The sequence below is a fragment of the Yersinia entomophaga genome (assembly GCF_001656035.1).
In the GTDB taxonomy this organism is placed as follows: Bacteria; Pseudomonadota; Gammaproteobacteria; order Enterobacterales; family Enterobacteriaceae; genus Yersinia; species Yersinia entomophaga.
The window spans coordinates 3,551,332-3,609,002 of the sequence record NZ_CP010029.1; the positions used below are offsets into that span (position 1 = coordinate 3,551,332).

Here is a 57,671-nt window from a genome sequence, read left to right on the forward strand (position 1 = left end):
TTATGTATTAATCAATGGCAACCGTCAGGGGCAATTACAAGGTGACTCTATCGGCACCAAAATTGCCCAGTTATTTGTGTTGGATCTGATTTATGCCTTATTGGTGAAAGCTGATCCTGAGCAGGCGGAGAGTACGAAGCGTAAAACCACTCTCGCCGTTAGCCAGAACGGATAAGCTGCAAAAAAATATAATCTCCTTTGCAAAACGCACTTCTCCCGTGAATAAGCCATCTCTACGTTATATCTACGGTGGCTTATTTGGTTCTTCCCGGTAATACAAACATTTCGCCATCTTTGTCACGTTTTCTACACATTGTGATTGAAAAGAGAGAGTGATCTTATACACTCAATTGGAGTTTTACTCCTTTTTGTGTTTTATTTCGGGGTTTAACTGCAAAAAACATAAGCGTAGCTATCAGCGCAATTAGCTGCTTTAAATATGCGTTAAAACAATGAGATGCTGATTGTTAAACGCGTGGCCGGGATAATAGATTTCCGTCAGAGGCTTATCAATGACGGGGGAGAACGCCTTAATATGAATACTTCAATACAGCAGCGCTGGTATAAACAGCTGACGCCTGCTCAATGGAAGGCATTTATTGCCGCATGGATCGGTTATGCCCTGGATGGCTTTGACTTCGTACTGATCACGCTGGTGCTGACCGATATAAAGCAAGAGTTTGGTTTATCCCTTATTCAGGCCACCAGTTTAATCTCTGCGGCATTTATTTCCCGTTGGTTTGGCGGATTAGTGCTGGGTGCTATGGGCGATCGTTATGGTCGTAAATTAGCCATGATTACCAGCATCGTCCTCTTTTCCTTTGGTACGCTGGCATGTGGTCTGGCTCCGGGTTATACCACCTTATTTATTGCCCGACTGATTATCGGTATTGGTATGGCGGGAGAATATGGCTCCAGCTCGACTTATGTCATGGAAAGCTGGCCGAAACACATGCGGAATAAAGCCAGCGGCTTCCTGATTTCCGGTTTCTCCATTGGCGCCGTATTAGCCGCTCAGGCCTATAGCTATATCGTTCCTGCTTTTGGCTGGCGGATGCTGTTTTATATTGGGTTGTTGCCGATTATTTTCGCTTTGTGGCTACGAAAAAACCTGCCAGAGGCCGAGGATTGGGAAAAGGCGCAGAATCAATCGGCTAAACAGAAACCCGCTAAATCGCTAAATATGGTGGATATCTTGTACCGCAGTAACCTCAGTTACCTGAACATTATTCTGACGGTGTTTGCCGCCGCAGCGCTATATTTCTGCTTCACTGGTATGGTTTCGGCACCCGTTGTGGTGGCTCTGGGAATTTTATGCGCGGCAATATTTATCTACTTTATGGTGCAAACCAGTGGCGATCGCTGGCCGACGGGCGTGATGCTGATGGTGGTGGTGTTCTGCGCCTTCCTCTATTCCTGGCCGATTCAGGCGCTGTTGCCAACTTACCTGAAATTGGAGCTGGGTTATGATCCACATACTGTAGGTAATGTGTTGTTCTTTAGTGGCTTTGGCGCGGCGGTTGGTTGCTGCGTCGGCGGTTTTCTGGGCGATTGGCTGGGGACGCGTAAAGCCTATGTAGCCAGTTTACTCGTTTCCCAATTGCTGATTATCCCGCTGTTTGCCATGGGTGGCGGGAATATTATGCTGCTTGGCGCGGTGCTGTTTTTACAGCAAATGCTGGGGCAGGGCATTGCGGGACTGTTACCGAAATTATTGGGCGGCTATTTCGATACCGAGCAACGCGCAGCCGGTTTAGGCTTTACTTATAACGTGGGGGCGCTCGGCGGTGCACTGGCACCGATTCTGGGCGCGTCTATTGCTCAACACTTGAGTCTGGGAACTGCGCTGGGATCTCTATCCTTCAGCCTGACTTTCGTGGTGATTCTGCTCATTGGTTTTGATATGCCATCGCGCGTTCAGCGCTGGATTCGTCCGAAAGGATTGAGAATGGTCGACGCCATTGATGGTAAAGCTTTCAGCGGTGCCAAGGGCAATGCCACGGCGCAGCCAGTCACGCTGAAATAATCCCTCGCGCGTGAGGTTAACCACGGCGCTTTCACAAAGTCTGGCTGATATCAGCCAGACTTTCTTATTTTTGTCAGTCGCGGGGAAGAGGCGGTTTTGCTGCCTTAGAGCATTTCATACTTGCACATCACTAAACGGTATATAAAAGCGTTACAGCTATATGCCTAGTTATAAATACACTGATCATCATTAAGGCGTTATCAGCCCGGCGAACTCAGTGACTAAGGTGCAGAATGAAACAGAACTTGATGAAAAATGGCAGGCTGGCCGGATGGTCAAAAGCGGCTCTGTTGAGCGCTTTGGTATTGGGCAGCGCCACGGTTTCTGCCACCGAGTTACTGAACAGCTCTTATGATGTTTCCCGCGAATTGTTCTCCGCGCTGAATCCGGGTTTCCAGAAACAGTGGGAAGCTCAGAATCCCGGCGATAAGCTGACCATCAAACAGTCTCATGCCGGCTCATCCAAACAGGCATTGGCTATTTTGCAAGGTCTGAAAGCCGACGTAGTCACCTACAATCAGGTTACAGACGTACAAATCCTGCATGATCGCGGCAATTTGATTCCAGCCGATTGGCAAGCGCGCTTGCCGAATAACAGTTCACCTTTCTATTCCACTATGGCGTTTCTGGTTCGCAAAGATAATCCGAAAGGAATTCACAGCTGGAATGATCTGGTGCGTGAAGACGTCAAGCTGGTGTTTCCAAATCCGAAAACCTCGGGCAATGGCCGTTATACCTATTTGGCCGCTTGGGGCGCAACCAGTCAGGCCGACGGCGGTGACGATGCTAAAACCCGCGACTGGATGAAACGTTTCCTGAAAAACGTGGTGGTATTTGATACCGGTGGCCGTGGCGCAACTACGACTTTTGTGGAGCGCGGGCTGGGCGATGTGCTGATTAGCTTCGAATCAGAAGTGAACAATATTCGGAAAGAATACGGCAGCGACAAATATGAAGTCATCGTCCCGCCGGTGGATATCCTGGCGGAGTTCCCAGTGGCGTGGGTAGATAAAAACGTCGTGAAAAACGGCACGGAAAAAGCCGCGAAAGCTTATCTGACCTACTTGTACAGCCCTGAAGCGCAGCAGGTTATTACCAGCTTTAACTATCGCGTTTATGACAAAACCGCCATGGCTGCGGCGAAATCGCAGTTCCCGGAAACCCAATTATTCCGCGTGGAAGAACAGTTCGGCAGTTGGCCGCAGGTGATGAGCACCCATTTTTCCAGCGGCGGCGTATTGGATAAATTGTTAGCGGAAGGGCACCAGTAATGTTGTCGGCGTCCAGCAAGCGGGTTCTGCCCGGATTCACTCTTAGCCTCGGGAGCAGCCTGCTTTATACCTGCCTTATCCTGCTGTTACCTTTGAGCGCTCTGGTGATGCAACTGGCTCAAATGAGTCTGGCGCAATACTGGGAAGTGATTTCCAATCCGCAGGTGGTCGCGGCTTACAAAGTCACGCTGTTGGCCGCCGGCGTTGCCAGCGTGTTCAACGCCGTTTTCGGTATGCTAATGGCGTGGATTTTGACCCGCTATCAGTTCCCCGGCCGCAGTATTCTTGACGGTCTGATGGATTTGCCTTTTGCCTTGCCGACGGCGGTTGCTGGTTTAACGCTGGCCACGCTGTTCTCCACTACCGGTTGGTACGGTGGTTGGCTGGCACAGTTTGATATCAAAGTTTCTTTTACCTGGCTGGGGATTGCAGTAGCCATGGCTTTTACCAGTTTGCCATTTGTGGTGCGAACCGTGCAGCCGGTGTTGGAAGAGTTAGGGCCGGAATACGAAGAAGCGGCAGAAACCCTGGGTGCCACTCGTTGGCAGAGTTTCCGTCGGGTGGTCATGCCGGAGCTGGCTCCGGCGCTGCTGGCCGGTACTGCGCTATCATTTACCCGCAGTTTGGGGGAGTTTGGCGCCGTGATTTTTATCGCCGGTAATATCGCGTGGAAAACCGAAGTGACCTCGCTGATGATTTTTATCCGCCTGCAAGAGTTTGATTATCCGGCGGCTAGCGCCATTGCCTCGGTGATTCTGGCCGTGTCATTGGTGTTGCTGTTTAGCATCAATACCTTACAGAGCCGCTTTGGTCAGCGGATTGGGGGGCACTGATGGCGGATATTTCAGAATTTAACGGTGGTGCTGTTCGCCCGCCTTTCAACTGGGGAAAATGGACGTTAATCGCCATTGGCGCGGTGTTTTCCATTTTGCTGTTAGTGATTCCAATCGCCTGGATTTTTATCACCGCGTTCTCCAAAGGAATAGAGGTGGTAGGGCAGAATTTAGCCGATCCAGACATGCTGCATGCTATTTGGCTGACGGTGTTAGTCGCGCTGATTACCGTTCCGGTGAATCTGGTGTTTGGCGTCGTGATGGCCTGGCTGGTGACGCGTTTTCAGTTCCCCGGTCGCCAATTATTGATGACGCTGATTGATATTCCCTTTGCTGTCTCGCCAGTGGTAGCGGGTCTGATGTATTTGCTGTTTTACGGTTCCAACGGCGTGGCTGGCGGCTGGCTGGATGCCCATGATATTCAACTGATGTTTTCATGGCCGGGAATGGTGTTGGTGACGGTATTTGTCACCTGCCCATTTGTGGTGCGGGAACTGGTACCGGTGATGATGAGTCAGGGCAGCCAGGAAGATGAGGCTGCAGTATTGCTGGGTGCTTCCGGTTGGCAGATGTTCCGTCGCGTCACCTTGCCGAATATCCGCTGGGCGCTATTGTACGGTGTGGTATTAACCAACGCCCGCGCCATTGGTGAATTTGGCGCAGTCTCCGTGGTATCCGGCTCAATTCGCGGTGAAACCTACACCTTACCGCTGCAAGTTGAATTGCTGCATCAGGATTACAACACCGCCGGTGCTTTCACTGCAGCGGCGTTACTCACCCTGATGGCGATAGTTACCCTATTTCTGAAGAGCGGTCTGCAATGGCGCTTAGCGCGTCAGGTTGTTCGCCTCGAACAGGAGGAAAAGCATGAGCATTGAAATTAACAATATCAGCAAATATTTTGGTCGTACCAAGGTATTGAACGACATCGCGCTGGATATTCCTTCTGGTCAGATGGTGGCACTGCTGGGGCCTTCGGGATCGGGTAAAACGACGTTGCTGCGAATTATTGCCGGTCTGGAAAACCAAAATGCCGGACGGCTGAGTTTCCACGGTACTGACGTTAGCCGGCTACACGCGCGGGAGCGCCGGGTGGGTTTTGTGTTCCAGCATTATGCGCTGTTCCGCCATATGACGGTGTTCGACAATATTGCGTTCGGCCTCACGGTATTACCGCGCCGCGAGCGCCCAAATGCGACGGCCATTAAGCACAAAGTCGAACAGCTACTGGAAATGGTACAGCTTGGTCATTTGGCGAATCGTTTTCCTTCCCAGCTTTCCGGCGGTCAAAAGCAGCGAGTCGCTTTGGCTCGCGCGTTGGCGGTAGAACCGCAGATTCTGTTGCTGGATGAACCTTTTGGCGCGCTGGACGCGCAGGTACGTAAAGAATTACGCCGCTGGCTGCGTCAGCTGCATGAAGAGCTGAAATTCACCAGCGTTTTCGTGACCCACGATCAGGAAGAAGCGATGGAAGTGGCGGATCGGATTGTGGTGATGAGTCAGGGCAATATTGAGCAGGTGGGCACGCCGGATGAGGTATGGCGCGATCCGGCCACGCGTTTTGTGTTGGAATTCCTCGGTGAGGTTAACCGATTAAGCGGTGAGATCCGCGGTTCGCAGCTTTACGTTGGCGCTCACCACTGGCCGCTGGATCTGGCTCCTATGCATCAGGGGCGCGTCGATTTGTTCCTGCGCCCGTGGGAAATGGAAATCAGTACTCAGGCCGGCGCTCGCTGTCCGCTGCCGGTTCAGGTACTGGAGGTCAGCCCGCGCGGCCACTTCTGGCAGTTAACCGTGCAACCGATAGGCTGGCATCAGGAACCTATCAGCGTGGTATTACCAGAAGGTGGCGTAGCTGCGCCAGTGCGAGGCAATCGCTACTACGTTGGCGGATTGAACGCGCGACTCTATTCTGGCGATCAATTACTGCAACCCATTGCTATGGCGCAAAGCGCCTGATAGTTTTTGCTCACCGCATATAATCAGGTGGCCTATTGGCCGCCTTTTTGCTTTGTCCGAACGTGGCGTAAAACTCATGCCATCGGGCACTTTTATTCGCTTAATAGGTTAATAATGTGACAACCCTGGAACAGTGTATCGGTAATACCCCGTTGGTGAAATTGCAGCGTCTGACACAAGGGCTGAACGCCGATGTGTGGGTCAAACTGGAAGGGAATAATCCTGCCGGGTCGGTAAAAGATCGGGCAGCGCTGTCCATGATTCAGCAAGCGGAATTACGGGGTGATATTCATGATGGTGATGTATTAATTGAGGCGACCAGTGGTAACACCGGCATTGCTCTGGCTATGATTGCGGCGATGAAAGGCTACCGAATGAAGTTACTCATGCCGGAAAATATGAGCCAGGAGCGTCAGGCGGCGATGCGAGCCTACGGCGCTGAATTGATTCTGGTCAGCCGTGAGCAGGGAATGGAAGGCGCGAGAGATCTGGCGCTGGAGATGGAGCGGCAAGGGCAGGGCAAGGTATTGGATCAATTCAATAATCAGGATAATCCTCTGGCTCATTTTACTGGCACTGGGCCAGAAATCTGGCAGCAAACGGCAGGAAAAATAACCCATTTCGTTTCCAGCATGGGTACCACCGGCACCATCACCGGTGTAAGTCGCTATTTGAAAAGCCAGAATCCGCAGGTGGAAATTATCGGTCTGCAGCCGGCGGAAGGCAGCAGTATTCCCGGTATTCGTCGCTGGTCTCCGGCTTATTTACCGGGGATTTTTCGTCCAGAACTGGTCGATCAGGTTTTGGATATTGGGCAGACTGACGCGGAGAAAACCATGCGTCTTCTGGCGGAGCAGGAAGGGATTTTCTGCGGTGTCAGTTCCGGCGGTGCGGTGGCTGGCGCTTTGCGCGTTGCGGCAGAACGTCCGGGCGCGGTGATCGTGGCGATTATTTGCGATCGTGGCGATCGCTATCTTTCTACCGGCGTTTTTGATTAGTGACACCGTTAAATATGGCATCCGAAGTTAGCGCTACACTTCGGATGCGTTTCAGCTACTGCTGGCGTAACCGGTTGCCATCCCAAGATAATTGTCTAATGGACGCCACTGCCGCGCCGTTATCGGTTTCCCCGCCAATCAGCCAGATATTATCTCCATCCTGAATAGAAACGCCGTAACCCAAAGGTTGAGGTAATTTCCCGACGATTTTCCATTCCCCGTTCACCAATCCATAGACTTCGTCACGCCAGTTTTTTTTCAGTCCTTGATGAGCATAAAGCTGACCGGCGTTAAATTGTGCTCTGGCACCGGGGAAGTTGGCTCCGCCCGCTACCAATATGGCCTGATGGCTAATACCAGCAAAAGCTCCGGCCAACCCTTCCTGTTGCATTTTATCGCTGGCTGGAATCAGATCGGGCAACCGCTTCCAGTGCATCTGATCTTGTTGCCATGTCCCTTCTAGCGCTTCGGCGGTTCGTAATCCTGGTTTGACTTCTCCGTTAATCAAAATGACTCGGTTTTGCCGAGTCGCGATAGCAGAGCCTGCGCGGCCAAATTGAGGCAACTGGCCGCCGGATCGCCATTGATTATTCGTCGGGTTATAAATCATGATTTCCCGATTGAAGAAATAGCTCTCCGGTGCCTGATTGAAATAAGTCTGAGCCACGGCATCTTTTTGTTGCGCCGTTTGAGCTGCGCTTAAATCCTGAAAATAGCCGTCAAATACCTGCTTATTCACCCCACCTATAACCCATGCCCGTTGACCATCAAGGGAAGCAATAGCGGTGCCAACCAATCCCTGAGGTGCGCGGGTTGGCACTTTTTCCCAACGATTGTCCGATGGATCGTAGCGATAAACTTCGGTTAAAGCTTGTGGATTGGCCGCGTTTTCCGTGGCTTTACCGACGCCACCGAAAACATAAAGCTTGCCATCAAGCATAACGGAAACCGCCTGTTCTCGCGGCTGAGCGGGGAATTCAGCTATTTTTTCCCAGATTGGTGATGTATGAGCAATATCTATCCGAAACCAGTTCTTACCTGCGCTACCTAAACCCACGTAAATGACCGAACCATTTATGGCGCCAGTACCGTTCTTGAATGACAAAGGAACATCAGGTAAAGCCGCTGCCTGACTAAGGGAAACAGAGCCTATTGCCAGCAAAGCGTAAAGAAAACCTCGAGTTGCCTTGAACATGATGCCATTCCCTTATCCAGAGTTTGAGTATTATTAGAATGTTTAACTCCATTATTAAAAATAAAACGGAGTTAAACTATTATCAATAACATACCCAGTCCGTCGATAAAATCGCAATGGGAAAGCGCATTTTTGTGACCGCTTACCGAAATTACTCTCGCTCAAGGGCACGGATCGGATCCATTTCGGCGGCACGTTTCGCCGGGAAAAAGCCAAAAACCACGCCAATCAGGCTGGAACAGAGAAAGGCGCTAATCATGGAGGTCGCGGAGTACACCATAGTAAAACTGGTGCTGAACTGACTGAATAACCCGCCGATCGCCAGCGACAACAACACGCCGAGGCAACCGCCTAAAAGACAGACCAATACCGCTTCAATGAGAAATTGCTGCATGATATCGCTGGAACGGGCGCCAACGGCCATGCGCACGCCAATCTCTTTGGTTCGTTCACTTACGGAAACCAGCATGATATTCATTACGCCAATGCCTCCGACAATGAGCGAAATTACCGCAATCATAGATACCAATAGCGTCATGGTTGCTGTGGTTTTCTCGATGGTTTGACGGATACTATCGGTATTCATCACGAAAAAATCCTGATTGCCGTGACGCTGAGTAAGTAGTTTTATGACGCCCTGCTCAGCGTTAGCTAAGTCAATATCATCGTTTACCCGAACGGTGATGCTCTTTAAGTAGGACTGACCGAGCATACGCTTCATCGCCGTGGTATAGGGAATCCAGACGTTCAGATTTTCATCACTGCCAAAACCGCTCTGTTTTTTAGCCGCCACGCCGATAATCCGACAGGGGAGGGAACCGAGTAAAATCACCTTTCCCAATGGATTTTCTCCGTTTGGGAACAGTTTGTTACGCGTGTTCTGGTCGATGACAACTTCTTGCAACAGGTTGTCCACGCTGGTGCGGGTGAAGGCCATTCCCTGATCGATTTGGTAGCCGCGCACGGTGAAGTATTGCTCGCCCACGCCGTTGACGGTACCGGATACCGATTGGTTGCCGTAGCGGAAAATCACGCTGGTAGACAGCGTGGGCGTAACGCTGTGAACGTAACCTTGCTGGGCTAATGCATCAGCATCGGTGGCGCGCAGCGTTTGAATCGCTGCCGAACGCCTATCGCCAAAATCCTTGCCAGGGAAAATCTCCAGCGTACTGGTGCCCATCGCGCTGATATTAGCCAGCACTTGTTGCTGAGAGCCTTTCCCCAGAGCAACCACTGAAACCACCGATGCGATACCGATAATAATACCCAGCATGGTGAGAAACGTGCGCAATCGTTGGGCGGCCATCGACAACAGCGCCATTTTAAAGGCTTCTTGCAGTCGATCGCGTTGCCTCAGCCAGCGAGAGGGCTGAATCGATGTTTCGATCGTGGCTGGCAGGTTTTTCTCCAGATTTTCTAGCGTATCAGGTTCCAGACTACTTTGTGAGTCGCGGTCAGCGATGATTTCTCCATCACGCAGCTCAATAATTCGCTGAGCATGTTCGGCGATGCGCATATCGTGGGTAACAATGACCACCGTATGTCCCTGAGCATGTAGGCCTTTGAGAATACTCAAAACCTCATTACCACTGTGGGTATCCAGCGCGCCGGTGGGTTCGTCTGCCAGAATGACTTCGCCGCCGTTCATCAGCGCGCGGGCAATGCTAACTCGTTGCTGCTGGCCACCGGAAAGCTGGCTGGGATAGTAATCCAACCGTTCGTTTAACCCCAAACGGCCAAGCAAAGCCGCCGCTCGCCGACGTCGTATTTCCCGTTGACTACCGGCATAGATAGCTGGAATTTCAACGTTGCCCTGGGCGGTTAAATCTCCCAGTAAGTGATAGCGTTGGAAGATAAAGCCGAAGTGTTCTCGACGTAGCTTCGCCAGCTCGTCATTACTCATCAGTTGCGGGGCTTGTCCTGCCACCCAATATTCGCCAGAACTGGGTTTATCCAAGCAGCCAAGAATATTCATCAGCGTTGATTTTCCTGAGCCGGAAGCCCCGACAATCGCGACCATTTCGCCCTGATGAATTGTCAGATTGATGTTTTTCAGTACCTGAACGTGCTGTTCGCCGTTGATGAATTGACGACAAACATTATCCAGATGCAGCAAGATCGTTTTTGATTGGGCGCTATGCATTATCGCATCCCCATCGGTAGGCCCATGCGCTGAACCTTACTGGTCATTGCAGTGCCGCTGGATTGGCTGATAATCACCTTCTCGCCGGCCTGAAGTCCGGAAATCACCTGTGCGTCCACATTGTTATTCAATCCAATGGTGACATCACGCAGACTAATATTCCCTTTTTCATCAACCACTTGAACCTGATTCTTATTGCCCCGATGTTCAATGGCGGTAGAAGGAATGACAATGGCGTTTTCTGCTTTGTCCAACAGAATATATACCTGTGCAGTCATGGAAATCCGCAGTTCGCCATTGGGATTGGCCACGTCAAACAGGCCATTGTAATAAATGGCTGTGTTGGTGGACGATGTACTGCTGGCGCTGGATGAGGTGCTGGTATCGTCGTCGTTGATTGAGTCGGGAGCCGGTTCTACGGCGCGTAGCGTGGCGCTGAAACGTTGCTGCGGCTGACCGAGAATAGTGAAATATACTGGCATACCGGTTTTGACTTTGATCACGTCGGCTTCGGAAATTTGCGCTTCAATGGTCATGGTATCCAGACGTGCAACTTTAATGATGGTCGGTGCGCTTTGTACCGCGTTAACGGTTTGGCCTTCTTCCACGGGAATAGCTACCACGGTGCCTTCAATTGGCGAGGTGATTTTGGTGTAACCCAGATTGAGCTGCGCGGTGCTCACGGCGATTTTGGCTTGAGCGATTTGAGCGTCCAGCGCTTCAATTTCGGATTGAGTGGCAGCTAGAGTGGCTTTGGCGCTGTCATAATCGGCTTGAGTGCCCACCCCCATTCCGAGGATTTTCTGTTGGCGCTGATAGGTTTGGCGGTTATTTTCCAGCGTAGCCTGTTTGGCGGCGCGCTGCGCCTGCACGTTTTTTAAAGCGGCTTCCGCGTCTTTCAAAGCGTTTTGTTGAGTCAGATCGTCAATTTCGGCCACCAACTGGCCTTTTTGCACTTGTTGACCAAGACTGACATGTAGGGCTTTGATTTGCCCAGAAACTTGCGCACCCACGCTAACCTGTTTTTTCGCTTTGATGGTGCCATCAGCCAGAACGGTTTGCTCCAGATTGCCGATTTGAGCGGTGGCGGTGATGTAAGCGGGCTTTTCTGGCGTAGAGAAAAATAAAAAATAGAGAACGAAACCTGCCGCCAGTAGTGCCACGAGCAGCCATAGCGCCCGTCGTTTGGTACCAATGAGTTGTTGCATAATTGACCAAATTTCCTTGAGTCATTCTAAGACAAAATCTACAGAGAAATACTGAGTCATAATTTACCGCCAAGCACCGCCGTTAGGGGTAAAGCGGATTTTAGGAATATGTAAGGATTCAGTAAAACTGGCTGCGCTGGCGATAAATTGGCAGGAAAATAGGTGAAATCAGTTAAGGGAGAAATATATGAAAATTCTATTAGTCGATGATGATATTGAGCTTGGCTCAATGCTGAAGGAGTACCTGAGCGGCGAGGGTTTTCAGGCTGATTTGGCCGTTACCGGTAAATCCGGTATTGATGGCGCATTATCCGGCAATTATACCGCGCTGATTCTCGACATTATGCTGCCGGATATGAGCGGAATTGACGTTTTACGACAGGTGCGCCAGAAAAGTCGATTGCCGATCATCATGCTCACCGCCAAAGGGGACAATATCGATCGGGTGATCGGTTTGGAAATGGGCGCAGATGATTATATGCCGAAACCTTGCTACCCAAGGGAGCTGGTGGCGCGGCTGCGGGCGGTATTACGTCGCTTCGATGAGCGGCCAGAGCAAAGCAGCGGTGACTCCCTGCTGACGCTGGGAGCGCTGACGTTGAATCCCGCTACCCGCAGCAGCCAGTGGCAGGGTAAAGCTTTTGATTTAACCGCCTCTGAATTCAATCTGCTGGAATTATTGCTGCGTTCGCCGGATCGGGTAGTGACTAAAGACGAACTGTCGGATAAAGGTCTGGGGCGACCGAGAGAAGCCTATGATCGCAGTGTAGATGTGCATATCAGCAATATTCGGCAAAAACTCAGCCAGTTGCCGAATAATAACCTCAATATTGAAACCGTTCGCAGCATTGGCTATCGCATTAAATAACGGTTTTTCAGGATATGATTATGCGTGGACGCCTGTTTTGGAAAATCCTATTGGGTTTCTGGTTTACCTTTATTTTGATGACCCAACTGCTTTGGGTGATTTTTTCTTTCTATGGCAACCGACACGAGCCGCCGGAAAACGGCATGATGCGACAGATTGTGGCCCAGCAGATGAAATCCGCCGCCTCGGTGCTGAGCAGCGGCGGTTTGTCCGCGCTGGAAACGATGATGTCCGGCTGGACGGAACCGGAAAAAACCTTGTTTTCAGTGCGACCTGAATCTGCGGTTCCGCCGGTTTCTGCTGCAAAAACACTCACCGATTCACCGTCACACCTCGTTAAGTGGGCTACAACACCTGAGGGCGATAAATATCAGCTAAGTTATGATTTTGACGGTATGCGGGCGGTTTATCATCCAAAAGGGAAAAGGGATCAGATTCTGAACATTCCTAAACCCTTATTCTGGATGGGCGCATTGGGCGGGCTATTTTTCAGCACTTTTTTGGCATGGAATCTAACCCGTCCCATGCGCCAGCTGCGGGATGGCTTTGAGCGAGTCGCGCAGGGCGATCTTGCGGTTCGCTTATTACCGATGATGCGTCGCCGCCATGATGAATTGACCGAAGTGGCACGTGACTTTGACTCAATGGCTGAGCGTTTACAGGCGCTAGTGAGCGCCAGAGAGCAACTGCTGCACGATGTTTCTCACGAATTACGCTCGCCTTTGGCGCGTTTGCAACTGGCGATTGGATTGGCTCATCAAAACCCAGGAAACGTGAATACTTCATTGCAACGCATTGAACATGAAGCTGAACGTCTGGATAAAATGATTGGTGAGTTACTGGCGCTTTCTCGCGCGGAGAATCAAACGCTAACCCATGACGAAGAATATTTCGATCTGTACGGATTGGTAGAAGCGGTGGTGAATGACGCACGCTATGAGGCGCAGGTGCCGGGCGTGGAGATTGTGTTACAGGCGGAGCCTGAAAGGGAATATACGGTGAAAGGCAATGCCGAGCTGATGCGGCGCGCCGTCGATAATATCGTGCGTAATGCGCTACGTTTTTCTACCCAGGGCCAGCAAGTAACGGTCAGGCTTTCACAGATAGAAAAACAGTATCAAATCGAAGTGGTCGATCAGGGGCCGGGCGTGGAGGAAAGCCGCTTATCCAGCATTTTTGATCCCTTCGTACGTGTGAAATCGGCTATGTCAGGCAAAGGTTATGGCCTGGGATTAGCGATAACCCGAAAAGTGATTCTGGCGCACGGTGGGCAGGTAGAGGCTAAAAATGGTGAGCAGGGCGGCTTGGTGATTCGTTTACGTGTCCCGCAGTGGTCTACGCACTAGCGGTAAAATACTAAGAGCGTAGCATCCGACAATAAAAAACGGCGCCTAAGCGCCGTTTTCTCATCCGCAATATTATTACTTCTTGATACGGATAATCGGTGTTTCACCGACGGTCACGCTGCCGGAAAGTTTAATCAGTTCTTTGATCTCGTCCATGTTAGAGATAACAACCGGAGTCAGGGTAGACTTGGCTTTCTCTTCCAGCAGGGCCAGATCGAACTCGATAACCACATCACCTTTCTTCACTCGTTGACCTTCTTCAGCGATGCGTTTGAAGCCTTCGCCTTTCAGTTCAACGGTATCAATACCGAAGTGGACAAACAGCTCGATGCCGCTGTCTGATTCGATAGAGAATGCATGGTTGGTTTCGAAAATTTTACCGATGGTTCCGTCAACCGGAGCAACCATTTTGCTGCCTGATGGTTTAATAGCAATGCCATCACCAACGATTTTTTCGGCAAAAACAACGTCTGGCACATCTTCGATGTTGACAATTTCGCCAGACAACGGCGCAACGATTTCGATAGTGCCGCTGTCTTTCTTATCATCTGAAACAAATGATTTCAGTTTATCGAACAAACCCATGATCTTCTCCTAAGTATTTATATTGGACAGCGTTCCAGTCTCATGGAATTAGCAGAGTGTTTTCTCTTCGATGAACGTATTAACCAAGTCCATCAATTCTTGCGCCGTTGGTTTAGATAACGCTTCAGCAGCCAACGCCTTCACATCTTCGAAATTCGTGTTACGGATAATTTTCTTGATGCGCGGGATCGAGATTGCACTCATGCTGAATTCATCCAGCCCCATGCCCAATAACAACAGTGTAGCACGTTCATCGCCAGCAAGTTCACCGCACATACCGGTCCACTTACCTTCAGCGTGAGATGCATCAATAACCTGTTTGATCAGGCCCAATACCGCAGGCGACATTGGATTATAGAGATGAGAAATCAGCTCATTGCCACGATCTACTGCCAGAGTATACTGAGTTAGATCGTTTGTCCCAATACTAAAGAAGTCAACTTCTTTTGCTAAATGGTGCGCGATGGTTGCCGCCGCTGGCGTTTCCACCATAACACCCACTTCGATAGATTCATCAAAGGCTTTATTTTCTTCACGCAGTTGAGCTTTCAGCATCTCCAGTTCTGCTTTCAGTGCCCGCACTTCTTCAACAGAAATGATCATCGGGTACATGATGCGCAGCTTACCGAAGGCAGAAGCACGCAGAATGGCACGTAATTGCGCATGAAGGATTTCTTTACGATCCATGGCAATACGGATTGCACGCCAGCCCAAGAACGGGTTTTCTTCTTTTGGCAGGTTCATGTACGGCAGGTCTTTATCGCCGCCGATGTCCATGGTACGGACGATAACTGCCTGAGAGCCCATGGCTTCCGCAACGGCTTTATAAGCCTGGAACTGCTCTTCTTCCGTAGGAAGAGAGTCGCGGTCCATAAACAGGAATTCGGTACGATACAGACCAACGCCTTCAGCGCCGTTACGTTCAGCACCGGCGATATCGCGAACGGTACCGATGTTGGCAACCACTTCAACCTGATGACCATCTAAAGTGATAGCCGGCAGATCTTTCAGTTTAGCCAGATCGTTTTTCTCGGTGATGTACTGAGTATTCACCGCTTTCAATTGGTCGATCACATCGCTGGTTGGGTTAACGTAAATCTTGTTGTTCACCGCATCGAGGATCAGATAATCGTCGTTCTTCACCTGTTTGGTTACGTCGCTGGTGCCAACAATTGCAGGCAATTCCAGGGAGCGCGCCATAATCGAGGTGTGGGAAGTACGGCCACCGAGGTCAGTAATGAAGCCCAGAACTTTATCCAGGTTCAACTGCGCGGTTTCAGACGGCGTCAGATCCGTTGCAACCAGAATCACTTCCTCTGAAATTGCCCCCAAATCGACGATGGTCAGGCCGAGAATGTTTTTCAGCAGGCGTTTACCGATGTCACGTACGTCAGCTGCACGTTCTTTCAGGTACTCGTCATCCAGTTCTTCCAGCGCTTTCGCCTGGCCTTCAATGACGGTATATGCGGCAGCGTCGGCTGAAGCATGTTCGTCTTTGATTAGGGCTATGATTTCCTGCTCAAGCTCTTCGTCTTCCAACAGCATGATGTGGCCTTCGAAGATGGCAGCTTTCTCTTCGCCTAGGCTCTCGCCAGCTTTGGTCTTGATCGCTTCTAACTGTTCAGATGCTTTCGCCCGGCCAGATTTGAAACGCTCGACTTCCTGCTCTACCTGGTCAGCAGAGATTTTTTTCCGGTTGATGACAATCTCATCTTCTTTCAGTAAAAGTGCTTTACCAAAAGCAATACCCGGTGAAACTAAAATGCCTGAAATCATAACCCTACCTTACTCTTGACTGGTTTTAACTTAAAAGACTGGGCTTCTTTTACTCAAGCTCTGCCATCAGTTTTACCAGGTGTTCAACGGCTTTCTGTTCGTCATCACCTTCAGCAGAGATGGTTACTACAGTACCTTGGGTCAGACCCAGAGTTTGTAGTTTGAACAGGCTCTTAGCGCTGGCGCTTTTGCCATTGGAAGTAACGGTAATTTCAGAAGCAAAAGCTTTGGCTTCTTTAACAAACTGTGCAGCAGGACGGGTGTGTAGGCCATTCGGTGCGGTAATAGTAACTTCTTGCTGGAACATTGTGTTTCCCCAACTTATTTTGGATTTATGTTGTGGAGCTAAAGTCTAGTGTAATTTCCTAACTTTAGCCTGTATTGGCTAGCGCCAGACTATGGAACAAAAAGACAAGCTCTGATGCAACAGGAAACCAGAGTCATCGCCAAGGAGGATAACCTTCTCTTCGCGTTGTGTCTCCAATCCACATTATGTATGTCGCATATTACTCTTTTCAGCAAAATGATTAAATCGATTCAGCTAAAGTAACACACGTTGTGGGATTAATTTCACGCATCAAAATAATTGACCGGTTAAATACTAAACCCAGAGGGTAAAATCAATCGTTATGTAGTGAAAAATTTGACGTACACCACAAAAAAAGCACCGCGAGGGTGCTTTTTTAGCATTTAGTGCGACCGTAAGCCTTACTGTTGCAGTTCTTGTTCCGTGAACAAATCTGCGAACAAAGCGGTGCTCAAATAGCGTTCACCCGAGGAAGGAAGAATAACCACAATTTCCTTGTCAGTAAAGCCAGCTTCTTCAGATAGCTTCACTGCGGCAGCAACGGCTGCACCGGAAGAAATACCGGCCAGAATGCCTTCTTCTTCCATCAGCCTGCGCGCCATGGCGATAGCTTCATCGTTGGTAATCAGTGCAACACGGTCGATTAAGGATAAATCCAGGTTGCCTGGAATAAAACCGGCGCCGATGCCTTGGATTTTGTGTGGCCCAGGTTTGATTTCCTGACCGGCCAGCGCTTGGGTAATTACCGGGGAATCCGTTGGTTCTACCGCTACCGTGGTGATGGCTTTGCCTTTGGTTTTTTTGATATAACGGCTAACGCCGGTCAAAGTGCCGCCGGTGCCCACGCCAGCAATAAATACGTCTACGCCGCCGTCGGTATCTTCCCAGATTTCCGGGCCGGTAGTTTTTTCATGGATTTCAGGGTTAGCGGGATTATCGAACTGTTGCAGAATCAGATAACGCTGCGGGTCGGTAGCCTGAATCTCTTCAGCCTTGGCAATCGCACCTTTCATACCTTTCGCGCCTTCGGTCAGTACCAAATTGGCACCTAGCGCTTTCAGCAGTTTACGGCGTTCAATACTCATGGTTTCAGGCATGGTTAGCGTCAGTTTGTAACCACGAGCGGCGGCAACGAAAGCTAGCGCCACGCCGGTGTTACCGCTGGTTGGCTCAACGAGTTCGATACCCGGCTTCAGCACGCCACGTTTTTCTGCGTCCCAAATCATGTTTGCCCCGATGCGGCATTTGACGCTAAAACTTGGGTTACGCGATTCGACTTTTGCCAGAACACGACCGTTGCCGATACGGTTCAGTCTAACTAACGGCGTATGGCCGATTGTTAAAGAATTGTCTTCATATATCTTGCTCATAGCCTGTCCTTTAACTCTATGAAAATGTAGGAAACGTTCAAAGCATACGCTAACAGGTCGGCTATGGAAGTAAAGAATTGGTATATCTATATGTGATTAGGAAATAAGTTTTTCCATCAATGAAAAGGGCGCGAAAACCGCGCCCTGACAGGCTTTAGCGACTAGGCTGAACAAACTGGTGACGGTAACGATCCACCCACATCGCGGTGGCTCCGCACACGGCAACGGGCATAATCATCAGATTCAGAAACGGAATCATGGTGAATACGCTGACCAATGCGCCAAACTGCAAATTATCGACTTTATTTTGCCGTAGGGCGCTGCGCATGTGCTGAAAGCTCACTTTATGGTTATCAAAAGGATAATCACAGTACTGGATTGACAGCATCCAGGCGCTGAACAGGAACCATAGCACCGGCGCCGCCGTCTGGCCTATGCCGGGCACCAGATACAGCAACAACAGCACTAAGGCACGGGGCAGGTAATACATCAGCTTGCGCCACTCTCGCGACATAATGCGCGGAATATCTTTAACGATGCCGAGGATTCCAGTGTCTGGCAGCGGTTTTCCGGTTAGCTCGCCCTCTAAATGTTCAGCGAGTAAGCCGTTGAACGGTGCAGCAATAAAGTTGGCTACCGTGCTGAACAAATAGCTGAATACCAAGAGCACTGAAATAACCATCACTGGCCACAATAGATAGCTGAGCCATTGTAGCCAGTCCGGCACGTAGCTCATTAACTGTGGCACCCAAACGCTAATTCGATTAAACAGCCACCAAAAAGCGCCGCCCATCAGTAAAATGTTGACCAATAGTGGCAAAATAACGAAGCGTCTAATACCTGGGCGAATAATTAACCGCCAACCTTCCACAAAATAGTGAAAGCCGCTGGTGGTTTTTGTGTCTTTTTGCACGAGTGACATGCCTTCCATTTCTCTGTAACTGAATCGTCCAGCCTATCATATTGCTATCAATTTTCTCTGCCTAGTGCCATATTGGTTAATAAACGAACGAAATAGCTAGCATAATCATCTTTCTTAACAGAAAATCGAGCACGGACTTGCACTTGTGAACGTTGAGAAATAGAGTTAAAGGGTGAATGTTTGCCGCGGTGGCAATGTATTGGAACAACAGAGATAGTAATGATGCAGGATTTGCGTCTGATATTAATCGTTGTTGGCGCGATCGCCATAATAGCGTTGTTATTGCATGGTTTATGGACCAGCCGTAAAGAACGCTCTTCCCTATTTCGCGATCGCCCAGTTAAACGTCCGAAACAAGAACGTGATGAAACCCCGATCGAGACCTTCGATGAAGGGGTTGGAGAAGTGCGGGTACGGACTTCTCATCCACAGGATAAGCCTTCGTTAAGTCACGTTGATGACAACGATGAGGTGCCTATCATTCAACATACTGAGCCTAAACCGGCTTCGGTAAACGTAGCGTCTCGTCAAGCGCCGGTAGCCCCCGTGCAGCCAGAGTATGACGATCCGTTGCTGGGCGGATTCTCGCCTGAACAACCACCGCATGCCACATCGGGTGATCCGCTGTTGGGGTCGGCGACTGAATCCTATTCAGCCCCGGAACCAGCGCCAGAACCACAGCACGTTGAGCCTAAGCAGGCTGAACCGCAGCACGAACCTGTAGCTGCATCCGCTCCGGAAGTGAAGCAAGTTGCGAAACTGAAAGAAACGGTACTGGTTCTGCATGTTTCTGCCCACCACGGTGGTTCTATCGGCGGCGAAGTGCTATTGCAAAGCGTATTGCAGGCTGGTTTCCAGTTTGGCGAAATGGGCATTTTCCATCGTCATCTCAGCCCGGCAGGCAGTGGCCCAGTTCTGTTCAGTTTGGCGAACATGGTCAAACCGGGATCTTTCGATCCTGACACCATGTCTGATTTCTCAACGCCTGGCGTCTCCATGTTTATGATGGTGCCGTCTTATGGCGATGCGAATCAAAACTTTAAGTTGATGCTGCAATCGGCTCAGCGTATTGCCGATGACGTCGGTGGTGTGGTGCTGGATGATGAGCGTCGCATGATGACGCCGCAGAAGCTGGAGACCTATAAAGCCCGTATCCGTGAAGTTCTGGATGCGACTGCCGAATAGTAAGCTTAGATAGCGAAACGAATTAACCCGAACCCCCGCATGCCGGGGGTTTTTTATCTTTGATGGTGGGCCATGGAATCGATAATCCAACAACTTAATCAACTGCGAGCCTCACTGCGCCATCACGAACATCAATATCATGTGCTGGATGCGCCAGAAATTCCCGATGCAGAATATGACCGTCTGATGGGCGAACTGCGGGAGCTGGAAGCGCAACACCCCGAATTGATTACCGCAGATTCTCCTACCCAGCGTGTCGGTGCTGCACCTCTGGATGCCTTTGATCAGGTACGCCACGAAGTCCCTATGCTGTCTCTGGATAACGTATTTGATGAAGAAAGCTATCTGGCTTTCAATAAACGGGTTAATGACCGGCTGAAAATCGCAGAGCCGCTGACCTTTTGCTGTGAGCTAAAATTAGACGGTCTGGCGGTCAGTTTGCTGTATGAGGACGGCGAGTTAGTCCGCGCTGCTACCCGTGGTGATGGTACGACCGGTGAGAATATTACCGCCAACGTTCGCACTATTCGCGCGATTCCTTTGCGTTTGCACGGTGACAATATTCCGCGTCGCGTGGAAGTCCGTGGCGAAGTCTTTATGCCGCAGGCGGGTTTTGAACAACTGAACGAAGAGGCGCGACGTAAAGGTGGCAAAATTTTTGCCAATCCGCGTAACGCCGCCGCTGGCTCTTTACGGCAGCTCGATCCGCGAATTACGGCCAAACGGCCATTAACCTTTTTCTGTTATGGCGTCGGTTTGATGGACGGCGGCGAACTGCCCCGTAGCCATTTTTCACGCTTGCAGCAGTTTAAAGCCTGGGGTTTGCCGGTCAGCGATCGCGTCAAACTTTGTACCGGGGCTGAACAGGTTATTGATTTTTATCATCAGGTTGAGCAAGATCGTGCCACTCTGGGGTTTGATATCGATGGCGTAGTGATCAAGGTTGACTCGCTGGATTTACAGGAACAACTGGGCTTTGTTGCCAGAGCGCCACGCTGGGCAACCGCGTTTAAATTCCCGGCGCAGGAACAAGTTACTCAGGTCCGCGAAGTGGAGTTTCAGGTTGGCCGCACCGGTGCTATCACGCCGGTAGCTCGTCTGGAGCCGGTGCAGGTGGCGGGGGTGATTGTTAGCAATGCGACCTTGCATAATGCAGATGAAATTGAGCGTCTGGGTCTGCGTATTGGCGATACCGTTATTGTGCGTCGCGCCGGTGATGTTATTCCGCAGGTAGTCGGCGTGGTGCTGGATGAACGGCCAGCCAATGCGCGGGAAGTGATATTCCCCGATCGTTGCCCGGTATGTGGCTCTGATGTCGAACGCGTTGAAGGTGAAGCCGTGGCGCGTTGCACCGGCGGTTTGTTCTGCGCCGCGCAGCGTAAAGAAGCGCTGAAGCACTTCGTTTCTCGTCGCGCGTTAGACGTAGACGGTATGGGCGATAAAATTATCGAACAATTGGTGGAGAAAGAATATGTCACCAATCCAGCCGATTTGTTTACGCTGACGGCCGGAAAACTGACCGGTTTGGATCGTATGGGGCCAAAATCGGCACAGAATCTGGTCGCCGCCTTGGAAAAAGCCAAGGAAACTACCTTTGCCCGCTTCCTCTATGCATTAGGGATTCGTGAGGTTGGTGAAGCAACTGCTGCCAATCTGGCCGCGCACTTCCGCACGTTGGATAATCTGCGTTCAGCGGATGTTGAAGCGCTGAAAGCCGTACCGGACGTGGGTGAAGTGGTCGCTAAACACGTGCTGAATTTCCTATCGGAAGAACATAACCAGCAGGTTATCTTTCAGCTTGAACACGTGGTGCGCTGGCCGGAGCCACAGCGGATTATTGCGGAAGAGATCGACAGTCCTTTTGCTGGAAAAACCGTGGTATTGACCGGCTCTCTGAATATTCTTTCCAGAGATGAAGCCAAGGATCGCCTTACCGCGTTAGGCGCGAAAGTTAGCGGCAGCGTGTCGAAGAAAACCGATTTGGTGATAGCCGGTGAAGCCGCGGGCTCAAAGCTGGCAAAAGCGCAGGAATTGGGCATTAAGGTGATCGATGAAGCCGAGATGATCCGTTTGCTGGGCGAATCAGAATAAACCTGAAACCCGCCGTTGCCGCGGTGGGTTTGGCCTGAATGGCTGAGAGGTGTGGAGTAGGGTGTGGAAAAAGAAAACCTGATTGAAATAGCCAATACCCGTATGCCTTTTGGCAAATACCAAGGGCGAGTTTTGATCGATTTACCGGAAGAATACCTATTGTGGTTTGCCCGTAAAGGAGAGTTTCCTCAGGGTAAATTGGGCATGCTGATGGAGCTCACGATGACGATCAAAATGGAAGGGCTAGAAGGCCTGGTTAAACCTCTTAAAAAAGACTGACATACCATGATGGCGACACTATTTTTGCTTCAGTGCTCGCCATCATTAATTCATCTATCTTATCCAACCCATTAAGAAATAAACGTTAATCTGACTCTGCTCCGTCGGGCGATTAATATCGTCTCCAGCCGTTGGGCTGTTGTCGGGGCTGTCTGATTGCTGCGTGTTTTCCGCTTCTTTAGCCTGAATCCGGGCGACTTCGGCCTGCAATGTCTTAATTTTATTTGGAATCAGCTGTTGCTGCTTTTACTTTTCATCGGCGCTGAGATCCGAATCTTTAATGGTACTGAGCTTTTCCGTTAACGTCCGAATTAGCTAAGTTGGCGCTTTTGCCTGTGAGGTATTGCGGTTATCGCTGGAACTGGCGATGGCAGAGGCGGCTGAGATGGTATTCGACATTTCTATTCTTCAAAACAGATAGGGAATAAGGCTTATTAGGGTTTCTGTCTTTAACGGTTGACGCGGCTTTTACACAATCCTTTCACTGACTGAACGCTGGCTTATCACACGGTATTATTGGGTTATATTTGATACCAGAGAATTGAACGTGCAAAAGGGCGGGTAGATGAGCGCGGGGAAAATCCCATAAAGCTGCAGAGTCCAAACGCAATAAAACCAGCCATAAGCTGGTTTACGCGTAAATGGGTGGAAGCGGGCTAATACGGCAGCCAGTCGAATTAAGCCTTAGACATAGATATTAATCTGATTGCCAGCGCGATTTTGCCCATCGTCAGCGCCGACGCGGGTTTTGTTGACGCTATCTACTGCGGTCAGGGCGGGTTTGTTACTCTGCGCATGGGTTGTTTTGATGGCGAGCAGATCGTCCTTACCCTTTTCTGCCTCTTTGGCCTGAATTCTGGCAATTTCTGCATAGAGGGCTTTGATCTGGTTGGAAATCAACTGCTGTTGCTTTTGTATTTCCTCTTTCGATAAGCCGGAGTCTTTTAGCTCGGACAATTTCTCCGTCAGATCCTGTATTTGCTGGTGCAGCGCTTTGATCTGAGATTGGGTGTCGCTACCGGTACCTGAGGTGCTCGCCTTGTTATGTTGGGCTATTTGCGGTAACGGGGCTGCTGTAGTAATAGTATTGGACATCCTTTTCTCCTAATAATCATGTGGGGATTAAGAGGTTTATCGGCATAATCAGCTGATTCTTTAGTCAGTTGTCGGATATTCATATAGCTTGAGACTGGCCGCTGTAGACCAAACGCAGTTTAGGCCAGAGGCTTAGCCAACCTTTATCGGTTACTCGCTGATGAAAGGTCGCCAGATCGCCGTTTTTATCATTGAAAGTAATCGTTGAGGTAAACAAAGCCTGTAAACCCAGAGGCGCAATCAAAGTGAGGCTATCATCCGCTTCCAGCCGCACTCCGATAGCGGTTTCGACCTCGACCCAATAGCTGATTGCGTCCGCGGTGTTCAAATAAGGGGGACGGTTGCTGCGCAAGTGCATACGCGCCTGATTTTTTACCGACCACGGCAGCGGAGATTGCATCAGAAGCTGCGCTTCTAACTCTTTATCGCGCTGTGGGTGAATGTTATCGCGGTCAAAGTAGACCAGATCGATATCATTCAGCGCAGTGCTGTCGGCATAATCCTGCAGCCGGTCCCATACCAGATTACGCACAAAACCGGCAGCCAAACACCATTGGCTTAATCCTAATTGACGGGCATGACGTAGGGCTTCCATGCGTTGGCTATCGGACTGTATCCACTCAATAATTTGCTGTTGCTGAGGCATAGAAATCCAAACTGATTTATCTGATGAATAAGCGAGAAATAGCATGCCAGCCCGGAAGGGCGAATAGGTAGCGACCGGATCAGTTGTTTTTTGAATAGCAGAAAGCAAAAGACCGGCCATAGGCCGGTCTTTTAAATGGTGGTGGAGCTAGACGGGATCGAACCGTCGACCTCTTGCATGCCATGCAAGCGCTCTCCCAGCTGAGCTATAGCCCCACAAATGTGGTGTAGTACTGGAATTTATACTGAAAATTATTTGTACCGCCAATCAACCTTAATTGCATTCAATCAAGCGAAGTTTGGTGGAGCTAGACGGGATCGAACCGTCGACCTCTTGCATGCCATGCAAGCGCTCTCCCAGCTGAGCTATAGCCCCAATGTACACATAATAAATCGTGTGAACGGGGCGCATGATATGAAACCGCAGAAACAGTGTCAACGGCTAATTCCATTTCTGTGTTTAAGCGCTGAAAAAGCCGCCAAATCAGCATAAAAAGCACAGAATAATGGATGACGTATCACAGCTTTCACTTTTATAAAGATGAAAAAAAGCGGCCAATTCAGGCCGCTGTGAGACTCGAAAAAACGAAAGTCTTACTGTTGCGCTTCGCGTTGAGCGATAAATGCCAGCGCTTTATCGATACGAGATAGCGAACGTGACTGACCGATAGCATAAACGGTGACGTCCATGCCTGGGGACTGACCTGCACCAGTCACGGCTACACGCAGTGGCATACCGACTTTGCCCATACCTACGCCGAGGTCGTCTGCGGTGCTCTGAATCGCATGATGAACGTTTTCAGCTGTCCAATCGGTAATGGCAGCCAGTTTAGCGCGTACCGCTTCCAATGGCTGACGAGCAACTGGACGCAGGTGTTTTTTAGCCGCATCTGCGTCAAACTCGTCAAACTCTTCATAGAAATAGCGGCAGGATTCGGCCATTTCTTTCAGTGTCTTGCAGCGTTCGCCCAGCAATTTAACGATTTCAACCAACTCAGGGCCGTTGCGGGTATCAAAACCTTGCTGTTCGATATGCCAAGCCAGATGGACTGCCACCTGCTCCGGCGGCAGAGTATTAATGTAATGATGGTTCAGCCACTGTAGTTTTTCCGTATTGAAGGCGCTGGCGGACTTACTGATGGCATCCAGAGTGAAGAGTTCTTTCATTTCTTCAACGGAGAAAATTTCCTGATCGCCATGAGACCAGCCCAAGCGAACCAGATAGTTCAGCAAGGCTTCTGGCAGATAGCCATCATCGCGGTACTGCATAACGCCCACCGCGCCGTGGCGTTTGGACAGTTTTTTACCGTCGTCGCCCAGAATCATGGAAACGTGAGCATAAACTGGAACCGGAGCGCCCAGCGCTTTCAGAATGTTGATCTGGCGTGGTGTATTGTTGATATGGTCTTCACCTCGGATAACGTGGGTGATTTCCATATCCCAGTCATCAATAACAACGCAGAAGTTATAGGTCGGAGAACCATCGGTACGGCGAATGATTAGATCATCCAGTTCCTGGTTGCTGAATTCGATTGGCCCGCGGATTTTGTCATCAAAGATAACGGAACCTTCCTGCGGGTTACGGAAACGCACCACGCATGGCTCATCGGCGCTGTGGGTGCAATGGCTGTCGCGGCAGTGGCCGTCGTAGCGAGGTTTTTCGCCGTTAGCCATTTGGGTTTCACGCAGTTCGTCCAGACGCTCTCTGGAGCAGTAGCAGCGGTAGGCGGTGCCGTTTTCCAGCATTTGATCGATTACCGCGTTGTAGCGGTCAAAACGTTTAGTCTGGAAGTATGGGCCTTCATCCCAATCCAGGTTCAACCAGTTCATCCCGTCCATAATGGCGTCAATGGCTTCCTGAGTAGAGCGCTCCAGATCGGTGTCTTCTATACGCAATACAAATTCACCACCTAAATGACGAGTGAATAACCAGGAATACAAGGCGGTACGTGCGCCACCTACGTGGAGGTAGCCGGTAGGACTGGGTGCAAAACGGGTTTTGATTTTCATTGGGATCAAGTGCCTTATTACGCTACGCCTGTCGGCAGAGGCCGACGATTGCTCGGAATTTGAAAAAAGTAGGCCACATTCTATCACTCTGCCCCAATTCCTCAACGCCGTTCCGGAGTAGACTGATAGTATTCGTGGTGTTTATGGCTAAAGAAACGTCAACGTTGGTGATAAATATCGCATCCTGTTTAAAATTGCGGCGAACGATTGTTTTCGTTCTAAAAAGCGTTGACTCACTTCGAACTATCCCTATAATGCGACTCCAACAACACGGCGGGGCGATTAGCTCAGTTGGTAGAGCATCTCCTTTACACGGAGGGGGTCATCAGTTCGAATCTGGTATCGCCCACCAAACTCGACGTGTTAGCAGTAAGAAATAGAATGAGATAGATGAGGGCGATTAGCTCAGTTGGTAGAGCATCTCCTTTACACGGAGGGGGTCATCAGTTCGAATCTGGTATCGCCCACCACTCATCACTCATTGAGTTGTTCAGCAGTACCGTTGTAAGTAAGAAGTGGGCGATTAGCTCAGTTGGTAGAGCATCTCCTTTACACGGAGGGGGTCATCAGTTCGAATCTGGTATCGCCCACCACTTCTTAAGACTTCGGGTCGTTAGCTCAGTTGGTAGAGCAGTTGACTTTTAATCAATTGGTCGCAGGTTCGAATCCCGCACGACCCACCATCTCCTTCTCGCATCAGTAAACTCCCCAAAAAAATAACATACTGCACGATTCGTGTGGGTGAGACCTGCGTTCAGGCTCGAGCCAAGCAAAGCACGCACCATTCCTATTTCCATTTTATCTCCGTCAAATTTCCCTAAAACCGCGGTTTTCAGCCATAACGCTTTTGCCTAGGTTCACTTATTGCGCTTCGTATCCTCTAAATAGCTTGCTGAAAAAACCTCGCTTATACGGGTAAATAGATTATTTCATGCGTATAAAGCCAGCAGAGAGGCTGACACAGCGTAGGTTAACGAGGAGTACGGAAATAAGCCGAGCTTTCTCATAAGGCGCAGGGAGCAGTAAGGGCGCTTAATTCAATTTAGGGGAAGTGCTGTGGCGTAGGATGTTACGGCTGCTGGGCGGCTGATAAGATGGCTGGGAAAAACGGCGTGACATGTTACTGATGACTGAAAGATTGAAGAAACTGTGGGCATAAAAAAAGGCGCTGCAGCGCCTTTTTCATCAACCGACTTAGATTAAAGCACCAGACCAGCAATAGAGGCGGACAGCACGCTAACCAGCGTTGAGCCGTACAGCAGTTTCAAGCCGAAGCGTGAAACCACGTTGCCCTGATGCTCATTCAGCCCTTTAATCGCACCGGCAACAATACCGATGGATGAAAAGTTAGCGAAAGAAACCAGGAATACGGACAGGATACCGACGCTGCGCGGAGACAGTTCGGAAGCCACTTTTTGTAAGTCCATCATGGCAACAAATTCGTTAGAAACCAATTTGGTTGCCATGATACTACCGACCTGCAGCGCTTCATGAGTTGGGACGCCCATAACCCAGGCAAACGGGAAGAAGACGTAACCCAGAATACCCTGGAAGCTAATACCAAATGCGAAGGTGAACAGGGCGTTAACTGCAGCGATCAGCGCGATAAAACCAATCAGCATAGCGGCAACGATAATCGCAACCTTGAAACCGGCCAGGATGTATTCACCCAGCATTTCAAAGAAGCTTTGGCCTTCATGCAGCGTACCCAGTTGTAGCTCTTCTTCTTCGCCCACTTTGTATGGGTTAATCAGTGACAGCACGATAAAGGTACTGAACATGTTGAGTACCAGCGCGGCGACAACAAATTTAGCATCCAGCATCGACATATAAGCACCAACGATCGACATGGAAACCGTCGACATCGCAGTGGCAGCCATGGTGTACATGCGTTTTTCAGACATCTTGCCTAAAATGTCTTTATAGGCGATAAAGTTTTCTGATTGACCAAGGATCAGCGAGCTGACGGCGTTGAAAGATTCCAGCTTACCCATGCCGTTCACTTTAGAAAGCAGGGTACCGATCAGACGAATAACCACAGGCAACACTTTGATATGTTGCAAAATACCGATCAACGCGGAAATGAAGACGATAGGGCAAAGCACTCTCAGGAAGAAGAAGGCCAGACCTTTGTCACCCATATTGCCGAAAACAAAATCGGTACCGGTCGCGGCGAATCCGAGTAATTTGTCGAAGAAGGCGGCGAATCCTTTCACAAAACCCAGGCCCACTTCCGAATGAAGGAAGAAGTATGCCAATAGCACTTCAATAACCAATAACTGAATGACAAACCGAATGCGGATGCTCTTGCGGTCTTTACAAATTAGCAGAGCCAAAATGGCTACGACGACCAAGGCCAACGCAAACTGCAGAATATGGGACATGTGTGCTCCAAACTTGAGGCAGGCTAGATTTCGGAGGTCATTTTATGTAACGCCAACATTAAAAACGAGACATTGATTGCAAATATAAAAAGTCACCTGAGTATTTGCAATTAAATTAATAGGTTTCGTCACAAAACGACGCATGTTAAAAATTTTCTTTATTTGTAGCGTGATGGTGCTAATTTGTTGAGAGTTCTTGCGCAAAAAGCCGCAGGGTTTAGTGAATACAAGCACAGATTTCCAGAAAGTAAAACCCGGCTATTGAAACAGCGATCTTGGCGGGTGGTTATTCAGAAAGATTGGCTATCAGAGAGATAAGTTTTACCAATGCAAATGCGCTTGATAATTATTATCATTTAGATAATATGAGATAGACATAATATCTCTAAGGGCAAAATTGATATGATGAATAGCCGCGCTACCGCTTCAGAGGGTCGTACATCAAGGAAGGTGAAGCTTTCCTTGATGGGGCCAGCATTTATCGCGGCTATCGGTTACATCGATCCCGGTAATTTTGCTACCAATATTCAGGCCGGAGCCTCATTCGGTTACACCCTGCTTTGGGTCGTGGTGTGGGCCAATCTGATGGCAATGCTGATCCAACTCCTCTCCGCAAAACTCGGAATTGCTACCGGTAAAAATTTGGCGGAACATATTCGAGATCGTTTTCCGCGTCCTGCTGTCTGGGCTTATTGGGTTCAGGCAGAAATTATCGCTATGGCAACAGATTTAGCCGAATTTATTGGGGCGGCTATAGGATTTAAATTATTGCTCGGGGTGACGTTATTAGAAGGCGCCATACTCACCGGTATTGCCACTTTCCTCATTCTGATGCTACAAAATCGCGGACAAAAACCCTTGGAGCTGGTCATTGGTGGCCTGCTGGTGTTTGTCGCCGCTGCTTATATTGTCGAACTGATCTTTTCCCAACCTGAAGTTAGCGCCTTGACGAAGGGAATGCTGATTCCCAATTTACCAAACGGCGATGCCGTATTTTTAGCCGCTGGAGTCCTGGGGGCGACGATTATGCCACACGTTATTTATCTTCATTCCTCCCTGACGCAAACCGGTGGAAAGGAATCAAAAGCCGATCGTTATGCCTCGACCAAACTAGACGTAGCCACCGCCATGACGATCGCAGGCTTCGTGAATTTAGCCATGATGGCAACGGCGGCAGCCGCTTTTCATTTTAACGGTTATGGCAGTATCGCCGAAATTGAACAGGCTTATCTCACGCTGCAACCTTTATTGGGTCACGGGGCGGCGACAATCTTCGGTCTGAGTCTGGTTGCCGCCGGGTTGTCGTCTACCGTGGTAGGCACGTTGGCGGGACAGGTAGTGATGCAAGGCTTCGTCCGTTTCTATATTCCGATTTGGATACGCCGCTGTATCACTATGTTGCCATCATTTGTGGTGATTATGATGGGAATGGATGCAACCCGAATATTGGTGATGAGCCAGGTTTTGCTGAGTTTTGGCATTGCGTTGGCGCTAGTGCCTCTGCTGTCCTTTACTGGCAATCGGGAATTAATGGGAGAAATGGTTAATTCCCGTTTGGTTCAGAACATTGGGAAACTGATCGTCGTGGTTGTGGTGGGGCTAAATCTATATTTACTCATTAGTCTGGCTTAATAAAATTCGGATAACCGGCGGATTGTTAGTGAATACCGCCGGTATTGTTTTTAATCATCGTGGTCGTGATGATGGTGGCGACCATGATGTTTATTCTGTTGTTTTTTGTACTTTTTATACGCGTGCTTATCGTATTTCCAATAACGCCCATCGTGGTAATAGTAGTTTTTCTTCCACCAGTCCTTATCTCGCCAGCGATGGCCGTCCCAGTAATGGCCGCGTCGACTGCGTTCACCTACATCCTGCCCCTGATGCCCTTGCCACCATTGACGATCGCGCCAGTCATAACCATCCCAGTAGTTCCCATTTCTATCCTGTTCGCCGATCTGTAAAGAGACGCCAGGAAGGAGATTGATACTGACGGCCTGCGCCTGCTGTGCCAAAGGTAATGTAGCCAGCACGACAATCAGCAATAGGGGTTTTAACACGATAATTTCCTTCTTTATCTGTCGGTTGTGATAAAAACTGAGCCGACAGCGAGTCACGCAATATTAAGATATTAATAAAATAAATAGAATCTAGCGTTCAGATAAAACTGGAAAACAATGCTTTAGGAATTATCTGCCTGTTCATCATAAAGATGAAGGAGGGCGGATAATTCGCCCTCTGGTGATGTGTAAAGTGGGAAAGCGATTACAGCAGGATGGATTCTATACGCGCTATCTCCTCAACACTAAAGTGAGTATTAGTCAGGGCAGTTACCGCATCCTCAATTTGTGCCGTTTTACTGGCGCCAATCAGCGCGGAGGTCACTTTGCCCTCACGCAGCACCCAAGCCACCGCCATTTGCGATAACTTTTGCCCGCGATCCGCTGCTAGATCGTTGAGTTGGCGTACTTTTGCCAGTTTTTCCTCGGTAATTTGCGCTGGATTAAGGAATTTACTGCCGCTGGCAGCACGGGAATCCTGAGGAATGCCGTTGAGATAGCGATCTGTCAGCAGCCCGCCCGCCAGCGGTGAAAAGGCGATGGAGCCGACGCCAAATTCTGTCAGGACATCCTGCAAACCGTCCTCGATCCAGCGTTCGAACATAGAATATTTTGGCTGATGAATCAGGCAAGGCGTACCAAGGGCTTGCAGAATAGTCAAAGCCTGCTGCGCCTGTTCTGCGGGGTAGTTGGATAGCCCGATATACAGCGCCTTACCCTGTCGTACCAGCAAATCCAGCGCTTTCATTGTCTCCTCTAAAGGCGTCTGCGGATCGGGTCGATGGTGGTAGAAAATATCCACATAGTCTAATCCCATGCGCCGCAAGCTCTGATTCAGGCTGGCCACCAGATACTTCTTCGAACCCCAGTCGCCATAAGGGCCGGGCCACATGGTGTAACCCGCTTTAGAGGAGATAATCAGCTCATCACGATAAGGCTGCAGATCTTGCTGCAAGATTCGGCCAAAATTCTCTTCGGCTGAACCTGGCGGCGGCCCGTAATTATTCGCCAAATCGAAATGGGTAATCCCATGATCGAAGGCACAGTGAATCAGATTTCGGCTGTTTTCAAACAGTGTTGCATCGCCGAAGTTATGCCATAAGCCGAGAGAAATAGCCGATAGTTTTAAACCGCTGTGACCACAGCGCCGATACTCCATGTCTTGATAGCGGATAGGGTTAGCTTGGTAAACCATGACAATCCTTAAGAGGAATAGGGCAGATAAATGAGTGTAAGCCTTTTCACTCATTCGGTTCGCCAGCGGGATCACAAGGCCCATAAAGTCACGAAATATTTACAGTGCAGGATTGCTATTAATTCTAACGCATTAGATAAATTTAATTATTAGCTAATACTTTGCTTATGAACTTTTTATATGTTGGTTTTTTTCCTAAGGATCACGCGCGCTATGAAAAGTAGTGTTTATAAAGTTGCCGATTATTTGCTGGATCGCTTGGCGCAAATTGGAATCAAACACCTGTTTGGCGTGCCGGGGGATTACAATCTCCAGTTTTTGGATCATGTCATCGCTCACCCGCAGATTGACTGGGTGGGATGTGCGAACGAACTCAATGCGGCCTATGCTGCAGATGGTTATGCGCGTACTCAGCCTGCTGCCGCGTTGCTCACCACCATGGGCGTGGGCGAATTAAGCGCTATCAACGGCATTGCGGGGAGTTTTGCCGAATTCTTGCCGGTGATCCACATCGTCGGGATGCCGGCACAGCACTCCCAGCAAAAGAAAGAGCTGATACACCACTCTCTCGGTGATGGTGATTTTAGCCACTTTTCGACTATGGCTGAAATGGTTAGCTGCGCTCAGGCCAATCTCACGTTGACCAACGCTGCCAGCGAAATAGATAGAGTAGTGGCAGCTGCGCTTGCTCAACGCAAACCGGTTTATTTACAACTTCCTTCCGATGTGGCAGAGATGCCGATCGACGCCAAACCCAATTCGCTGGCGTTTCAACAAGCGCCGTACTCATCTCAGTCATTGCGGGATTTTATCGACGCGGCGAGAGAGTCACTTGCTTCAGCTCGCCATGTGGCTGTATTGGCAGATTTTTTAGTGGATCGCTTTGGCGCTACCCAGCAATTAAGAAATTGGCTAAGCCAAACTCATTTACCCTATGCGACATTACTGATGGGGAAAGGTATTGTAGATGAATCTCGCGCAGAGTTTATTGGTACTTACAGCGCAGCACCCAGTGATGAGCGGATTAGATTAACGATTGAAGGAGCGGATGTAGTTATTACCGTTGGCGTATGGTTTGTCGACACCATAACCGCCGGATTTAGTCAGCAAATTTGTACGGAAAGACGCATTGATATCTGCCCTTTCGAAGCCAAAGTGGGTTCGCGTGTATTTAGCCAAATCCCGATGACTATAGCCATTGATGCGCTGGCAAAACTGAGCCTGGAATTACAGCATGAATGGATACAGCCCGATGTTTACCATTGCCCGTTGCCGCCTTCTTTAGCACAACATCTGGATCAGCAAACATTTTGGTATCACATTCAGACGTTTTTGCGGCCCTTTGATATTGTGCTGGCCGATCAGGGTACGGCTTGCTTTGGTGCCGCAGCTCTGAGATTGCCCAAGGATGCGATATTTATTACCCAATCGCTGTGGGGCTCCATCGGATTTAGCTTGCCGGCGGCCTATGGCGTGCAAACCGGCAATCCGCAGCGTCGAGTCATTTTACTGATTGGGGACGGTGCCGCTCAGTTAAGCATTCAGGAACTGGGATCAATGCTGCGGGATGGGTTAAAACCCATTATTCTCTTGTTGAATAACAATGGCTACACCGTAGAAAGAGCTATTCACGGCGAAAATCAACCCTATAACGATATATCTACATGGAATTGGACTCAGTTACCGCAGGCGTTTGGGGCGGGTAGCGAAGTCATATCCCTGAAAGTGAGTGAGCCAGAGCAATTACATAAAGCATTGCAATTGGCTGATCAAAACTCGCAGCTAGTATTTATCGAAGTTGTTCTACCGCAGATGGATATATCACCACTGCTGAGGAAAGTTACGGAATCTCTGCGAAACAGAAACGCCTCAACTTGATATCCGTGGTGATTGGCTGCCCGTAAGCTGTTCTAACAGCCAGAAACCGGCTGGTCCCGGCGGGTTTTTTTTCGACCATACCGCATCCAGAGAAATCATTTTTGGCCAACCAACCGCAGAGAGCTCAACCAATTGATTACGGCTGAATTGTTTCACCATCCAACGTGGCAGGATTGCCCAGCCAAAGCCCTGCTCCGCCATTTCTAACAGCATTAAATAGCTTGGCGCTGACCAAACCGGCCCTTGAGCCGTATTTTTATCTGTTTGCGCATAGGTGTTCAGACGCAGTTGCCGCACGGTGGCCAGTTGTTCAGGTTGGATTTGTTGGCACTGAGCTAGCGGATGATTCTGTTGGACAAACAGCGCCATACAGGACTGTTCTGGCAGAAGGCTGACGCCAATATCTGGCGGGTAATCTTTTTGGACTTCAACCATACCCAAATGAGCGCGACCATCTTGCAGTAACCCAATAACATCATCGGCCTCAGCAATCATGCATTCGAATTCAATATCAGGATAGCGCTGCTCAAAACGTTGCATTAGAGCTTCGTGGTGAGTGGGTTGATATATATCTGAGAGTACAAAACTAAGACGAGGCTCTACTTTATCCGCCAAGCGAATAGAAAGATGATCCAAACGCTCGCTGGCAGCCAAAATTTCCTGAACCTGCGCCAGAACGCGACGCCCGTGAGCCGTGAGCACCGGCTGGCGTGCTTGCCGATCGAACAAGACTAACCCCAAATCTGCTTCCAAATTGGCAATTGCAGTGCTGATGGTGGACTGACTTTTACGCAGTTTACGAGCGGCAGCAGAAAAAGATCCCTGAGATGCGGCTTCGACGAATGCAATTAACGCTTCCGGTGAATAGTGCATTATCTATCTACTTAATCGATGGCTTCTATTTTTAATCTATCCCAAAAAGCGATGATAATCACTCGGTAGTTTTTAATTCATCAAAAAAACAGGTCGATTTTATGCAAGCTAATCGTAAATCATTCGTTGAACGTATTATTCACGCCGTGGGGTTCGAAGTTATCGCCGTCGGCATTTGTGCGCCGCTGGGCGCTTGGTTATTAAACCGTTCGGTTCTGCAAATCGGGACATTAGCGGTAATGCTATCGACGGTCGCCATGCTGTGGAACATCATCTATAACAGTATCTTTGACCGAATCTGGCCTGTGAGCCGCGTAGCAAAGACGCTGGCGGTGCGTATCTGGCACGCTTTTGGTTTTGAGGCCGGGTTTGTATTGATCGGCGTGCCTATTGCGGCCTGGCTGCTGGGGATTTCCTGGGGACAGGCTTTTATGCTGGAGATCGGCTTCTTCCTGTTTTTCCTACCTTACACCATGGCATATAACTGGCTTTACGACACGCTGAGAGCGCGAGTGATTGCTTCTCGTCATCAGGCAAAAGAAAAAACGGCTGCGTGTCAGAGTAACGGTCAGGATTAAGGGGCGTAAAATGCGGGAAGCAAATGCGAAATTATGCGGTGTTTCTCCATGCTGAAACGTTTTTTTGTGATCCGTATCGCTAAAGACGCGGTGTTTAGCCCGTGGTGATTGTTGTTTTTCTGCCGTGATTTTACAGTAGGTGCAGTTAACTCAATTAGTTAAATATCCATTTAACGGAGAAGTATTTGATGACGACCTATGCTTTGGTGGGTGATGTTGGCGGGACTAATGCCCGTTTGGCGCTGTGCGCTGTAGCAACGGGCGAAATATCTCAGGCGAAAACCTATTCAGGGCTTGAATTTGACAGTCTCGAAGAAGTTATCCGCCAGTATCTGGCGGAGCATAATGTTGCGGTAGAAGACGCCTGTCTTGCCATTGCTTGCCCGATTACCGGTGATTGGGTGGCCATGACAAATCATACCTGGGCGTTTTCCATTGCCGAAATGCAAAGAAATCTTGATCTGAGTAAGCTGGAAATTATCAATGATTTTACTGCGGTATCAATGGCGATACCTATGCTTTCACCGCAGGATGTTATCCAGTTCGGTGGCAAAGATAAGCAGCCGGGCAAACCGGTAGCGGTATACGGCGCGGGAACAGGCTTAGGTGTGGCTCATTTGGTTCATGTCGATCGCCGTTGGTTGAGCCTGCCGGGAGAAGGCGGCCATGTGGATTTTGCGCCAAACAGCGAAGAAGAAGATTGCATTTTGGCGGTATTGCGGAAGGAATTAGGGCATGTTTCCGTTGAACGCGTGCTTTCCGGGCCGGGTTTGGTGAATTTATATCGCGGAATCGTGATTTCTGACCATCGTGTGCCGGAAAATCTGGCTCCGAAGGATGTCACCGAACGAGCGCTGGCAGATAGCTGTACCGATTGTCGCCGGGCGCTGTCGCTATTTTGCGTGATTATGGGACGTTTTGGCGGCAATCTGGCGCTGAATCTCAGCACCTTTGGCGGCGTTTATATTGCCGGAGGCATAGTTCCACGTTTTATGGAGTTCTTTAAAGCGTCGGGATTCCGCGGAGCGTTTGAAGATAAGGGGCGCTTTAAAGATTTTCTCGTCGATATACCGGTTTATATGATCACCCATCAACAGCCGGGCTTGCTAGGCGCCGGTGCCTATTTGCGCCAGACATTAGGTATGGAACTGTAGTTACATTAACAAACGCCTATTATTTGAAAGGTTAATAAGGCGTTTTTTTTAAAGTTCTGTTTAGCCATATTTTGGATAATGACGGTAACTGTAAAATTTTTTGCAGCTGCCGGTCTAGTTGCTGGCATTAATAACAGGAACTTTATCCATGACAATAAGTAACATAAATACCAGCAGCCCCTCCCCTCTAATGAATCTCCCGACAAAAAATAACTTATATAAAAGGATAGAAACGTTAGGTCAGGAAGTGAAGAAAATTAAAAATGAGTTGTCTACTATTAAAGTGCAGATTAATGAGGGGAAAAGGGCGATTAGGAGTAACAATATCCTGCTAAAAAGCCTCACGGGTATTTCAAACAAGCATGGCGATGATGTGAATGTGCGCTTGAAAAACGGCAGTGTAAAGTTCGGCCAAGGTAGCAATTTTTTGAAAAACTTTGTTTCTGGTAGCCGTTATCAAGCTGAGCGACAAGAAGCCGCTAAATATTTTGGCGCGGAGGGATGCGAAGTCTCTGCTGCTGATGGTATCTCTAAGCTTAACCAAAAAATTAATATTATAAAAAGTGCGCTGCTTGGGCTGGAAGAGAATAAAGGATTACAGGAGGCCAAACTTGAAGGAGTCAATGATAAGAAGCATCGGGTAGATCAACAATTACAACAAATTGTTGCGGCTGAGGCTAAGGTAAGAAAAGCCGATGAAGCTAATCAAAAAATCCGTAATGACTTTTCTATGGTTTATCAAAGTAATGCAGGCTGTAAGGCTTTAAATGTTGAGGCTCGCTACCAGTTCGGCCAAGGGCGCTCGCCCGGTAGTCTAAGCGGTAGTAAAGTCATTGCCGAGTATGAAAGAGTGCATGGTGATAATATCTTCGGCCGAGGCAACAAAAATCTTAAAACTACACTCAAATTTAATTGTTCGGATTTGGCTCAATTAGTCAAAACTGGAGCCAAAGCGTGGTATACGCCAACTAGCAAAAATATTATTACGCATCGTGGACAAGGAATAACCAGCGCAGGGATTAATAAATTAATTAGCCAATTCAATAGCGATAAAACTCAAAATCAAACCACTACTTATTCACTAGGGCAGTTCTTTTCTACCTCCGGTGATAAAAAGGTCGCACAAGATTTTGCCAACCGTAGCCAGGATAGTGAAAGAGTGATGTTTGAAGTTAAGGGCAACAGTGGTAGGGGCATTTTTGTATCCGGTGGTTTAGCATTCGAGAATAACGAGCACGAAGTATTGTATTCGCCATTAGCAAATTTCAAAGTGACGTCTATTACGCAAAATAATATGGGTACTTATCACGTTAAACTTAGCGAAGTTGAGCAAAATAAAAAAGCGAGATTATTACCTTACTAAGTTTGTCACTGATCAACGCTCTGATTCTGATAAACCCAAATGCCTACCAACTCTTAGGCTTTTCGCCAAGTATTGGTAGGCATTGATTTGGTCTCACTTAATTCTTATCAACCTATCAACCTATTAAGCATGGCTGCTGGCGGTAATACCCGTCGGTTCTTCTTTTGGCTCTTCCATCTGTTTTGCCGAACCTTTCGGTGGTTTGATAATGAGAGTTAACAGTAGGGAAAGCACTGACATCACGGCAATCACGATAAAGGTGGCGTGGAATCCACCCAGACGGGCGGCGATAAATGAACCCGCCAGCGCCCCTAAACCAAAGCCTTGGTAGATAATGCCATAGTTTTTACTGTGGTTTTTCAGTCCGAAGAAGTCACCGACAATGGCCGGGAATACGGTGATATTGCCGCCGAAACAGAAGGCAATGGCACCTACGCACAGGAAGAAGAGGGCGTGAGTCAAAGGAACGAAGCTTAGAACGCAAACTGCCAGCGTAGTGACTAACAAAGTGAAGGTAATCACTCGCATACGCCCGACTTTATCAGACAGCGCGCCCAGAATAATGCGGCCAGCGGTGTTGAAAATAGCGATGGCAGATACGGTATTAGCCGCGGTGGCTAAATCCATTCCCGCTAATTCGACGCCCAAATCCTTCACGATACCAATCAGATACAATCCACTCATACATGCGGTGAAGAAGATGATGAACAGGAAATAAGATTCTTTCACTGCCAGCATTTCTTTTACGCTGAAATCACGGCCATTCTGGCTGGCTTGCTGCATATTGGTTGGTTGTGGAGCGCTGACTTTTTCTTTCAGCAACAGGGAGCCTACGCCGACCAGAGCCATCACGATAAGACCCCAGTAGAAGAAGGCCAGAGAGACGCCCTGATTGGCAATCAGGCTGGCATTGACGTATTTGAATAGCAGGCTACCGGTACCGAATGCGCCAACGGAAATACCGGCTATCAGGCCCTTACGCTCAGGGAACCATTTAATTAGATTAGAAAGTGTTGTGATATATGCGGTGCCATCGGCAAAACCGACGACGACACCAGCCAGAAGATAAATCATGCCAAGGGAAGTGGCGAAGGAGCTGGCTATCAGCCCCAAACCCAGAATCAGGCCGGATATCAAAGTCAGATTGCGAATGCCGAAACGTTCCTGCAAGCGACCTGCAAATAGCGTGGCAATAGCCAAAGAGAAACTGGTGATTGAAAAGGTGGTGGCAACTGCGCCGAGTGACCAACTGAATTTTTCACCCAGCGGCTGGTTGAATAGGCTCCATGTATAAATAGTGCCCAAACCCATTTGGACAATGATAGTACCTACAACGATTAGCCAACGATTTACCGGTTTGCTGCTCATGCCGGACTCCTTAACATCAATACAACCTGGCCCGAATAATTCGGTCTGCCATAAAATTACGAGCTGATGATTGACGAAGGATTTGGATGTTAAGTCACTATCAGCCCGCCCAATGAAGCCAGTATACGGGCGGGTTTACCATGAAAGATCAAATGAGGAATGAGCTGCATTCAGCACGGAATGAAATGCATCTATAGGCGCATCAACTGCCTGAACTCTTTTACCTTGCTGCGGCTGACGGGCACTTCAAAATCCAAATCACTGAGACGCAGGATGTAAGTATTGTTAAACCAGGGCACGATTTCGCGAATTTTGGACAGGTTAACGCAGTAAGAACGGTGGCAGCGGAAGAAGTACTCCTCTGGCAGTCGGCTGAAGAATTCAGTGATATTCATCGGCATGATGAACTCTTCCCGGCGGGTGTAAACCAGAGTCACTTTTTCCTGCGCTGCGGCGTAATAAATATCGTTGATATCCGTCACTATGATGCGTTCGTCTTTCATCAGATTGATGGTATGAGCGCTGCGCGGTGCCAGACCGGTGGGTTGCTCGTTTTCCTGACGGTTACGCTTATGCAGCGCTTCCAGTTTTTGCAGCATGGTGACAATTCGGGATTCGTGATATGGCTTGAGAATATAATCAAATGCTTCTATTTCAAAAGCTTCCACCGCGTGCTCTTTATAGGCAGTGATAAAGATAATATGCGGTTTATGGGTAAATTTGCTGATATTTTGTGCCAGCAGCACGCCATCCAACGACGGAATGTTTATATCCAGAAAAATAGCATCAACCTGATGATTTTGGAGATATTTTAATACATCTAATCCGTCATCAAAGGTTGCTTCTATGGTGATACCACTGTGCTGGCGAATGAGATAGCTCAGTTCTTCCTGAGCAAGAAACTCATCTTCCACAATAATGGCTTTCATGAATATTGCTCCGGGTAGACTGGCGGTGAAGTTGAATTATGCATGAACTTTTCCGCCATTTTTGCTGATAAAGAATGAAATCTCGGTGCCTGGCTCTAAACGTCGAATTTGTAAGCCTGCACCGTATAACAATTGCACACGGTGATGCACATTCAGTAGGCCTATTTTGTTACCTGGCATTTCATTATTGGCCACCCTGTCTATGGTCTCCTGATTAATGCCATTACCGGTGTCTTTAACTGAAATTTTAATTTGATCTCCATGATCTTTCACTGCAATAACGACCACGCCTTTGCCTTTGCAAGGCTGAATTCCATGCACAATGGCGTTTTCCACCAGAGGTTGAATTAACAGGCTGGGAATTCGCAGTGAAATATCATCGTCGATATCATAAATAACCGTCAGTTTGCTGCCGAAACGAGCCTGTTCAATAGCAATATAATCCTGTATCTGATGTAGCTCTTTGCGAATATCTATCTGTTCGTCATTCAGTTCGAGGTTATAACGCAAATAACGAGACAGATTGATGATCAACTGTCGAGCGGTATCTGGATTGATCCGAATCGAGGAGGAGATAGCATTCAGCGCATTAAACAGGAAGTGAGGATTGATTTTACTTTGCAATGCGCGCATTTCTGCTTTATTTGCCATTTCCTTCAGCTGTTCAATACGTGAGACTTCCATTTGCGTAGAGATAATTTGCGATAGGCCGACCGCCATCACTTTCAGTGAATAGGTAATTTTATGAGCATGGCAGTAATAAATTTTTAGCGATCCGGTTACTTCACCTTTTTCCCACAGAGGGATGATAATCAGCGAATGAATTTGCGGCGTACGGTGAACCTCATCGTTATTACGAATAGTAATTTTGCCACGCTGAATGCTCTCCTTAGTGATATCGCTAATAATTTCGTGTCCAATATCATAGGTCTCGGCACCGACGCCAACGTAGGCCAGAATATTGTGAGTATTGGTAATGGCTACCGCATCTGCTTTTATATCGGTGCGGATAATTTCACACACGGTGCTCAGTGATTCCCCGTTGATATTTCGGAAGTAGGGCAGCGTTTTATTGGCGATATCCAAAGCCAGTTTCGCCTGCCGAGCGGCAATCACCTCTTTTTCATCCTCAACGCTTTGTACCAGCAACACAATCAGGCCGATACACACTGCGCCTAAAATCATCGGAATCGCGATTTTCGATACAATATCGATACCCAGCGCCGTCGGTTTGGCCCATGCCACAACCAAAAGCATAGTGAGCGATTCGCAGATCATGCCGCCGAGAATACCAATGCTCCATTGGCGTTCTTTTTTCACCTTCAAATTGATATAACCAGACATCAACCCGGCAATAATGCTGGTGATAAGACAGGGAACAGAAGTAATGCCATCGATATCAATTAAATAGCGATGGCTACCGGCAATAATACCGGTGATGATGCCGACCCAGGGGCCAAATAGAATACCGCCAGACATTACGGCAATAACCCGAACGTTAACTAGCGATCCTTCGACGTTAATACCTGAGTAGGTACCAAAGATGGCGAACAGAGAGAAAATAGCGGTTACCGCGAGCAGTTCCAGCGGCGTGTGTTTCTCTTTTTGTAGTAGCTGACGGAACAGGCGGGTGCGGGTCAGGAAAAACAGGCAGATCAACATTAGCGCGGCGCGATCAAAAACCGCCAGCAACATTTCAAATATTTGGTGCACAACAGGCTCGTTTGCGGGTGAATATCGGCTCACTATAAGGAAAAACGGCTTTTATCGCTACTTTAACCGTGTTTTTTACCGCAGCAGAACTGAAGCAATTCAGTCGGAAAAACGAGTCTTCCGACTGATCATTATCTGGCGGGAGGATTACTGTTCGAAGCAGAGCTGTTGTTTTCCTAATGGCGTCAAATCTTCAACCGTGGCTCTGCCGATGAAATCGACTTCAAAATCATCAGCGGCGAAATCCGGTGGCGATTTACCGTCGATAAAGCTGGCCAGTTGACGCGGTAAATAAGTGGCATTTTTCTCACACCAGGGAGCCGCAGCGATATACATCACATTACTGTCAAATTCACCGTTGTGTTCATTTTCCACTGAGTGAATAACGTCGCAATGCCAGAACACCGTATCACCAGCCTCTAGATCGGGAATAGGGGAAATGGCTTCGAGTAAAAGAGGATGCCATTGTTCCGATGCTGAAAGCGCTCGACCCGGCATTGCACCGCATAAGTCATCTTCTGCGACATCATCTTGTAACGCGCGCAGCAGAATGTAGGCCATGGCGTTGGCAATCGGGATGACATTCAGCGTGCCTGCATGGGTTCGCTGCGGGGTTAACGCCGTCCACCCCTGAAAGGTTCGGAACATAGAGCACACTGCCGGCGATGGAAGCTCACGTACTTCCGGTCTGCCTTCTGCGGCGAAAGGATCATATTTTTGCCATTCGCCGGAAAATACGTGGCGGTAAACGTGGCGGAAATTTTCATCCAGCCAGCGCTCAATGGAGCCGCCGTCAACGTGAGGCGATAAGCCCAGTGAAGATGAATGCGGCGGCCGGCGGCGGGTGCGGTCGGCGTAAGTGACTACGCGGTCAGGATCAAAGTGATGTTTGCCGTTACTTTCGCTGTGCCATAGGTTATTGAGAAACACCTGAACCGCCTGCATCCGATGATCCTGTCGGGCTTCCACCTGAGGTTTGGACCAATAGATCCCATAAATCTGCGGCTTATTGGCCGCTAAAGTGCCGAAATAATTGTCTTCGGCGGCGTTTTTCAAACGCTCAACAAAGTTGTTTCGCTCTAAATACTGGCCGATTTCCCGATTCCAATTCTCGGCTTTTTCTCGTGGGAATACGCCGTGAATGGCGCAGGTTCCCCGCTGTTTTATCAGTTTTTTTTGTTGCTCGGTCACGCGGTTATGGATGATATCGTCAGCGTGTAAGCGCGGCACCGGGTTTTCGCCCGCAGCTAAACTTTGACGAATAGTGTTTACCTGTTGACGAATGTTTTCCTCAACGGCGAGAAAAACTTGCTGATAATCAGGTAAATCCTGGCGTAGCTGACGTTTGACTAGCTTGATTGCCGCTGGAATATCATCTATTTGTAATGAAGACATATTTTATCTCTCCGACGTACTGAGACAGGGGAAACGGGGCAATAGGTAAATCTGGGAAAAATAAAGCCACCGAGATGTTCTACATTTGTTAAATTCATGTGGCTATTATTTCGGCAAAATAGAGAAGAATAAAGGGATGATGTTAGGAAAAAATCTCCCCTTTATTTTGTGATTTATCCCGACCAAACAGTTGAGAAAATAATGATTCATATCGCTACCGAACGATTAACGTTGAGCACGATGACAGAACAGGATTGGCCACTTTTTTCACGGCTATATCAGGACCCGGAGGTGATTCGCTATATTTCCGATCCGCAGGATCTCGTCACCATTCAGACGCGTTTTGCTGTTCGCGTGCAGCCTTGGGACAGGACTTCAGACCATTGGCTGTGTTTGGTTATTCGCGAAAAAGCATCGGGGCAACCTGTTGGTATCACGGGATTTTTACCGGAATGGCAGCCTTTTCAGCAAGCGGAGGTCGGCTATGGCTTATTACCTGAATTTACCGGCAAAGGTTATGGTCAGGAATCGCTGGTGGCGGTGCTGGAATTTGCTTTTCAGCAATGTCAGTTTCATAAAGTGAAAGCGACGGTAACGGTAGGTAATCAGCCTTCCCGCGCCTTGCTGGAGCGCTGTGGTTTTCAACTGGAAGGAACCTTAAGAGACAATTTCAGCCTCAGTGGGAAATGGTGCGATGACTGGGTACTGGGATTGCTGGCCGATGAGTTTGCTGCGAGAAAAAATGCGTTGTTACTTTGAGGTAAAATAATTTCGTTAGCCTCTCGACAGTATTTCAGCGCTGCGATATGTTCTTAAAAGACCCGTGATGGTCTGCGTCGCTCGGACGGTCCGGGCGCTAACGTATCCTCGAGGAAATTATGGCTGAATTACCATCCAAACGTCGTTTTACCCGCATTGATCGCCTCCCACCCTATGTTTTTAATATTACTTCTGAGCTAAAGATGGCTGCGCGCCGCCGTGGCGAAGACATTATTGATTTCAGTATGGGTAATCCGGATGGGCCAACGCCGCCGCATATTGTAGAAAAATGTGTAGCGTTGCTCAACGTGAAGATACTCACGGCTATTCCACTTCGCGCGGTATTCCGCGTTTGCGTCGCGCCATTTCTCGTTGGTACGCCGATCGTTATCAGGTTGATATCGATCCGGAAAGTGAAGCTATCGTGACCATTGGTTCTAAAGAAGGGTTGGCGCATTTGATGCTGGCAACGTTGGATCACGGTGATACCGTTTTGGTACCGAATCCAAGCTATCCCATTCATATTTATGGCGCAGTGATTGCGGGCGCGCAGGTGCGCTCAGTTCCACTGACAGAGGGTATTGATTTCTTCGGTGAATTAGAAAGGGCGATTCGTGAAACCATTCCTAAGCCTAAAATGATGATTTTAGGCTTCCCATCAAATCCCACGGCACAGTGCGTCGAACTGGACTTTTTTGAGCGAGTGGTTGGGTTAGCCAAACAGTATGATGTGCTGGTGGTGCATGACTTAGCCTATGCAGATATTGTTTATGACGGCTGGAAGGCCCCTTCGATCATGCAAGTACCGGGTGCAAAAGACATTGCGGTAGAATTTTTCACCCTATCGAAAAGCTATAACATGGCCGGTTGGCGTATTGGCTTTATGGTCGGAAATCCCGAATTGGTCAGTGCGCTGGCGCGAATCAAAAGTTACCACGATTACGGTACTTTTACTCCGTTGCAGGTAGCTGCCATTGCTGCCCTGGAAGGGGATCAGCAGTGTGTGAAGGACATTGCCGAACAGTACCGTCAGCGCCGTAATGCATTGGTAAAAGGCCTGCATGAAGCTGGCTGGATGGTAGAAAATCCGAAAGCGTCAATGTACGTTTGGGCGAAAATTCCTGAGCCTTATGCGCATCTAGGTTCGCTTGAGTTTGCCAAGCGCTTGTTGTCGGAAGCGAAAGTCTGCGTTTCTCCGGGAATTGGCTTTGGTGATTATGGCGATACCCACGTGCGTTTCGCGCTAATCGAGAATCAGGATCGCATCCGGCAGGCGGTACGCGGGATTAAAAGTATGTTTCGCGTTGATGGCTTAATTAAACCGACTAAACTGGCCAACGGCGAATAAGATTAGCCACTCACTAGCCGGGCTGATTTTATTACCCGGTTAGTGTTTCTTGCTGCAAATATAGCTTTTTCAATAAGCTGAATGAGCCTCTTAAGGTTAGCTTCATCAAAATTGCGCCATACTCTTAGCTAAATAGTTTTTGACGTAAGACTTTTGTGGAGCATCACAATGAAGAATCGCTATTCTCTGTCTCAAATTACTCTGCACTGGCTAACGCTATTAATGGTGATTTTGACCTATTCAGCGATATTGCTCAGCGACGTCGTTCCTGATGAAGATCGGACGCTAGTAAAGAATCTGCACTTTAATTTTGGCCTTAGTGTCTGGGTATTGATGTTATTGCGGCTTTGGCTACGCCAACGTAACTCTTCTCCGGTTGTTACTCCGTCATTACCAAAGTGGCAGGCTGTTAGCGCCCATGCATTACATTGGCTGATATACCTGATGTTTTTGTCGTTACCGATATTAGGCGTGCTGGCTCAGGCCTACGGCGGCAAAACCTGGTATTTACTGGGCTGGCAAGTGCCACAGTGGGTTATGCCTAATTCTCAGGCCAGATCGTTAATTAAACAGGCCCATGAGCTTATTGCTACTCTGGGATATTTTGTTATCGGACTGCATACGCTGGCGGCGCTATATCATCACTATATTCGGCGTGATGACACGCTACGTAGAATGATGCCGGGAAAATAAAATGACAAAGGGCGCGGATGCGCCCTTATATGCCGCAAAAGGCGGCGGGGTTACTCTACCATTAACATGAAGGTGCCAATCCAAACCACCAACATGAAAGAGATACCCATAAAGAAATATTTCACTGAACAACTCCCCTTGGAGCTACCTCGCCAGCAATGATCCAACTTGTTGTGCAGAGTCTGAAAAGTAGATAAGTATCGCCCCAGCCTAGTTGAAGCCGTATGGTTACCAAGACAGCTCACTCGCTCGGATCTATCTAAAATGCCGGTCTGTCACTTTGACTACGGCAGGATCGCGCTAATGTAATCCCATAACTAGGGAGATATCAATACTGTATTTTTATGCACCCGATCACAGTTATAGGATTTTTACACAATTTATTAAGGTTATTTATCTGAAACGTGATGGAAATAACGATTTTTTAAATTTTAGATAAATAACAAATTGTTACCTTCTTTCTTTTCAATCACTCTATAGATTCAATTTTTCTGACTACCACATGGGCTTCGTAGCCCAGCAAATACAAAGCCTGCTCCAGTGCCTCGACTTTAGATGCGTAGTCCACGTCTAACAAACGCTCCATCTGAGCAGCATTCAGGCCAAGTTTCCGCGCTAGATCGGCTTTGCGAGTGCCGCTGGCGATCATTCCGTTATGTAACTCGGCTTTTAATGTGACCAATATCGGTAAATGTACCGAAAATTCATTGTCTTCTGGCATTGATGGCGCGGGAATAGAGCGTCTTTCTTCCATTTCCACCGCAATCGCGGTTTTAAGACTATCTTGAGCTTCTAGCTCTACATCCTCAATAGAATAGGTAACGGACTGTACTTCAGGAAAATCGCGAAAATGAATTTGATATTCGCCGCTGGTTTCATCAAAAAGGTAACTGGCTGGATAACTGAACACGGCGCGTACTCCTGTAGAGAGAAGTCTATCTAACATAGAGTAGAAAGACTTCTTTCTTACGGTAATGGGAAAAATGCTATTTAGAATTATATCTTACAATCATCAAATATCTCACATAATGAGATGAGTTCAGATGTTTTTTTGTTAATAAAAAAGTCTAATCGCTCACCGGGTTTGGCTATCACAGTATTTGCTTTACCATTATGCATAACCCCGCCAAATTGTTGCCTAAATCCTACGTTCTCTATATCGCGATTATTCGTTATGTCAGATATTTTACTTAACGGGATACGGCTATTGCAAAATGCAGAGTCATTTGACGAATAAATAATAGTATCGTACTTTTCTTGCAATAAATTTATTCTTTGATCATCAAGTGATTCGTTCTCACATGTATCATAATTTATATTTTCTACTATTTTTTTTGAATTTTTGTCGTAAGCAAAGAATGTAACACCACGAAGTATAGGTGTAGGTAATTTTTCATATTTTATACCGGTTTCTCCCGATGAGCTGACCGAAACACCAATGAATTCGTTATTAAATATAATGGACTTTTGCGGTTTTTCTTCTAACTTAATGGAGCCATCATAGCTAATGATTTTCTTCTTAATATTTTTATCTGATAGGATATACAGACATACTTTATTTTTAATGTTATTGACTGCCTCACATTGAGTCACATACATAAGTTTACTATTTTCTTTTACCGCATCGATTACATCGAGAGCAAATGTATTAAAATAAACACTTTTAATGTTATTTTTATTATCCAGACTAGCCAACATTGGCAGTTTGAATGAGCTGTTTGATATATTAATCACATTTCCATCAGAGGAAATACTACTATCTATATTAGGATAGGCCCACATATTTGCTGAATATGCAAGAAATGGATTTATATTATTGTTCTCATCATGATATTGATTAATCTCACTTCGTTCTTTTTTTAATAGGTTCCGACCAAAACCTACATCAGTGTTTTTTTCACCAGACACGGCAAGGATAGTTGGCCATACATCTAGCAATGTGCCCTGGTTAGTGATTTTTCTTCCAGAGATATCTTTTTTAATTATAATAAAATTATTTCTTCTATCGCTATCATGTCTGTTCAATATATGGCTAATATCATTAGCCATCATGTAATGATCTGAAACCAAAACAATAATAGTTTTGTCGGCATACTGGGATGACATAACTCTTTTTATAAATTGGCTTAGTAAATAATCAGAGCAAGATACTGCTTTTAACATGGGTTCAGTTATATTTTCAGAGATTTTCCCATCACATACAGGCAAAAATTGCCCTGACGGAGCATGGGTATTTACTGTTAAGAATGACAACATGAAATTCTGTTTTTCGGCTGAGAGCCTTTCAAACTCATTGTAAGCATGTTCAATAAGTATATCGTCATGAACTCCCCAGCCATTCATGAGTGTTTCGTCTGCAAGCCCGTTCTCTACGAAATATTCTTTATCAAATATGTTGTTCCAACCATGCTGACTCAGGAATTTATCGCCACCTGCGAATTCCTTATCACTCCCGCGAATAAACTCATTAGTATATCCTTTGCTTTGAAGATATTCACCTATGCAGCTTGCTGAGCTAAGAAACTTTGACATTGATGAAGCAGAATTACCTTGAGGCAGTGTGAATGGGATGCCACATTGAGTATTTACTAAACCCGCCATTGTCCAGCCGCTACCTTCATGTTGCCGGATATCGGTGAAATCTAGCGATTCATTGGCTATTTTTGTAATCTCAGGTAGATAATTAATACCATCAAGGTTTCTAAATGTATGTTCTAAGCTTTCAGCGTAAATAAATACAAAGTTGTATTTATTTCTTAATTCTGCATTGGGCTTTTTATAATATGATGTAGCGAATTCACTATCCCCATAATTAAGGTTTTTTAATGAGGATATTACATTTTTCGCAGATGTAGAGTTTGTGATAAAGAGTAATGTTCCAAAAGCAAACGCGACATCAAATAATTTACGTCTTGTTATTTTTCTTTTCTTTGAAATTATTGCAAATGTAATTATGGCTATAGGAGTAAAAGAAAATAAAATAGCAAAGGCAATGTTTGACTTTATATCATTTAAAGATGTTCCTTTTACACCGCTAAGCAAATGGTAATAAACGGAGTCAGTTACACCGTTGCCAGTAAATCGGTCACAAACAAACCAGAATCCGAATATTATTACACATAACGAAAGTGCTATAGCTTTCGTTACGATGAAATTCTGAGATTTGAACATTAAAATTAGTAATGTAGATAATAAGATATAATCCATGTTGCCCACTAATATATTAAAAAGTCATATAGTAATATTTTTATATAATTTTTTATTTTAATTAATTAATAATAATTAGGCAACAATTAAGTTGTCATTGTTGAAGTTATTCTGATCACGACAATTAGAATCTTGAAATTAATGCCTTTAAAAAGTTATATTTATCAATGTGATAAGCAGGATTTGTTTGTGGTGGGCAGCTTGAGATGAGATTTTATGGCTGATGCTGAATGAATGAAATAAAGAAATGGTGGCCCGATTTTACAGGTTGTTCTCTATCCGAAAAATTGCTGCTCTCTAAGATACGGGGATATATTGCAATTGCATGATTATTATGGTTTTTTTGTTTTTTAAGGCAGGTTGTTTTCCCCCTTCGGTCAGGTTGGTTTTCTGTATCGGTAACTCAATTTCTATATTTATTTTTAAGCCTACCGGGGGGAATATAACTCAGAGCACGGCTTTGGAGCGTTCGCGCCCTTGGGTACAGGATAGCGTGGTGATATCGCTATGTTTACCAGCATGATAGATATTTCCTGCTGGAAAAATGGCTGCTACAAATATGATTTTTAATCCCTTTCCCCATAGCACTAGAGCAATTGCGTAGAATCTGTATGCATTCTTCACCGTTCCAATCGTGCAGAATATATTTCAGCAAATAGAAGCCATGGCCTGATGGAATAGACTCAAAGAAATTTCCAGCGCCAATCGTGCATTGGGAAGCCATATTTTTGTGTCTGATGATTTTCGCGATTTTCTCAGCTACAGAAGGACTATAAAAAATAACCCCGACGGGATTCATGTTAGTTGCCAGGATGGTTAACATTAATGCTCCATTGCCGTCTCCGCTATCTATAATTCTATTGTAATCGTTAAAATTATAGACTGGAGTTACTTTCTGAACGAAATGTTGGGTCAGGTCAGCCATATCATTATTAAATTTATCTGCCTGCTCGGGATACAGGTCGTAGTGTTACCATATATCTAATTGATAATGTGGTTCCAGGTTACTTTTCTCTCGGTTATACCTTATTGAAACGAAGAGAAAACAAAGGATAATTCTCCCATCATTGCCAGCAGAAAAGGTTTAATGTTGCCAATAGTATTTTTATCTAAATCCGCCGCTGGGATAAATTAAAAAATTTTCTCGCTCATCATATTCCCGTTAACTTCCCAGAAAATGCCTCCGGCAGCCAGCAGCCTTAATCATCGATATGAATATTCTGATTTCACTCCGGTTATTTTGCCGGTTCGACAACGCTTTTAGGATATTAAAAGAGTCATTCTGCAACATTTAGTTTGGCCGTAACCTGAGCACGTGGGCTAATTGATAACCATATACGATTTCCCAAACCTGTTTGGATGACTCGGGAGAAAATCTTGGTTTCAGCATAATATTTTGGTCGCAGCAAGAGATAACACAAGTATAGTTAATGAATAGAGAGCGCTTCTGTGGGCGCTGCTCAGAATTTAGTTCTTTCAACGGAATATTTTGATCTTCACGTTAGCCCGCATCTTGGCAGTTATGTTCATATTTTGTGGCTTAGTCAGGTTTATCTGAAGCTGATAACATAATTTCATTCATGATTGGCTGATACCCATATGATTCCTGTTTGTTCGCGGCGAACAATGTCTTACCATAGCGATCACTTTTTCTTATATGACTGTGTGGATAACCGATGCGTTATTGGGCTGCTATTTTACCTATGCTTACTTTGCTGACCGCCTGTAGCAATCAACCGACACCTTTAGCCACGGCATCTCAGAAGGGAGGTTTTCTTCTGGAACCAGCGCATACAGGTCATATGCTAAGTGGTGATTTCGCGACTAACCCGGCGGCAAACCGTTTTGTCGATAAAATGGTGCGAGAACATGATTTTGACCGTCAGCAATTACATGATGTATTAGCTCAAGCTCAACAATTGGATTGGGTTATTCGTTTGATGGATAAACAGGCACCCACCAGCCGGCCACCGTCTGGCCCTAATGGTGCTTGGAATCGCTATCGCAACCAGTTTATTACACCGGATAACCTACAAAATGGCATAGCTTTCTGGAATCAATATCAAGATGCGTTGCAGCGAGCTTATGAAGTTTACGGCGTTCCTCCAGAGATCATTGTTGGCATTATCGGGGTGGAAACCCGCTGGGGTCGCGTAATGGGTAAAACCCGCATTATTGATGCTTTGGCTACGTTGTCATTCAGTTATCCGCGCCGCGCAGAATTCTTTAGCGGCGAGCTGGAAACCTTCCTGCTAATGGCGCGTAAAGAGGGTAACGATCCGCTTTCCCTGAAAGGGTCTTACGCCGGAGCCATGGGTTACGGTCAGTTTATGCCGTCATCTTTCAAGAGCTATGCGGTTGATTTTGATGAAAATGGCCATACCAATCTTTGGGATCCCGTTGACGCCATCGGTAGCGTGGCCAACTATTTTAAAGCCCACGGCTGGCAGAAAGGTGGCAAAGTTGCCGTTCAGGCTATCGGGCAGGCTCCTGGGCTAGATAATGGATTTAAAACCCGATATTCCGTTGCTACTTTAGCCGCAGCGGGGCTACAGCCAAGGGATTCTCTCGATGGCTATCAGGAGGCCAGCCTGCTGCGCCTTGATGTTGGCACCGGCTATCAATACTGGTATGGATTACCCAATTTCTACACCATTACTCGTTATAACCATAGCACTCATTATGCGATGGCCGTTTGGCAGTTAGGCGAGGCGGTTGGCCGCGCGCGCCAAGGCTATTAAGCTTATTGCTATCGGTTAACACGTTGAATATTGGGCTATTCATTACGTATTGACGAAGGTTTTATTGACTATTTGTGGGTCGCTTCGGCGACCCATTTTTATCTATTTAGCTCCAAGGTAATATGTATATCCGTACTCTTATTCATGTTTATTCGTGAGTTTGCTGGTCTCCGATAGGATAAAAAGTGTAAAATACAGGCTTACAAAGGTCATAGCCTTTAATTTAACGTATTTTAAAATTTATTCTATTTAGTATTAAGGGGTTATCGTGACAGCATTACCTAATTGTCCAAAGTGTAGTTCCGAATTTACCTGGCAGAACGGTGAGCAGCTTAACTGCCCTGAGTGCGGCCATGAATGGTCTGAAAATGGCAATGTGGCTGAGGATGAAGAAGGCCTGGTTGTGCGCGATGCCAACGGTAATTTGTTGGCAGATGGCGATGCGGTAACCGTCATTAAAGATTTGAAAGTGAAAGGCAGCTCTTCAACTCTGAAAATCGGTACCAAAGTAAAAAGCATCCGTTTAGTTGAAGGCGATCATAATATTGATTGTAAAATCGATGGCTTTGGTCCGATGAAGTTGAAATCAGAGTTCGTAAAAAAAGCTGATTAACAGAGATTTAGAGTAATACGGCTGATAACGGGCAGTTTTTATGATTTATCGGCCATTTTCTTTAACCATTGGATAAAAACGTTAATTTTTGGCCACTGGCGTTCTGATAACGTCGAAATGTAATAGCGCTGTTCGCATACCACTTCCATCCCTGGGAAGGGCATAATCAACTCCTGATTTGCCAGACGACGCGCTACCAGTTTTTTTCTCCCCATGGCGATACCCACGTGGTTGATTGCTGCGAGAATGGCTAAATCAGAACGATCAAATCCCATACTGCGCTGTGTGGTATCCAGCGTAACTCCGGTTCGTCGGCTCCAATCCTGCCATTCACTGATATCCGAGTCCCGGCTCCATGCCTGTCGATCGTGTAGAAGCGTACATTGGCGTAGATTGATCAAATTTCCATAAAGCTGATGTTTTTCCGCATATTCTGGGCTACACACTGGCACCATTGACTCATCCATCAGGTGTTCATACGACAACTTTTCCGGCGTTTTATCATCGTAGTAAATGGCCAGATCTATGCCACCGCCGAGAAAATTGACGTTGTCATTTCCGGTCATAATATTCAGGTTGATGGCCGGATAATGATGAGCAAAATCAGCGAGTTTAGGCACCAGCCAGCATTGGGCAATCGACGGGCGAGAATAGACTGTAAGAGTGCCGGATAACTCCTGATTTTTAATTTCTAGAACTTCCTGATTAAGGTAATCAAGGGAGGATTTCAGCGCCCAAAATACCCGTTCGCCTTCACTGGTTAACTCAATTCTCCGGTGAAACCGCTGGAATAATTTAAACCCCAATTCATCTTCGAGGCCATTTATACGATGGCTTACGGCGCTGGGACTAATTGATAACTCATTGGCCGCTAAGGCAAAAGATTTATGCCGAGCCGCAACTTCAAACGTATAGAGTTTTGATAGCTGATAGCCATTAAGAAGTTGATTGCGGTGGATATAGGCGTTTTCCGGGTACATAGGGGATCTGCTCACTTTATTTTGTCTAAATATTATACCGATTTACATTTTCACTACATGATAAGGGTTAGTTAATGTGATTCAAATCGTACTTATATCGTAAAATATGACCTATTTGGCATATTTGATCCAATATGGCTCATCTGAAAGCGTTTTTTTATCGTTTGTCAGCCCCTATCAACTCTTATTCAATAAAGCCACAAGAAAACTATTGGTTGAGGTTGGATATGGACTCACAAATATGGGTAGTGGGGACGTTATTAACAAGTATCATCATTATTATATTCGCCATAGTAAAACTAAAGATTCACCCTTTTCTGGCGCTATTGTTAGCCAGTTTTTATGTCGGCCTGTTAATGGGTATGAACCCACTGGAAATGGTTAACTCCATTGAAAGCGGAATCGGCGGCACACTAGGATTTTTAGCAGCTGTTATTGGTTTAGGCACCATCTTAGGCAAGATGATGGAGGTCTCCGGTGCGGCTGAACGTATTGGCATAACTCTGCAACGATGCCGTTGGTTATCACCAGACGTCACTATGGTTCTGGTCGGGTTGGTGTGCGGTATTACCCTGTTTGTTGAAGTTGGGGTGGTATTACTGATTCCGCTGGCATTCTCTATTGCCAGAAAAACCAATACCTCATTGTTTAAATTAGCTATTCCTTTGTGTACGGCATTAATGGCCGTTCACTGTGTGGTTCCACCACATCCAGCAGCTCTTTATGTGACCAATGCATTGGGCGCAGACGTAGGAACGGTCATTGTTTACGGATTATTTGTAGGATTGGTAGCTTCATTAATTGGTGGGCCATTATTCCTGAAGTTCGTGGGTAATCGGTTACCGTTTAAACAAGTACCCGCTGAGTTCTCTGAATTTCAGGTACGTAGAGAAGAAGATCTGCCTTCGCTAAGCGCCACATTATTTACCGTATTACTGCCTATTATTCTGATGTTGATGAAAACTGCGGCAGAACTGAATATGGAAAAAGGTTCTTCGTTATATTCATTTTTAGAGTTTATTGGTAACCCAATAACGGCGATGTTTATTGCAGCTTTTGTGGCCTACTACACTCTAGGTATCAGACAAAATATGGGTATGACTACCCTGCTGAAAAAAACCGAAGACAGTTTTTCATCTATCGCGAATATTTTATTAATTATCGGTGCCGGTGGGGCATTTAATGGAATATTAAAAGCCAGTGGCTTGGCGGATACTCTGGCCGTGATCTTATCTAATATGGATATGCATCCAATTTTACTGGCCTGGCTGGTAGCGATTATATTGCACGCGGCGGTAGGTTCTGCCACCGTGGCGATGATGGGCGCGACGGCGATTGTTTCGCCAATATTGCCGATGTATCCCAATGTCAGCCCTGAAATCATTACGTTGGCGATTGGTTCCGGAGCGATAGGCTGCACTATCGTGACCGACTCATTATTCTGGCTGGTAAAACAATATTGTGGTGCAACGTTGAGTGAAACCTTTAAATATTATACCACGGCAACGTTTATCGCTTCGTTAATTGCCTTGGCGGCGACTTTTTTACTTTCTTACCTTATTTGATCAACAAAGAGATATTCCATGAAAAAGACAGAAATTGATAAATTAATTACCGACTACCCTTTAGTCAAAAATCTTATCAATCTGGAAGAGGTTACTTGGTTTAATCCTTTGTCCACCACGTTGGAACAGGGCTTGCCCTATGTAGGGTTGACGCAAGAAGATGTGGCTGAGGCGGAAGCCCGTTTACAGCGCTTTGCGCCTTATTTTTGCCAGGCGTTTCCTGAAACGCAAAAGACTCAGGGTATTATTGAGTCGGAGATCGTTGCGATTCCAGAAATGCAGAAAACTCTGCAACAGCGCTATAACTGTGAAATTACGGGCCGTTTATTGCTAAAGAAAGATAGCCATTTGCCTATTTCCGGTTCGATTAAGGCGCGCGGCGGTATTTATGAAGTATTAACACATGCGGAAAAATTAGCTAACCAGGCTGGTTTACTATCTGAAACTGATGATTATGCCAAACTGTTTTCCGAGCCTTTCCGCGAGTTTTTTGGCCGCTATCGGATTGCGGTCGGCTCAACCGGTAATTTGGGAATGTCTATTGGCATTATGAGTGCCAAGCTCGGATTTAGTGTCAGTGTGCATATGTCCGCCGATGCTCGGGAATGGAAGAAAAAGAAACTACGAGAACATGGTGTTAACGTAGTGGAATATGAGCAAGACTATGGCGTTGCCGTAGAGCAGGGGCGTAAACAGGCAGAATCCGATCCCGATTGTTTCTTTATCGATGATGAGAATTCGCAAACTTTATTCCTCGGATATTCAGTGGCTGGAAATCGTCTGAAGCAGCAATTTGCCGAGCAAAATATCCTGGTTGATGAGGATCACCCGCTGTTTGTTTACCTGCCATGCGGTGTTGGCGGTGGCCCCGGCGGCGTAGCTTTCGGATTGAAATTAGCTTTCGGCGATAATGTACACTGTATTTTTGCCGAACCAACGCATTCTCCATGTATGTTACTGGGCGTGTATACCCAGCTACATGACAATATTTCAGTGCAGGATCTCGGCATTGATAATATAACTGCTGCAGATGGTCTGGCCGTGGGTCGCGCCTCAGGTTTCGTTGGAAGAGCGATGGAGCATCTATTAGATGGCTTCTATACCCTGAGCGATAGCGAAATGTATGACCTGCTCGGATTGCTAGCTCTTGATGAGGGAATCCAGCTAGAGCCTTCTGCTCTCGCAGGTATGCCAGGAGCGGCTCGGGTAACAAGTTCTCCAGATTATCTTAGCAAGCATGGTTTTAGCCCAGAGAAAATGAAAAATGCAATCCATTTGGTCTGGGCGACCGGTGGGGGTATGGTGCCAGCAGCGGAAATGAGTAAATATCTCGCTACCGCGAAAATTTAGGTTAGCTGCATTTAATCTCAGTTGACGTGAATAAATGATATTCAAGGGCCACCTTATTTTAGGTGGCCCCTGTTGTTAATGGTGTTAGCCAATTCATCGGCATCTTCATTGACCGATATATTTTCACACAGAGTTATCAGGCTTCTGGATGTCCGTCTATAGCTGCGGCTAAATCTCGATATTCTTCACATTCAGTACCGCATAGGTCTTTAATTGTCGCCAATTCGGCTTTAGCCAGATCGGGGCGACCTTTAATCATATAAGCCTCACCGAGATATTCGCGAACTTTAGGATAATGAGGATCAAGGGCAATTGAGCGTTGATAATAACTAATTCCTTCGTCTGTACGACCTAATTTTCGGGTGGCATAACCACGATAATTCCATGCTTCACGGGTATTTGGTTGTTTTAACGTATCCAATAGATCCAAAGCTTCCTGATAGCGGCCCGTTTTTGCCAAATGATATGCATACTGTGTTTTATCACTGTCGCTGACCATGCTGGTTTTTTCCACCACACAACTATTGGTTTTGGTGTCATAAACCTGGCCCTTTGGGCAATCCGGCGTTTTATTCGAATCATCTCCCATTGCATGAGTTAGTGTAGGGACCAGTAATAAACTGGCGAGCAAACATATCGACGGTAATTTTTTCATAGTATTAGAAGCCGGATGGCTTTTCATCATGATGTCCTGTTTTGAGGCAACATCGAGTGTCGCTGTTTTCACGGAGAGAGTAGCAACTGATGACCGCAGTGAGGATAAAAACTGGCTCAATAACTAGCCATACCCGCAGGGGCCACTCTCTAAGTAAATACTGAATCGCAGGATAATCAAGGTGGGTATGTTTATAAGAATAGGGGGGATATTCGTATTCTTAGGGCTTAGTGGTTAACGGGTGCTTTAACTAACTATTCAATAAGATTTTTTGGTTGGTTGCTATGATATTGGTTCTCGATCAGATTATTATCAGATACGAATTTGATGACGAAAATTAGCGATGCAGTCAACTCAAAATTGGTTAGGTTAATAAGAAGATAAATATATCTGTAATTATAGAGTACGTAGCCAGATACTGCCGCGTACTCCATTCTGGGGAAAAAACTTTGCAATCATCTATCATAGGCATGATAGGTTTTTGATTAGCGGTTTGGCGTAATATCCGATGCCAAACGGTCTATTAGCTCTACGACTTCATTACTTGCCGTCTCCATATGTTCAAGAGCCGACGTCATTGCATCTATATCGCTGTCAAAAAAAGCACTAAGCGCTAAACGGCCAGAATGATGAACTGCCGCATGAGGTTTTTCTAACAGTTGATAAGCAGAGTAATGGGCAAGATTACGGCCATCACCTGCTGCATACCATTTGCCTAAACGGCATTCCGTGTGCGAATTCACCTGAACACTATCGTT

At 47.3% G+C, this 57,671-nt stretch carries 48 protein-coding genes, 6 tRNA genes and 5 pseudogenes (2 of these 59 only partly in view); 29 read left to right on the forward strand and 30 right to left on the reverse strand.

Annotated elements, in window-relative coordinates:
• The 7 genes from PL78_RS15990 to cysM all read left to right on the forward strand — a co-directional run.
• Nucleotides 1–175 carry the 3' end of a MurR/RpiR family transcriptional regulator gene (locus PL78_RS15990; RefSeq protein ID WP_064517017.1) on the forward strand. It extends 710 nt beyond the left edge of the window, so the window shows 175 of its 885 coding nt (coding positions 711–885); the start codon falls outside the window, past its left edge; the stop codon is at nt 173–175.
• A 360-nt stretch (nt 176–535) separates the two neighbouring features.
• Complete coding sequence (locus PL78_RS15995) at nt 536–2,026, forward strand: MFS transporter (RefSeq protein WP_064517018.1); 1,491 nt, start codon at nt 536–538, stop codon at nt 2,024–2,026.
• A gap of 233 nt (nt 2,027–2,259) precedes the next feature.
• Nucleotides 2,260–3,297 (forward strand): sulfate ABC transporter substrate-binding protein, encoded by a 1,038-nt coding sequence (locus tag PL78_RS16000; protein ID WP_064517020.1) that lies wholly within the window; start codon nt 2,260–2,262, stop codon nt 3,295–3,297.
• The gene (gene cysT, locus PL78_RS16005) at nt 3,297–4,130 is read left to right on the forward strand and encodes a sulfate/thiosulfate ABC transporter permease CysT (protein WP_049596920.1); all 834 of its coding nucleotides are present in this window, start codon (nt 3,297–3,299) and stop codon (nt 4,128–4,130) included. Before PL78_RS16000 ends, cysT begins: the two co-directional genes overlap by 1 nt.
• The gene (gene cysW, locus PL78_RS16010) at nt 4,130–5,008 is read left to right on the forward strand and encodes a sulfate/thiosulfate ABC transporter permease CysW (protein WP_064517022.1); all 879 of its coding nucleotides are present in this window, start codon (nt 4,130–4,132) and stop codon (nt 5,006–5,008) included. The genes cysT and cysW overlap by 1 nt, the downstream gene beginning before the upstream one ends.
• Nucleotides 4,998–6,089 carry a sulfate/thiosulfate ABC transporter ATP-binding protein CysA gene (gene cysA / locus PL78_RS16015; RefSeq protein WP_064517023.1) on the forward strand — a complete coding sequence of 364 codons (1,092 nt, stop codon included), beginning with the start codon at nt 4,998–5,000 and terminating at the stop codon, nt 6,087–6,089. The genes cysW and cysA overlap by 11 nt, the downstream gene beginning before the upstream one ends.
• 116 nt (nt 6,090–6,205) lie before the next feature.
• The gene (gene cysM, locus PL78_RS16020; RefSeq protein WP_064517024.1) at nt 6,206–7,087 is read left to right on the forward strand and encodes a cysteine synthase CysM; all 882 of its coding nucleotides are present in this window, start codon (nt 6,206–6,208) and stop codon (nt 7,085–7,087) included.
• A gap of 55 nt (nt 7,088–7,142) precedes the next feature.
• Here cysM and PL78_RS16025 read toward each other — a convergent pair whose 3' ends face one another.
• The 4 genes and pseudogenes from PL78_RS16025 to PL78_RS16035 form a co-directional block, all read right to left on the reverse strand.
• Entirely contained in the window at nt 7,143–8,282 is a 1,140-nt protein-coding gene (locus tag PL78_RS16025) for an N-acetylneuraminate epimerase (RefSeq protein ID WP_064517025.1), read from the reverse strand.
• A gap of 151 nt (nt 8,283–8,433) precedes the next feature.
• Nucleotides 8,434–9,645: pseudogene (locus PL78_RS21110) on the reverse strand (ABC transporter permease); the annotation flags it as partial.
• Nucleotides 9,646–9,732: 87 nt separating this feature from the next.
• A pseudogene (locus tag PL78_RS21115) lies at nt 9,733–10,425 on the reverse strand (ATP-binding cassette domain-containing protein); the annotation flags it as partial.
• Nucleotides 10,425–11,633: an efflux RND transporter periplasmic adaptor subunit gene (locus PL78_RS16035; protein ID WP_064517030.1), complete on the reverse strand. Its 1,209-nt coding sequence runs from the start codon at nt 11,631–11,633 to the stop codon at nt 10,425–10,427. The pseudogene PL78_RS21115 and the gene PL78_RS16035, both read right to left, overlap by 1 nt.
• Before the next feature lie 187 nt (nt 11,634–11,820).
• Here PL78_RS16035 and PL78_RS16040 point away from each other — a divergent pair, with 187 nt between their 5' ends.
• The 3 genes and pseudogenes from PL78_RS16040 to PL78_RS16045 form a co-directional block, all read left to right on the forward strand.
• Nucleotides 11,821–12,501, forward strand: coding sequence for a response regulator transcription factor (locus PL78_RS16040; RefSeq protein ID WP_064517032.1), 681 nt, complete (start codon nt 11,821–11,823; stop codon nt 12,499–12,501).
• Nucleotides 12,502–12,521: 20 nt separating this feature from the next.
• Nucleotides 12,522–12,776: pseudogene (locus tag PL78_RS21120) on the forward strand (sensor histidine kinase); the annotation flags it as partial.
• A gap of 57 nt (nt 12,777–12,833) precedes the next feature.
• Nucleotides 12,834–13,847: pseudogene (locus tag PL78_RS16045) on the forward strand (ATP-binding protein); the annotation flags it as partial.
• Between the two features lie 75 nt (nt 13,848–13,922).
• Here the strand turns inward: PL78_RS16045 and crr are convergent.
• The 5 genes from crr to cysZ form a co-directional block, all read right to left on the reverse strand.
• Nucleotides 13,923–14,432, reverse strand: a complete 510-nt coding sequence (gene crr, locus PL78_RS16050) for a PTS glucose transporter subunit IIA (RefSeq protein WP_064517034.1) — start codon at nt 14,430–14,432, stop codon at nt 13,923–13,925.
• 48 nt (nt 14,433–14,480) lie between these two features.
• Nucleotides 14,481–16,208, reverse strand: a complete 1,728-nt coding sequence (gene ptsI / locus PL78_RS16055) for a phosphoenolpyruvate-protein phosphotransferase PtsI (protein ID WP_049596928.1) — start codon at nt 16,206–16,208, stop codon at nt 14,481–14,483.
• A gap of 49 nt (nt 16,209–16,257) precedes the next feature.
• Nucleotides 16,258–16,515, reverse strand: coding sequence for a phosphocarrier protein Hpr (ptsH, locus tag PL78_RS16060; RefSeq protein ID WP_049596929.1), 258 nt, complete (start codon nt 16,513–16,515; stop codon nt 16,258–16,260).
• Between the two features lie 401 nt (nt 16,516–16,916).
• Nucleotides 16,917–17,885 carry a cysteine synthase A gene (gene cysK, locus PL78_RS16065; RefSeq protein ID WP_064517035.1) on the reverse strand — a complete coding sequence of 323 codons (969 nt, stop codon included), beginning with the start codon at nt 17,883–17,885 and terminating at the stop codon, nt 16,917–16,919.
• A gap of 154 nt (nt 17,886–18,039) precedes the next feature.
• Nucleotides 18,040–18,807, reverse strand: a complete 768-nt coding sequence (gene cysZ, locus PL78_RS16070) for a sulfate transporter CysZ (protein WP_064517037.1) — start codon at nt 18,805–18,807, stop codon at nt 18,040–18,042.
• A gap of 219 nt (nt 18,808–19,026) precedes the next feature.
• Between cysZ and zipA the strand changes: the two genes are divergently transcribed.
• From zipA to PL78_RS16085, 3 genes are all read left to right on the forward strand, one after another.
• Nucleotides 19,027–19,992 (forward strand): cell division protein ZipA, encoded by a 966-nt coding sequence (gene zipA / locus PL78_RS16075; RefSeq protein ID WP_064517039.1) that lies wholly within the window; start codon nt 19,027–19,029, stop codon nt 19,990–19,992.
• Between the two features lie 72 nt (nt 19,993–20,064).
• Nucleotides 20,065–22,083, forward strand: coding sequence for an NAD-dependent DNA ligase LigA (ligA, locus tag PL78_RS16080; RefSeq protein ID WP_064517041.1), 2,019 nt, complete (start codon nt 20,065–20,067; stop codon nt 22,081–22,083).
• 63 nt (nt 22,084–22,146) lie between these two features.
• A complete protein-coding gene (locus PL78_RS16085) occupies nt 22,147–22,362 on the forward strand; it encodes a DUF3820 family protein (protein ID WP_064517043.1) in 216 nt (71 codons plus the stop codon).
• A 54-nt stretch (nt 22,363–22,416) separates the two neighbouring features.
• On the opposite strand, the gene PL78_RS21195 is transcribed toward PL78_RS16085, so the two are convergent.
• The 6 genes from PL78_RS21195 to gltX form a co-directional block, all read right to left on the reverse strand.
• Nucleotides 22,417–22,572 (reverse strand): hypothetical protein, encoded by a 156-nt coding sequence (locus PL78_RS21195; protein WP_476726586.1) that lies wholly within the window; start codon nt 22,570–22,572, stop codon nt 22,417–22,419.
• A 474-nt stretch (nt 22,573–23,046) separates the two neighbouring features.
• Nucleotides 23,047–23,457, reverse strand: a complete 411-nt coding sequence (locus PL78_RS16090) for a FlxA-like family protein (RefSeq protein WP_064517045.1) — start codon at nt 23,455–23,457, stop codon at nt 23,047–23,049.
• Between the two features lie 79 nt (nt 23,458–23,536).
• Nucleotides 23,537–24,103, reverse strand: coding sequence for a nucleotidyltransferase family protein (locus PL78_RS16095; protein WP_064518497.1), 567 nt, complete (start codon nt 24,101–24,103; stop codon nt 23,537–23,539).
• 139 nt (nt 24,104–24,242) lie between these two features.
• Nucleotides 24,243–24,318: transfer RNA gene (locus PL78_RS16100), tRNA-Ala, on the reverse strand.
• 84 nt (nt 24,319–24,402) lie between these two features.
• A tRNA-Ala gene (locus tag PL78_RS16105) sits at nt 24,403–24,478 on the reverse strand.
• Nucleotides 24,479–24,696: 218 nt separating this feature from the next.
• A complete protein-coding gene (gene gltX / locus PL78_RS16110) occupies nt 24,697–26,112 on the reverse strand; it encodes a glutamate--tRNA ligase (protein WP_064517047.1) in 1,416 nt (471 codons plus the stop codon).
• A 276-nt stretch (nt 26,113–26,388) separates the two neighbouring features.
• Here gltX and PL78_RS16115 point away from each other — a divergent pair.
• The 4 genes from PL78_RS16115 (at nt 26,389) to PL78_RS16130 (ending at nt 26,795) form a co-directional block, all read left to right on the forward strand.
• Nucleotides 26,389–26,464, forward strand: a tRNA-Val gene (locus tag PL78_RS16115).
• 42 nt (nt 26,465–26,506) lie between these two features.
• Nucleotides 26,507–26,582: transfer RNA gene (locus PL78_RS16120), tRNA-Val, on the forward strand.
• Nucleotides 26,583–26,629: 47 nt separating this feature from the next.
• Nucleotides 26,630–26,705 (forward strand) — tRNA-Val (locus tag PL78_RS16125).
• 14 nt (nt 26,706–26,719) lie between these two features.
• Nucleotides 26,720–26,795, forward strand: a tRNA-Lys gene (locus PL78_RS16130).
• Between the two features lie 516 nt (nt 26,796–27,311).
• Here PL78_RS16130 and PL78_RS16135 read toward each other — a convergent pair.
• Nucleotides 27,312–28,496, reverse strand: a complete 1,185-nt coding sequence (locus PL78_RS16135) for a NupC/NupG family nucleoside CNT transporter (RefSeq protein WP_049596937.1) — start codon at nt 28,494–28,496, stop codon at nt 27,312–27,314.
• Nucleotides 28,497–28,898: 402 nt separating this feature from the next.
• Between PL78_RS16135 and PL78_RS16140 the strand changes: the two genes are divergently transcribed.
• On the forward strand, nt 28,899–30,128 hold the full coding sequence (locus PL78_RS16140) for an Nramp family divalent metal transporter (protein WP_064517049.1): 1,230 nt from the start codon (nt 28,899–28,901) through the stop codon (nt 30,126–30,128).
• A 50-nt stretch (nt 30,129–30,178) separates the two neighbouring features.
• On the opposite strand, the gene PL78_RS16145 is transcribed toward PL78_RS16140, so the two are convergent.
• Together PL78_RS16145 and mgrA are read right to left on the reverse strand one after the other, a co-directional pair.
• Nucleotides 30,179–30,556, reverse strand: a complete 378-nt coding sequence (locus PL78_RS16145; protein WP_064517050.1) for a DUF2502 domain-containing protein — start codon at nt 30,554–30,556, stop codon at nt 30,179–30,181.
• A 205-nt stretch (nt 30,557–30,761) separates the two neighbouring features.
• Entirely contained in the window at nt 30,762–31,751 is a 990-nt protein-coding gene (gene mgrA / locus PL78_RS16150) for an L-glyceraldehyde 3-phosphate reductase (RefSeq protein WP_064517052.1), read from the reverse strand.
• Between the two features lie 213 nt (nt 31,752–31,964).
• On the opposite strand from mgrA, the gene PL78_RS16155 reads away from it, so the two are divergent.
• Nucleotides 31,965–33,629 (forward strand): alpha-keto acid decarboxylase family protein, encoded by a 1,665-nt coding sequence (locus tag PL78_RS16155; RefSeq protein ID WP_064517054.1) that lies wholly within the window; start codon nt 31,965–31,967, stop codon nt 33,627–33,629.
• Here the strand turns inward: PL78_RS16155 and PL78_RS16160 are convergent.
• The gene (locus tag PL78_RS16160) at nt 33,621–34,502 is read right to left on the reverse strand and encodes a LysR family transcriptional regulator (protein ID WP_064517056.1); all 882 of its coding nucleotides are present in this window, start codon (nt 34,500–34,502) and stop codon (nt 33,621–33,623) included. The genes PL78_RS16155 and PL78_RS16160 overlap by 9 nt on opposite strands.
• 101 nt (nt 34,503–34,603) lie before the next feature.
• On the opposite strand from PL78_RS16160, the gene PL78_RS16165 reads away from it, so the two are divergent.
• The 3 genes from PL78_RS16165 (at nt 34,604) to PL78_RS16175 (ending at nt 37,597) form a co-directional block, all read left to right on the forward strand.
• A complete protein-coding gene (locus PL78_RS16165) occupies nt 34,604–35,080 on the forward strand; it encodes a multidrug/biocide efflux PACE transporter (RefSeq protein WP_064517058.1) in 477 nt (158 codons plus the stop codon).
• Nucleotides 35,081–35,268: 188 nt separating this feature from the next.
• Nucleotides 35,269–36,234 carry a glucokinase gene (gene glk / locus PL78_RS16170; protein WP_064517060.1) on the forward strand — a complete coding sequence of 322 codons (966 nt, stop codon included), beginning with the start codon at nt 35,269–35,271 and terminating at the stop codon, nt 36,232–36,234.
• A 148-nt stretch (nt 36,235–36,382) separates the two neighbouring features.
• Nucleotides 36,383–37,597, forward strand: a complete 1,215-nt coding sequence (locus PL78_RS16175; protein ID WP_162493039.1) for an ADP-ribosyltransferase domain-containing protein — start codon at nt 36,383–36,385, stop codon at nt 37,595–37,597.
• Between the two features lie 123 nt (nt 37,598–37,720).
• On the opposite strand, the gene PL78_RS16180 is transcribed toward PL78_RS16175, so the two are convergent.
• The 4 genes from PL78_RS16180 to PL78_RS16195 form a co-directional block, all read right to left on the reverse strand.
• Nucleotides 37,721–38,965, reverse strand: coding sequence for an L-lactate MFS transporter (locus tag PL78_RS16180; protein WP_064517062.1), 1,245 nt, complete (start codon nt 38,963–38,965; stop codon nt 37,721–37,723).
• A gap of 191 nt (nt 38,966–39,156) precedes the next feature.
• A complete protein-coding gene (locus PL78_RS16185; RefSeq protein ID WP_064517064.1) occupies nt 39,157–39,894 on the reverse strand; it encodes a LytR/AlgR family response regulator transcription factor in 738 nt (245 codons plus the stop codon).
• Nucleotides 39,895–39,930: 36 nt separating this feature from the next.
• Nucleotides 39,931–41,607, reverse strand: a complete 1,677-nt coding sequence (locus PL78_RS16190; protein ID WP_064517066.1) for a sensor histidine kinase — start codon at nt 41,605–41,607, stop codon at nt 39,931–39,933.
• A gap of 147 nt (nt 41,608–41,754) precedes the next feature.
• Nucleotides 41,755–43,002 carry a DUF1479 domain-containing protein gene (locus tag PL78_RS16195; RefSeq protein WP_064517068.1) on the reverse strand — a complete coding sequence of 416 codons (1,248 nt, stop codon included), beginning with the start codon at nt 43,000–43,002 and terminating at the stop codon, nt 41,755–41,757.
• 201 nt (nt 43,003–43,203) lie between these two features.
• Here PL78_RS16195 and PL78_RS16200 point away from each other — a divergent pair, with 201 nt between their 5' ends.
• From PL78_RS16200 to PL78_RS16210, 3 genes and pseudogenes are all read left to right on the forward strand, one after another.
• Entirely contained in the window at nt 43,204–43,761 is a 558-nt protein-coding gene (locus PL78_RS16200) for a GNAT family N-acetyltransferase (RefSeq protein WP_064517070.1), read from the forward strand.
• Nucleotides 43,762–43,880: 119 nt separating this feature from the next.
• Nucleotides 43,881–45,109, forward strand: a pseudogene (alaC, locus tag PL78_RS16205) (alanine transaminase).
• Nucleotides 45,110–45,277: 168 nt separating this feature from the next.
• A complete protein-coding gene (locus PL78_RS16210; RefSeq protein WP_064517072.1) occupies nt 45,278–45,802 on the forward strand; it encodes a cytochrome b in 525 nt (174 codons plus the stop codon).
• A 50-nt stretch (nt 45,803–45,852) separates the two neighbouring features.
• Here PL78_RS16210 and ypdK read toward each other — a convergent pair whose 3' ends face one another.
• From ypdK to PL78_RS16225, 4 genes are all read right to left on the reverse strand, one after another.
• Nucleotides 45,853–45,927, reverse strand: a complete 75-nt coding sequence (gene ypdK, locus PL78_RS20355; protein ID WP_120805928.1) for a membrane protein YpdK — start codon at nt 45,925–45,927, stop codon at nt 45,853–45,855.
• 344 nt (nt 45,928–46,271) lie between these two features.
• Nucleotides 46,272–46,712, reverse strand: a complete 441-nt coding sequence (locus PL78_RS16215) for a type II toxin-antitoxin system HicB family antitoxin (RefSeq protein ID WP_064517074.1) — start codon at nt 46,710–46,712, stop codon at nt 46,272–46,274.
• 86 nt (nt 46,713–46,798) lie between these two features.
• On the reverse strand, nt 46,799–49,009 hold the full coding sequence (locus PL78_RS16220) for a phosphoglycerol transferase I (protein ID WP_084414343.1): 2,211 nt from the start codon (nt 49,007–49,009) through the stop codon (nt 46,799–46,801).
• 511 nt (nt 49,010–49,520) lie between these two features.
• Nucleotides 49,521–49,934 carry a methyltransferase gene (locus tag PL78_RS16225; protein ID WP_064517078.1) on the reverse strand — a complete coding sequence of 138 codons (414 nt, stop codon included), beginning with the start codon at nt 49,932–49,934 and terminating at the stop codon, nt 49,521–49,523.
• 751 nt (nt 49,935–50,685) lie between these two features.
• Between PL78_RS16225 and mltB the strand changes: the two genes are divergently transcribed.
• Both mltB and PL78_RS16235 read left to right on the forward strand, forming a co-directional pair.
• The gene (gene mltB / locus PL78_RS16230; protein ID WP_064517079.1) at nt 50,686–51,750 is read left to right on the forward strand and encodes a lytic murein transglycosylase B; all 1,065 of its coding nucleotides are present in this window, start codon (nt 50,686–50,688) and stop codon (nt 51,748–51,750) included.
• A gap of 268 nt (nt 51,751–52,018) precedes the next feature.
• Nucleotides 52,019–52,363 (forward strand): zinc ribbon domain-containing protein YjdM, encoded by a 345-nt coding sequence (locus PL78_RS16235; protein WP_064517080.1) that lies wholly within the window; start codon nt 52,019–52,021, stop codon nt 52,361–52,363.
• A 38-nt stretch (nt 52,364–52,401) separates the two neighbouring features.
• Here the strand turns inward: PL78_RS16235 and dsdC are convergent, their stop codons facing one another.
• Entirely contained in the window at nt 52,402–53,343 is a 942-nt protein-coding gene (dsdC, locus tag PL78_RS16240; RefSeq protein ID WP_064517081.1) for a DNA-binding transcriptional regulator DsdC, read from the reverse strand.
• Between the two features lie 227 nt (nt 53,344–53,570).
• On the opposite strand from dsdC, the gene dsdX reads away from it, so the two are divergent.
• Together dsdX and PL78_RS16250 are read left to right on the forward strand one after the other, a co-directional pair.
• Nucleotides 53,571–54,908: a D-serine transporter DsdX gene (gene dsdX / locus PL78_RS16245; RefSeq protein WP_064518503.1), complete on the forward strand. Its 1,338-nt coding sequence runs from the start codon at nt 53,571–53,573 to the stop codon at nt 54,906–54,908.
• An 18-nt stretch (nt 54,909–54,926) separates the two neighbouring features.
• Nucleotides 54,927–56,258, forward strand: coding sequence for a D-serine ammonia-lyase (locus tag PL78_RS16250; RefSeq protein WP_064517082.1), 1,332 nt, complete (start codon nt 54,927–54,929; stop codon nt 56,256–56,258).
• A 136-nt stretch (nt 56,259–56,394) separates the two neighbouring features.
• Here PL78_RS16250 and PL78_RS16255 read toward each other — a convergent pair whose 3' ends face one another.
• Both PL78_RS16255 and PL78_RS16260 read right to left on the reverse strand, forming a co-directional pair.
• On the reverse strand, nt 56,395–56,913 hold the full coding sequence (locus PL78_RS16255) for a tetratricopeptide repeat protein (RefSeq protein WP_120805930.1): 519 nt from the start codon (nt 56,911–56,913) through the stop codon (nt 56,395–56,397).
• Nucleotides 56,914–57,398: 485 nt separating this feature from the next.
• Nucleotides 57,399–57,671 carry the end of a methyl-accepting chemotaxis protein gene (locus PL78_RS16260; RefSeq protein ID WP_120805867.1) on the reverse strand. The gene runs 777 nt beyond the window's last position, so 273 of the gene's 1,050 nt are visible here — the last part of the coding sequence; its start codon lies off the right edge, out of view — the gene reads right to left on this strand; it ends in the stop codon at nt 57,399–57,401.

What these genes read in the sequence shown, in the direction of transcription:
- cysW (WP_064517022.1), top strand. Translation starts at nt 4,130, where the DNA reads ATGGCGGATATTTCAGAATTTAACGGTGGTGCTGTTCGCCCGCCTTTC.
- cysK (WP_064517035.1), bottom strand. Translation starts at nt 17,885, where the DNA reads ATGAGCAAGATATATGAAGACAATTCTTTAACAATCGGCCATACGCCG.
- PL78_RS16025 (WP_064517025.1), bottom strand. Translation starts at nt 8,282, where the DNA reads ATGTTCAAGGCAACTCGAGGTTTTCTTTACGCTTTGCTGGCAATAGGC.
- PL78_RS16155 (WP_064517054.1), top strand. Translation starts at nt 31,965, where the DNA reads ATGAAAAGTAGTGTTTATAAAGTTGCCGATTATTTGCTGGATCGCTTG.
- PL78_RS16195 (WP_064517068.1), bottom strand. Translation starts at nt 43,002, where the DNA reads ATGTCTTCATTACAAATAGATGATATTCCAGCGGCAATCAAGCTAGTC.
- PL78_RS16200 (WP_064517070.1), top strand. Translation starts at nt 43,204, where the DNA reads ATGATTCATATCGCTACCGAACGATTAACGTTGAGCACGATGACAGAA.
- PL78_RS16140 (WP_064517049.1), top strand. Translation starts at nt 28,899, where the DNA reads ATGATGAATAGCCGCGCTACCGCTTCAGAGGGTCGTACATCAAGGAAG.
- PL78_RS16225 (WP_064517078.1), bottom strand. Translation starts at nt 49,934, where the DNA reads ATGGCTGACCTGACCCAACATTTCGTTCAGAAAGTAACTCCAGTCTAT.
- crr (WP_064517034.1), bottom strand. Translation starts at nt 14,432, where the DNA reads ATGGGTTTGTTCGATAAACTGAAATCATTTGTTTCAGATGATAAGAAA.
- dsdC (WP_064517081.1), bottom strand. Translation starts at nt 53,343, where the DNA reads ATGTACCCGGAAAACGCCTATATCCACCGCAATCAACTTCTTAATGGC.
- PL78_RS16035 (WP_064517030.1), bottom strand. Translation starts at nt 11,633, where the DNA reads ATGCAACAACTCATTGGTACCAAACGACGGGCGCTATGGCTGCTCGTG.
- PL78_RS15995 (WP_064517018.1), top strand. Translation starts at nt 536, where the DNA reads ATGAATACTTCAATACAGCAGCGCTGGTATAAACAGCTGACGCCTGCT.
- PL78_RS16185 (WP_064517064.1), bottom strand. Translation starts at nt 39,894, where the DNA reads ATGAAAGCCATTATTGTGGAAGATGAGTTTCTTGCTCAGGAAGAACTG.
- PL78_RS16135 (WP_049596937.1), bottom strand. Translation starts at nt 28,496, where the DNA reads ATGTCCCATATTCTGCAGTTTGCGTTGGCCTTGGTCGTCGTAGCCATT.
- PL78_RS16090 (WP_064517045.1), bottom strand. Translation starts at nt 23,457, where the DNA reads ATGTCCAATACTATTACTACAGCAGCCCCGTTACCGCAAATAGCCCAA.
- PL78_RS16165 (WP_064517058.1), top strand. Translation starts at nt 34,604, where the DNA reads ATGCAAGCTAATCGTAAATCATTCGTTGAACGTATTATTCACGCCGTG.
- PL78_RS16095 (WP_064518497.1), bottom strand. Translation starts at nt 24,103, where the DNA reads ATGCCTCAGCAACAGCAAATTATTGAGTGGATACAGTCCGATAGCCAA.
- PL78_RS16220 (WP_084414343.1), bottom strand. Translation starts at nt 49,009, where the DNA reads ATGGATTATATCTTATTATCTACATTACTAATTTTAATGTTCAAATCT.
- mgrA (WP_064517052.1), bottom strand. Translation starts at nt 31,751, where the DNA reads ATGGTTTACCAAGCTAACCCTATCCGCTATCAAGACATGGAGTATCGG.
- PL78_RS16255 (WP_120805930.1), bottom strand. Translation starts at nt 56,913, where the DNA reads ATGAAAAAATTACCGTCGATATGTTTGCTCGCCAGTTTATTACTGGTC.
- ptsH (WP_049596929.1), bottom strand. Translation starts at nt 16,515, where the DNA reads ATGTTCCAGCAAGAAGTTACTATTACCGCACCGAATGGCCTACACACC.
- PL78_RS16175 (WP_162493039.1), top strand. Translation starts at nt 36,383, where the DNA reads ATGACAATAAGTAACATAAATACCAGCAGCCCCTCCCCTCTAATGAAT.
- PL78_RS16160 (WP_064517056.1), bottom strand. Translation starts at nt 34,502, where the DNA reads ATGCACTATTCACCGGAAGCGTTAATTGCATTCGTCGAAGCCGCATCT.
- PL78_RS16040 (WP_064517032.1), top strand. Translation starts at nt 11,821, where the DNA reads ATGAAAATTCTATTAGTCGATGATGATATTGAGCTTGGCTCAATGCTG.
- PL78_RS16250 (WP_064517082.1), top strand. Translation starts at nt 54,927, where the DNA reads ATGAAAAAGACAGAAATTGATAAATTAATTACCGACTACCCTTTAGTC.
- PL78_RS16210 (WP_064517072.1), top strand. Translation starts at nt 45,278, where the DNA reads ATGAAGAATCGCTATTCTCTGTCTCAAATTACTCTGCACTGGCTAACG.
- ptsI (WP_049596928.1), bottom strand. Translation starts at nt 16,208, where the DNA reads ATGATTTCAGGCATTTTAGTTTCACCGGGTATTGCTTTTGGTAAAGCA.
- PL78_RS16180 (WP_064517062.1), bottom strand. Translation starts at nt 38,965, where the DNA reads ATGAGCAGCAAACCGGTAAATCGTTGGCTAATCGTTGTAGGTACTATC.
- cysA (WP_064517023.1), top strand. Translation starts at nt 4,998, where the DNA reads ATGAGCATTGAAATTAACAATATCAGCAAATATTTTGGTCGTACCAAG.
- cysT (WP_049596920.1), top strand. Translation starts at nt 3,297, where the DNA reads ATGTTGTCGGCGTCCAGCAAGCGGGTTCTGCCCGGATTCACTCTTAGC.
- PL78_RS16000 (WP_064517020.1), top strand. Translation starts at nt 2,260, where the DNA reads ATGAAACAGAACTTGATGAAAAATGGCAGGCTGGCCGGATGGTCAAAA.
- zipA (WP_064517039.1), top strand. Translation starts at nt 19,027, where the DNA reads ATGATGCAGGATTTGCGTCTGATATTAATCGTTGTTGGCGCGATCGCC.
- cysZ (WP_064517037.1), bottom strand. Translation starts at nt 18,807, where the DNA reads ATGTCACTCGTGCAAAAAGACACAAAAACCACCAGCGGCTTTCACTAT.
- glk (WP_064517060.1), top strand. Translation starts at nt 35,269, where the DNA reads ATGACGACCTATGCTTTGGTGGGTGATGTTGGCGGGACTAATGCCCGT.
- dsdX (WP_064518503.1), top strand. Translation starts at nt 53,571, where the DNA reads ATGGACTCACAAATATGGGTAGTGGGGACGTTATTAACAAGTATCATC.
- mltB (WP_064517079.1), top strand. Translation starts at nt 50,686, where the DNA reads ATGCGTTATTGGGCTGCTATTTTACCTATGCTTACTTTGCTGACCGCC.
- ligA (WP_064517041.1), top strand. Translation starts at nt 20,065, where the DNA reads ATGGAATCGATAATCCAACAACTTAATCAACTGCGAGCCTCACTGCGC.
- gltX (WP_064517047.1), bottom strand. Translation starts at nt 26,112, where the DNA reads ATGAAAATCAAAACCCGTTTTGCACCCAGTCCTACCGGCTACCTCCAC.